Annotated in this window: 56 protein-coding genes, 1 rRNA gene, 1 pseudogene and 1 riboswitch (1 of these 59 cut by a window edge); of the genes and pseudogenes, 21 read left to right on the top strand and 37 right to left on the bottom strand. The window is 71.2% G+C overall.

The window, feature by feature from the left end; genetic code table 11:
* Window positions 1-1,082: the 3' portion of an apolipoprotein N-acyltransferase gene (gene lnt, locus AB0D93_RS22830; RefSeq protein ID WP_362122045.1), read on the top strand. 493 nt of this gene lie to the left of the window's left edge; only the last 1,082 of its 1,575 coding nucleotides appear in the window; its start codon lies beyond the left edge, outside the window; its stop codon occupies window positions 1,080-1,082.
* On the opposite strand, the gene AB0D93_RS22825 is transcribed toward lnt, so the two are convergent.
* Both AB0D93_RS22825 and AB0D93_RS22820 read right to left on the bottom strand, forming a co-directional pair.
* Complete coding sequence (locus AB0D93_RS22825; RefSeq protein WP_362122043.1) at window positions 1,000-1,911, bottom strand: Gfo/Idh/MocA family oxidoreductase; 912 nt, start codon at window positions 1,909-1,911, stop codon at window positions 1,000-1,002. The genes lnt and AB0D93_RS22825 overlap by 83 nt on opposite strands.
* Window positions 1,908-3,099 (bottom strand): annotated as a pseudogene (locus tag AB0D93_RS22820) (FAD-dependent monooxygenase). Before AB0D93_RS22820 ends, AB0D93_RS22825 begins: the two are co-directional and overlap by 4 nt.
* An 83-nt stretch (window positions 3,100-3,182) precedes the next feature.
* Here AB0D93_RS22820 and AB0D93_RS22815 point away from each other — a divergent pair.
* Both AB0D93_RS22815 and AB0D93_RS22810 read left to right on the top strand, forming a co-directional pair.
* Entirely contained in the window at window positions 3,183-3,773 is a 591-nt protein-coding gene (locus tag AB0D93_RS22815; RefSeq protein WP_362122041.1) for a TetR/AcrR family transcriptional regulator, read from the top strand.
* A 160-nt stretch (window positions 3,774-3,933) separates the two neighbouring features.
* Window positions 3,934-4,398 (top strand): hypothetical protein, encoded by a 465-nt coding sequence (locus AB0D93_RS22810; RefSeq protein WP_362122039.1) that lies wholly within the window; start codon window positions 3,934-3,936, stop codon window positions 4,396-4,398.
* A gap of 54 nt (window positions 4,399-4,452) precedes the next feature.
* On the opposite strand, the gene AB0D93_RS22805 is transcribed toward AB0D93_RS22810, so the two are convergent.
* The 7 genes from AB0D93_RS22805 to AB0D93_RS22775 form a co-directional block, all read right to left on the bottom strand.
* The gene (locus AB0D93_RS22805) at window positions 4,453-4,902 is read right to left on the bottom strand and encodes a hypothetical protein (protein ID WP_362122037.1); all 450 of its coding nucleotides are present in this window, start codon (window positions 4,900-4,902) and stop codon (window positions 4,453-4,455) included.
* 239 nt (window positions 4,903-5,141) lie between these two features.
* Window positions 5,142-5,825 (bottom strand): uracil-DNA glycosylase, encoded by a 684-nt coding sequence (locus tag AB0D93_RS22800; protein WP_362122035.1) that lies wholly within the window; start codon window positions 5,823-5,825, stop codon window positions 5,142-5,144.
* 82 nt (window positions 5,826-5,907) lie between these two features.
* A complete protein-coding gene (locus AB0D93_RS22795) occupies window positions 5,908-7,485 on the bottom strand; it encodes an ABC transporter substrate-binding protein (protein ID WP_362122033.1) in 1,578 nt (525 codons plus the stop codon).
* Between the two features lie 187 nt (window positions 7,486-7,672).
* Window positions 7,673-8,440: an SDR family oxidoreductase gene (locus AB0D93_RS22790; RefSeq protein ID WP_362122031.1), complete on the bottom strand. Its 768-nt coding sequence runs from the start codon at window positions 8,438-8,440 to the stop codon at window positions 7,673-7,675.
* A 12-nt stretch (window positions 8,441-8,452) separates the two neighbouring features.
* Entirely contained in the window at window positions 8,453-9,214 is a 762-nt protein-coding gene (gene fabG, locus AB0D93_RS22785) for a 3-oxoacyl-ACP reductase FabG (RefSeq protein ID WP_362122029.1), read from the bottom strand.
* A gap of 148 nt (window positions 9,215-9,362) precedes the next feature.
* Window positions 9,363-9,812: a DUF3037 domain-containing protein gene (locus AB0D93_RS22780; RefSeq protein ID WP_362122027.1), complete on the bottom strand. Its 450-nt coding sequence runs from the start codon at window positions 9,810-9,812 to the stop codon at window positions 9,363-9,365.
* On the bottom strand, window positions 9,809-10,573 hold the full coding sequence (locus AB0D93_RS22775; RefSeq protein WP_362122025.1) for a HipA family kinase: 765 nt from the start codon (window positions 10,571-10,573) through the stop codon (window positions 9,809-9,811). Before AB0D93_RS22775 ends, AB0D93_RS22780 begins: the two co-directional genes overlap by 4 nt.
* 162 nt (window positions 10,574-10,735) lie before the next feature.
* Between AB0D93_RS22775 and AB0D93_RS22770 the strand changes: the two genes are divergently transcribed.
* The gene (locus AB0D93_RS22770) at window positions 10,736-11,260 is read left to right on the top strand and encodes a Rieske (2Fe-2S) protein (protein ID WP_362122023.1); all 525 of its coding nucleotides are present in this window, start codon (window positions 10,736-10,738) and stop codon (window positions 11,258-11,260) included.
* A 6-nt stretch (window positions 11,261-11,266) separates the two neighbouring features.
* On the opposite strand, the gene AB0D93_RS22765 is transcribed toward AB0D93_RS22770, so the two are convergent.
* Complete coding sequence (locus tag AB0D93_RS22765) at window positions 11,267-11,911, bottom strand: cysteine hydrolase (protein WP_362122021.1); 645 nt, start codon at window positions 11,909-11,911, stop codon at window positions 11,267-11,269.
* A gap of 165 nt (window positions 11,912-12,076) precedes the next feature.
* Here AB0D93_RS22765 and AB0D93_RS22760 point away from each other — a divergent pair, with 165 nt between their 5' ends.
* On the top strand, window positions 12,077-12,547 hold the full coding sequence (locus AB0D93_RS22760) for a pyridoxamine 5'-phosphate oxidase family protein (protein WP_362122019.1): 471 nt from the start codon (window positions 12,077-12,079) through the stop codon (window positions 12,545-12,547).
* 3 nt (window positions 12,548-12,550) lie between these two features.
* Here AB0D93_RS22760 and AB0D93_RS22755 read toward each other — a convergent pair whose 3' ends face one another.
* A complete protein-coding gene (locus tag AB0D93_RS22755; RefSeq protein WP_362122016.1) occupies window positions 12,551-13,453 on the bottom strand; it encodes a LysR family transcriptional regulator in 903 nt (300 codons plus the stop codon).
* 74 nt (window positions 13,454-13,527) lie between these two features.
* On the opposite strand from AB0D93_RS22755, the gene AB0D93_RS22750 reads away from it, so the two are divergent.
* Window positions 13,528-14,463 carry a DMT family transporter gene (locus tag AB0D93_RS22750; protein ID WP_362122014.1) on the top strand — a complete coding sequence of 312 codons (936 nt, stop codon included), beginning with the start codon at window positions 13,528-13,530 and terminating at the stop codon, window positions 14,461-14,463.
* Between the two features lie 73 nt (window positions 14,464-14,536).
* On the opposite strand, the gene AB0D93_RS22745 is transcribed toward AB0D93_RS22750, so the two are convergent.
* Window positions 14,537-15,868, bottom strand: coding sequence for an aminotransferase class I/II-fold pyridoxal phosphate-dependent enzyme (locus AB0D93_RS22745; RefSeq protein WP_362122012.1), 1,332 nt, complete (start codon window positions 15,866-15,868; stop codon window positions 14,537-14,539).
* Between the two features lie 58 nt (window positions 15,869-15,926).
* Here AB0D93_RS22745 and AB0D93_RS22740 point away from each other — a divergent pair, with 58 nt between their 5' ends.
* Window positions 15,927-16,607 (top strand): pyridoxamine 5'-phosphate oxidase family protein, encoded by a 681-nt coding sequence (locus AB0D93_RS22740; protein ID WP_362122010.1) that lies wholly within the window; start codon window positions 15,927-15,929, stop codon window positions 16,605-16,607.
* Window positions 16,608-16,636: 29 nt separating this feature from the next.
* On the opposite strand, the gene AB0D93_RS22735 is transcribed toward AB0D93_RS22740, so the two are convergent.
* The 3 genes from AB0D93_RS22735 to AB0D93_RS22725 all read right to left on the bottom strand — a co-directional run bounded on the left by AB0D93_RS22735 (window position 16,637) and on the right by AB0D93_RS22725 (window position 19,631).
* Entirely contained in the window at window positions 16,637-17,581 is a 945-nt protein-coding gene (locus AB0D93_RS22735) for an EamA family transporter (protein ID WP_362122008.1), read from the bottom strand.
* Between the two features lie 191 nt (window positions 17,582-17,772).
* Window positions 17,773-18,777: an EamA family transporter gene (locus AB0D93_RS22730; RefSeq protein WP_362122006.1), complete on the bottom strand. Its 1,005-nt coding sequence runs from the start codon at window positions 18,775-18,777 to the stop codon at window positions 17,773-17,775.
* A gap of 278 nt (window positions 18,778-19,055) precedes the next feature.
* The gene (locus tag AB0D93_RS22725) at window positions 19,056-19,631 is read right to left on the bottom strand and encodes a Clp protease N-terminal domain-containing protein (protein ID WP_362122004.1); all 576 of its coding nucleotides are present in this window, start codon (window positions 19,629-19,631) and stop codon (window positions 19,056-19,058) included.
* Window positions 19,632-19,894: 263 nt separating this feature from the next.
* On the opposite strand from AB0D93_RS22725, the gene AB0D93_RS22720 reads away from it, so the two are divergent.
* Window positions 19,895-20,323, top strand: coding sequence for an SRPBCC family protein (locus AB0D93_RS22720; RefSeq protein WP_362122002.1), 429 nt, complete (start codon window positions 19,895-19,897; stop codon window positions 20,321-20,323).
* A 73-nt stretch (window positions 20,324-20,396) separates the two neighbouring features.
* Here AB0D93_RS22720 and AB0D93_RS22715 read toward each other — a convergent pair whose 3' ends face one another.
* Both AB0D93_RS22715 and AB0D93_RS22710 read right to left on the bottom strand, forming a co-directional pair.
* Window positions 20,397-21,023 (bottom strand): PadR family transcriptional regulator, encoded by a 627-nt coding sequence (locus tag AB0D93_RS22715; RefSeq protein WP_362122000.1) that lies wholly within the window; start codon window positions 21,021-21,023, stop codon window positions 20,397-20,399.
* A 156-nt stretch (window positions 21,024-21,179) separates the two neighbouring features.
* A complete protein-coding gene (locus AB0D93_RS22710) occupies window positions 21,180-21,545 on the bottom strand; it encodes a MerR family transcriptional regulator (protein ID WP_362121998.1) in 366 nt (121 codons plus the stop codon).
* A 91-nt stretch (window positions 21,546-21,636) separates the two neighbouring features.
* Here AB0D93_RS22710 and AB0D93_RS22705 point away from each other — a divergent pair, with 91 nt between their 5' ends.
* Together AB0D93_RS22705 and AB0D93_RS22700 are read left to right on the top strand one after the other, a co-directional pair.
* On the top strand, window positions 21,637-22,071 hold the full coding sequence (locus AB0D93_RS22705; protein ID WP_362121996.1) for a hypothetical protein: 435 nt from the start codon (window positions 21,637-21,639) through the stop codon (window positions 22,069-22,071).
* A 45-nt stretch (window positions 22,072-22,116) separates the two neighbouring features.
* Window positions 22,117-22,929: a PhzF family phenazine biosynthesis protein gene (locus AB0D93_RS22700; protein WP_362121994.1), complete on the top strand. Its 813-nt coding sequence runs from the start codon at window positions 22,117-22,119 to the stop codon at window positions 22,927-22,929.
* Between the two features lie 19 nt (window positions 22,930-22,948).
* Here the strand turns inward: AB0D93_RS22700 and AB0D93_RS22695 are convergent, their stop codons facing one another.
* Both AB0D93_RS22695 and AB0D93_RS22690 read right to left on the bottom strand, forming a co-directional pair.
* Window positions 22,949-23,749, bottom strand: coding sequence for a type II CAAX endopeptidase family protein (locus AB0D93_RS22695; RefSeq protein ID WP_362122343.1), 801 nt, complete (start codon window positions 23,747-23,749; stop codon window positions 22,949-22,951).
* A gap of 594 nt (window positions 23,750-24,343) precedes the next feature.
* On the bottom strand, window positions 24,344-25,861 hold the full coding sequence (locus AB0D93_RS22690) for a glutamate--cysteine ligase (protein ID WP_362121992.1): 1,518 nt from the start codon (window positions 25,859-25,861) through the stop codon (window positions 24,344-24,346).
* A gap of 571 nt (window positions 25,862-26,432) precedes the next feature.
* Here AB0D93_RS22690 and AB0D93_RS22685 point away from each other — a divergent pair.
* Together AB0D93_RS22685 and AB0D93_RS22680 are read left to right on the top strand one after the other, a co-directional pair.
* Window positions 26,433-27,032: a hypothetical protein gene (locus tag AB0D93_RS22685; protein WP_362121990.1), complete on the top strand. Its 600-nt coding sequence runs from the start codon at window positions 26,433-26,435 to the stop codon at window positions 27,030-27,032.
* Window positions 27,033-27,308: 276 nt separating this feature from the next.
* A complete protein-coding gene (locus AB0D93_RS22680; RefSeq protein WP_030603474.1) occupies window positions 27,309-27,515 on the top strand; it encodes a DUF5999 family protein in 207 nt (68 codons plus the stop codon).
* A gap of 96 nt (window positions 27,516-27,611) precedes the next feature.
* On the opposite strand, the gene AB0D93_RS22675 is transcribed toward AB0D93_RS22680, so the two are convergent.
* The 5 genes from AB0D93_RS22675 to AB0D93_RS22655 form a co-directional block, all read right to left on the bottom strand.
* Entirely contained in the window at window positions 27,612-28,670 is a 1,059-nt protein-coding gene (locus AB0D93_RS22675) for an endo-1,4-beta-xylanase (protein WP_362121988.1), read from the bottom strand.
* Window positions 28,671-28,699: 29 nt separating this feature from the next.
* Entirely contained in the window at window positions 28,700-29,530 is an 831-nt protein-coding gene (locus AB0D93_RS22670) for a carbohydrate ABC transporter permease (RefSeq protein ID WP_362121986.1), read from the bottom strand.
* Window positions 29,527-30,534 carry a sugar ABC transporter permease gene (locus AB0D93_RS22665; protein ID WP_362121984.1) on the bottom strand — a complete coding sequence of 336 codons (1,008 nt, stop codon included), beginning with the start codon at window positions 30,532-30,534 and terminating at the stop codon, window positions 29,527-29,529. Before AB0D93_RS22665 ends, AB0D93_RS22670 begins: the two co-directional genes overlap by 4 nt.
* Window positions 30,535-30,541: 7 nt before the next feature.
* Window positions 30,542-31,837, bottom strand: a complete 1,296-nt coding sequence (locus AB0D93_RS22660) for an extracellular solute-binding protein (RefSeq protein ID WP_362121982.1) — start codon at window positions 31,835-31,837, stop codon at window positions 30,542-30,544.
* 111 nt (window positions 31,838-31,948) lie between these two features.
* Entirely contained in the window at window positions 31,949-32,068 is a 120-nt protein-coding gene (locus tag AB0D93_RS22655; RefSeq protein WP_362122341.1) for a hypothetical protein, read from the bottom strand.
* A gap of 778 nt (window positions 32,069-32,846) precedes the next feature.
* Between AB0D93_RS22655 and AB0D93_RS22650 the strand changes: the two genes are divergently transcribed.
* From AB0D93_RS22650 to AB0D93_RS22635, 4 genes are all read left to right on the top strand, one after another.
* Window positions 32,847-33,377, top strand: a complete 531-nt coding sequence (locus AB0D93_RS22650) for a universal stress protein (protein WP_362121980.1) — start codon at window positions 32,847-32,849, stop codon at window positions 33,375-33,377.
* 115 nt (window positions 33,378-33,492) lie between these two features.
* Entirely contained in the window at window positions 33,493-34,050 is a 558-nt protein-coding gene (locus AB0D93_RS22645; RefSeq protein WP_362121978.1) for a hypothetical protein, read from the top strand.
* A 270-nt stretch (window positions 34,051-34,320) separates the two neighbouring features.
* Window positions 34,321-36,276, top strand: coding sequence for an amino acid transporter (locus tag AB0D93_RS22640; RefSeq protein ID WP_362121976.1), 1,956 nt, complete (start codon window positions 34,321-34,323; stop codon window positions 36,274-36,276).
* A gap of 207 nt (window positions 36,277-36,483) precedes the next feature.
* Window positions 36,484-36,879 (top strand): helix-turn-helix transcriptional regulator, encoded by a 396-nt coding sequence (locus AB0D93_RS22635; protein WP_362121974.1) that lies wholly within the window; start codon window positions 36,484-36,486, stop codon window positions 36,877-36,879.
* Window positions 36,880-37,038: 159 nt separating this feature from the next.
* Here the strand turns inward: AB0D93_RS22635 and AB0D93_RS22630 are convergent, their stop codons facing one another.
* A complete protein-coding gene (locus tag AB0D93_RS22630; protein WP_362121972.1) occupies window positions 37,039-37,527 on the bottom strand; it encodes a molybdopterin-dependent oxidoreductase in 489 nt (162 codons plus the stop codon).
* A 206-nt stretch (window positions 37,528-37,733) separates the two neighbouring features.
* Between AB0D93_RS22630 and modA the strand changes: the two genes are divergently transcribed.
* From modA to AB0D93_RS22610, 4 genes are read left to right on the top strand one after another with little or no spacing between them, the layout of a single operon-like run.
* Window positions 37,734-38,564, top strand: a complete 831-nt coding sequence (gene modA / locus AB0D93_RS22625) for a molybdate ABC transporter substrate-binding protein (protein WP_362121970.1) — start codon at window positions 37,734-37,736, stop codon at window positions 38,562-38,564.
* On the top strand, window positions 38,561-39,421 hold the full coding sequence (gene modB, locus AB0D93_RS22620) for a molybdate ABC transporter permease subunit (protein ID WP_362121968.1): 861 nt from the start codon (window positions 38,561-38,563) through the stop codon (window positions 39,419-39,421). The genes modA and modB overlap by 4 nt, the downstream gene beginning before the upstream one ends.
* Before the next feature lie 41 nt (window positions 39,422-39,462).
* Window positions 39,463-40,548 (top strand): ABC transporter ATP-binding protein, encoded by a 1,086-nt coding sequence (locus AB0D93_RS22615; RefSeq protein WP_362121966.1) that lies wholly within the window; start codon window positions 39,463-39,465, stop codon window positions 40,546-40,548.
* 28 nt (window positions 40,549-40,576) lie between these two features.
* Window positions 40,577-40,996, top strand: coding sequence for a TOBE domain-containing protein (locus AB0D93_RS22610; RefSeq protein ID WP_362121964.1), 420 nt, complete (start codon window positions 40,577-40,579; stop codon window positions 40,994-40,996).
* 53 nt (window positions 40,997-41,049) lie between these two features.
* On the opposite strand, the gene gcvP is transcribed toward AB0D93_RS22610, so the two are convergent.
* Entirely contained in the window at window positions 41,050-43,935 is a 2,886-nt protein-coding gene (gene gcvP, locus AB0D93_RS22605; RefSeq protein WP_362121962.1) for an aminomethyl-transferring glycine dehydrogenase, read from the bottom strand.
* A gap of 173 nt (window positions 43,936-44,108) precedes the next feature.
* Window positions 44,109-44,203, bottom strand: a riboswitch (glycine riboswitch).
* Between the two features lie 119 nt (window positions 44,204-44,322).
* Between gcvP and AB0D93_RS22600 the strand changes: the two genes are divergently transcribed.
* The gene (locus AB0D93_RS22600) at window positions 44,323-44,694 is read left to right on the top strand and encodes a PRC-barrel domain-containing protein (protein ID WP_362121960.1); all 372 of its coding nucleotides are present in this window, start codon (window positions 44,323-44,325) and stop codon (window positions 44,692-44,694) included.
* Here AB0D93_RS22600 and AB0D93_RS22595 read toward each other — a convergent pair.
* From AB0D93_RS22595 to rrf, 11 genes are all read right to left on the bottom strand, one after another.
* On the bottom strand, window positions 44,616-46,040 hold the full coding sequence (locus tag AB0D93_RS22595; protein WP_362121958.1) for a DNA polymerase IV: 1,425 nt from the start codon (window positions 46,038-46,040) through the stop codon (window positions 44,616-44,618). The genes AB0D93_RS22600 and AB0D93_RS22595 overlap by 79 nt on opposite strands.
* A gap of 68 nt (window positions 46,041-46,108) precedes the next feature.
* Window positions 46,109-46,792 carry a MerR family transcriptional regulator gene (locus AB0D93_RS22590; protein ID WP_362121955.1) on the bottom strand — a complete coding sequence of 228 codons (684 nt, stop codon included), beginning with the start codon at window positions 46,790-46,792 and terminating at the stop codon, window positions 46,109-46,111.
* A gap of 228 nt (window positions 46,793-47,020) precedes the next feature.
* The gene (locus AB0D93_RS22585) at window positions 47,021-47,494 is read right to left on the bottom strand and encodes a bifunctional nuclease family protein (protein ID WP_004934251.1); all 474 of its coding nucleotides are present in this window, start codon (window positions 47,492-47,494) and stop codon (window positions 47,021-47,023) included.
* Between the two features lie 86 nt (window positions 47,495-47,580).
* Entirely contained in the window at window positions 47,581-48,318 is a 738-nt protein-coding gene (locus AB0D93_RS22580; protein ID WP_362121953.1) for a MerR family transcriptional regulator, read from the bottom strand.
* 42 nt (window positions 48,319-48,360) lie between these two features.
* Window positions 48,361-49,191 carry an FHA domain-containing protein gene (locus AB0D93_RS22575; protein ID WP_362121951.1) on the bottom strand — a complete coding sequence of 277 codons (831 nt, stop codon included), beginning with the start codon at window positions 49,189-49,191 and terminating at the stop codon, window positions 48,361-48,363.
* Between the two features lie 190 nt (window positions 49,192-49,381).
* Complete coding sequence (locus AB0D93_RS22570) at window positions 49,382-50,212, bottom strand: DUF881 domain-containing protein (protein ID WP_362121949.1); 831 nt, start codon at window positions 50,210-50,212, stop codon at window positions 49,382-49,384.
* A 5-nt stretch (window positions 50,213-50,217) separates the two neighbouring features.
* The gene (locus AB0D93_RS22565) at window positions 50,218-50,550 is read right to left on the bottom strand and encodes a small basic family protein (RefSeq protein WP_003988855.1); all 333 of its coding nucleotides are present in this window, start codon (window positions 50,548-50,550) and stop codon (window positions 50,218-50,220) included.
* Entirely contained in the window at window positions 50,547-51,455 is a 909-nt protein-coding gene (locus tag AB0D93_RS22560; protein WP_362121947.1) for a DUF881 domain-containing protein, read from the bottom strand. The genes AB0D93_RS22565 and AB0D93_RS22560 overlap by 4 nt, the downstream gene beginning before the upstream one ends.
* 129 nt (window positions 51,456-51,584) lie before the next feature.
* A complete protein-coding gene (locus tag AB0D93_RS22555) occupies window positions 51,585-54,080 on the bottom strand; it encodes a mannose-1-phosphate guanyltransferase (protein ID WP_362121945.1) in 2,496 nt (831 codons plus the stop codon).
* Between the two features lie 115 nt (window positions 54,081-54,195).
* Entirely contained in the window at window positions 54,196-54,804 is a 609-nt protein-coding gene (locus AB0D93_RS22550) for a CDP-alcohol phosphatidyltransferase family protein (protein ID WP_362121943.1), read from the bottom strand.
* A 107-nt stretch (window positions 54,805-54,911) separates the two neighbouring features.
* Window positions 54,912-55,006: ribosomal RNA gene (rrf, locus tag AB0D93_RS22545) — 5S ribosomal RNA — on the bottom strand; the annotation flags it as partial.

Raw genomic sequence — 55,006 nt, 5'->3', positions numbered from 1 at the left:
TGTGGCTGCTGAGCTTTCTGGTGGTGGCCGTCAATGTGGCGGTGGCCGTGCTGGTGTCGGTGCGCGAGTCGCGGGTGCCGGCCGTGGCCTCGCTGGTCGCCACGGCCGCGGCCACCACGGCCGCGTGGGCCTGGGCGCCGCGCCCGCAGGTCGACGGAGGGGTGCGGATCGCCGTCGTTCAGCCGGGGATCGTGGACGGGCGGGACAGCGGCGAGCAGCGGTTCGCGCGGGAGGAGCAACTGACGCGGCGGCTCGCCGGGCAGCACGTCGACCTGGTCGTGTGGGGCGAGTCCAGCGTCGGCTTCGATCTGGGCGACCGGCCCGACCTGACCCGGCGGATCGCCGCGCTGTCCCGCGCGACCGGTGCCGAGGTGCTGGTGAACGTGGACGCCCGCCGCTCCGACCGGCCCGGCATCTACAAGAGTTCGGTGCTGGTCGGCCCGGACGGCCTGACGGGCTACCGGTACGACAAGATGCGGCTGGTGCCGTTCGGCGAGTACATACCCGCCCGCTCGCTCCTCGGCTGGGCCACCTCGGTCGGCAAGGCCGCGGGCGAGGACCGCAGCCGCGGCACCGAGCAGGTCGTGATGGACGTCGGGCACGGGCTGCGGATCGGCCCGCTGATCTGCTTCGAGACCGCGTTTCCCGACATGAGCCGGCATCTGGCGGAGGACGGCACCGACGTCCTGGTCGGCCAGTCCTCCACCTCCACCTTCCAGGGCAGCTGGGCGCCGGAGCAGCACGCCTCGCTGGCCGCGCTGCGGGCCGCCGAGACCGGCCGCCCGATGGTGCACGCGACCCTGACCGGCGTCTCGGCCGTGTACGGGCCGGGCGGGCAGCGGCTCGGGCCGTGGCTCGGCACCGACGCGAGCGCCGCCCGGGTGTACGACGTACCGCTTGCGCACGGCGTCACGCCGTACGTCCGCTACGGCGACTGGCCGGTGCACGGTGCCCTGCTGGTGCTGGCCGCGTTGTGCGCGACCGAGGGGGTGCGGGCGCTCAGGCTGCGCCGGAGCGGTCCAGAACGGCTCGTACGACCCGCTCGCACAGCTCATGAGTCGCCAGCGCGTCCCGGGCGCTGAGCACCTTGCCGGCGCGCACGGCGTCGAGGAAGGCGAGGACCGCCTGCTCGATGCCGCGCTGCCGGGCCACCGGCACCCAGTCGCCGCGCCGGCGCACGGTCGGCTGGCCCTTGTGGTCGATCACCTCGGCGAGGTTGAGCACTTGACGCTTGGTGTCCTGTCCGGAGACCTCCAGGATCTCCTCCGTGGAGCCGCTGAGCCGGTTCATCACTCCGAGCGCGGTGAAGCCGTCCCCGCCGAGCTGGAGCACCACGTGGTGCAGCAGCCCGTTCTCGACGCGGGCGCGCACGGTGACGTCGTCGACCGGGCCGGGCGCGAGGAAGCGCAGGGTGTCGACGACGTGGACGAAGTCGTCCAGGATCATCGAGCGCGGTTCCTCGGGCAGCCCGACCCGGTTCTTCTGCATGAGGATCAGCTCGCGCGGGTGGTCCAGGCACAGCGCGTAGCCGGGAGCGTACCGGCGGTTGAAGCCGACGAAGAGGGACACCGCGCGTTCCTCGGCGAGGGCCACCAGCCGCTCCGACTCGGCGAGTTGGTAGGCGAGCGGCTTGTCGACGTAGGTCGGTACGCCCGCCTGGAGCAGCCGGGTGACGATCTCGGGGTGGACGTCGGTCGGCGCGTGCACGAAGGCCGCGTCGAGGCCCTCCGCGAGCAGGGAGTCCAGCGTGGTGTGCCGCCGGCCGGCCGGCAGGTGCAGGCTGTCCGCGACCCGGTCGAGGGTGGCGGGCGTGCGGGTCTGCAGATGGAGGTCGATCCCCGGCTGCGTGCCCAGCACCGGCAGATACGCCTTCTGCGCGATGTCCCCGAGTCCGATGCAGCCGACCTTCACGTGCTCTCCTTCTCCCGCTTGCCCGCGTGTGTCTCCTCGGCAGCATAAGGGGGACGCCAGTCGGCGATGCTGTCGAAGCCGCGCAGGAAGAGCGCGGGCCCGGCCTTCGACAGGGCCGCGACGGCGCCGTTGCGTACGGCGACGGCGACGGGGTTCGCTGCCATGTTGAGGCGGGCGGCCTTGACGGCCCGGCGGGCGATCGCGGTCGTGCGCGGAAGGCGGGCGGCGGTGTAGGCGGCCAGGTCACGGGCGTGGTGGGCGAGGACGATCGCGTCCTCGACGGCCTGGTTGCCGCCCTGCCCGAGGGTCGGCGGCATGGCGTGGGCGGCGTCGCCGAGCAGGGCGACCCGGCCGGAGTGGAGGGCGGGCAGGGGTGTGGCGATGTGGTGGACGTCGTGCCGCAGCACGTCCTCGGGGCGGGCGGCGGCCAGCACGGCGGGGATCGGATCGTGCCAGTCGCCGAAGAGGCGCAGGAGTTCGGCCCTCTCGTCGTCCGGCGCCCGCCCGCCGGCGGGTGTCATGGCCGCCGCGTAGGCGTACACACGGCCGTCTTGGAGCGGTTGCGTGCCCCAGATGCGGCCCCGGCCCCAGGTCTCGTGCGAGGCGAACTCCGCGCCGGGCACCGGGATCAGCACCCGCCAGGTGGTGAACCCCGCGTACACCGGTCCGGGGTGCCGCGGGAACAGGGCTGTGCGGACGCGGGAGTTGATGCCGTCCGCGCCGGTCACCAGGTCGGCCTCCAGTTCGTCGTCGCCGGTGCTCACCCGCGCGGGTCCGGGGCCGTCGCCGGGGTCGGCGAGGGTCGCGGCGGTCCCGGTGCGCACGGCACCGGGCGGGAGCAGCGCGGCCAGGCGGTCGACCAGGGTGGCGCGGGGCAGCAGCACGAGCGGGCCGCCGAAGCGGGCGGCGGCCGCCTCGGCGTCGGCCCGGGACAGCCAGCGGCCGCCCGCGGTGCGCAGGCCTCCGTCGCCCTGCCAGGCGGCGAGGTCGCGGATCTCGTCGCCGATCCCGAGCACGTCCAGGGCATCGCAGGGCGTTCGGGGCGAGGGAGATGGCCGCGCCGACCGGCTCCAGGGAGCGGGCCCGCTCCAGCACGGTCACGTCCCAGTCCCTGCGGTGCAGGGCCGCCGCCGCGGCCAGTCCTCCGATTCCGCCGCCGATGACGATCGCACGCGCCGACCGGGCCATGACTCCTCCTGGGTCCCCATGAAACTACACCTGTAGTGAGCGCGACTCTACTACAGCCGTAGTGACACCGATAGGGTCGCCTCATGTCCGTAAGCACCCCCAGCGCTTCCCGTGCCGAGCTCGTCGCCGACTCCGCCCTCGCCCTGCTCGCCGAGCGCGGGATGCGCGGTCTGACGCACCGCGCCGTGGACGAGGCCGCCGGGCTGCCGCTCGGCTCGACCTCGAACGTGGCGCGCACCCGGCAGGCACTGCTGGAGCTGGCGGTACGGCGGCACGCCGAGCGCGAGGCCCGGGTGCTGGACGTGGCGGAGATGCCGCAGCCGGGCGGCGGACCCGACGCCCTGGCCGACGGGCTGGCCCTCGCCGTGCACCGCTCCCTGACGCAGGGCCGCGACCTGCTGATCGCCCGCTACGAGCTCGCCCTGGAGGCCACCCGCCGCCCCGAGCTGCGGGCCTTCTACGACCGGACCGGCGCCGTCTTCAAGGAGCAGCTGGCCACAATGCTCACCGCCGTGGGCTCGCCCGACCCGGCCCGGCATGTGCTGTCCCTGGTCGCCTGGGCGGACGGGCTGATGTTCTCGTGCGCGGCGGGTTCGTTCAGCGCCGAGGTGCCGGGGCTGGAGGAGGTCCGCAAAGGGCTGCGGGAACTGCTCACGGGGATGCTGGGCCGGTGAGAACCGGGGCCGGCCTCGGGCCGCGTGGTCCGGCCGTGCGAGCGAACGTCAGCCGCGGTACCCGCGATCCCTCCGTACGGGGCACGAGATCACCCGTGCGGGGGCATCAACGTCGGCTCCCTGGTGCCAACCCGGGCGCCGAACCAGCAGAGTTGCCCGGGTGCATCGAACGACGACCACCGCAGCGCTCCTGGTCACCGTGGCCGTCTCGGCCCTCTCCGGGTGTGTGACCGTACAGCACCCGGCGACACCCGGGCCGCCCCCGGACACGTCACCCTCGCTGCCGACGGCGCCCCGGCCGGACGGCAGCACGGAGCCCCGGGTGGTGCAGGCACCCGCCCAGGAGGCGCTGGAGATGACGGGGCCGTCCCGGCACCCTGAGCACCGGCTGCCGGCCGCCCGACAGCACCCCGGCGAGGCACCCCGGGTCGCACACCGCCCCCCGGCCGCCCCGTCCGCTCCCCCCAGCCCCCACGAGCGCCCCCACCGGCCGCGCACTCCCCTGCCCCACCTGCCGAGTGCGGCCCCCAACGCACCGGACGTGTGCGCCCTCGGCAAGAAGTACGGCGGTTGGCGGGGAGACAGCCCGGAGGCGGTGATCTGCGAACAGACGTACGGACACTGAAGCCGGGACGGAGCCGCGGCGGCCCGACGGCACAGCGCGGCACCCCGGTAGGCGTCAGTCGCCCAGCCGCGACTCCAGCCGCCCGATGGCCGCCCACACCCCGTCGCCGTACCCGTCGTCGGCCAGAGTGCCGGCGGCGTCGCGCGCCCGGCGCAAATGACTGCGGGCGGCCTCCTCCCGGCCCAGCTTCACGTAGTCGGCGGCGAGATTGAGATGGAGCGAGGGGAACAACCCCCGCAGGCTCGGCGGAGCGCCCCGCTCCTCCGCCACGGACAACGCCCTGAGATCCCAGGCGAGTTCGGCCTCCGGCTCGTCCTGGGTGTCCGCGAGGTAGTGGGCCAGGGTGCAGCGGTGCAGCGCGTCCCCGGCCTCGCCGATCTCCGCCCACAGGTCCAGGAGGCGGCTGCGGGCCTCCTCGCGGTCGCCGCCGTGGTGCAGCATGACCACCTGCCCGATCCGCGTCAGCACGGCGTCCGGCGCCGCTTCATCCCCTCGCTCCGCCACCGTGCCCTCCGGGCGCCGTCGTGAATGGTCCGCTCCCGACGCTAACCGGCGCGGCGGCCATTCCCGGGCAGGCGGCGCCGCTGAGCTGGTGGCTCGTGGTCGGCCGCGGGGCCGTCGCGGCCGGTCCCGCAGGTCGTGGGTGCTGCGGTGCCGGCGCCTTGCGGGCACCGCGGCAGCGCGCGCCCACCCCGCCCGGCGACCGCACAGGGCGCCCGCGACGGCCCCGCCCCGTGCGGTCGTCAGCCCAGGTTCGGGATGGTCCAGTCGATCGGCTCGTGCCCCTGCGCGGCGATCGCCTCGTTGATCCGGGTGAACGGGCGGGAGCCGAAGAACTTCTTCGCGGACAGCGGCGAGGGGTGCGCGCCCTTGACCACCACGTGCCGGCTCTCGTCGATCAGCGGCAGCTTCTTCTGCGCGTAGTTGCCCCACAGCACGAACACCGCCGGGTCCGGGCGGGAGACCACCGCGCGGATCACCGCGTCCGTGAACTTCTCCCAGCCCTTGCCCTTGTGCGAGTTGGCCTCGCCGCCACGGACGGTCAGCACCGCGTTGAGCAGCAGCACGCCCTGCTCGGCCCACGGCATCAGATAGCCGTTGTCCGGGATCGGCAGGCCGAGCTCCTCCTTCATCTCCTTGTAGATGTTGCGCAGCGAGGGCGGGGTCCGCACGCCCGGGCGGACCGAGAAGCACAGGCCGTGCCCCTGGCCCTCGCCGTGGTACGGGTCCTGGCCGAGGACGAGGACCTTGACCTTCTCGTACGGCGTGGCGTCCAGCGCGGCGAAGACCTCCTCGCGCGGCGGATAGACGGGAGCCTTCGCCCGCTCCTCCTCGACGAACTCGGTCAGCTCCTTGAAGTAGGGCTGCTGCAGCTCGTCACCCAGAACCCCGCGCCAGGACTCGGGCAGCATGGCGATGTCGGTCACGTCAACGTCCTCACGATGTGTGGTCACTTGCCGGCTTCAGAACCTACAGGCGACCACTGACAACCGGTGCCACGAGGGGCATTCACCAGCTGGTCTTGCGGTGCAGCGCCCACATCATCATGATCGTCGACGGGTCCAGGGCCTGCTCGCCGCCGGAGACGTCCTCACTGGCGGCGACGTACTGCCGGCCCTGCCACAGCGGGATCAGCCGGGCGTCGTTCACCATGACCTGCTGGGCCTGCTCCACGTCCTTGACCGTCTGCGCGCGGTCGCTCTCGGCGCGCGAGTGGGGCAGCAGCGTGCCGGTGATCTCCTTGGACGGGTAGGGCGTACCGAGGGCGTTGTGCTCGCCGACGAACGGGGCGATGAAGTTGTCCGCGTCGGGGAAGTCCGGGAACCAGCCACGGCCGAACACCGGGTACTCGCCGTTCTGGTAGCCGACCACGTAGGTCTTCCAAGGGCGGCTCTTGAGCGTGATCGTGAACAGCCCGGAGTCCTCCAGCTGGCGCTTCAGCTCCTGGAACATCAGCGCCGTCTCGGAGCCGTACCGGTCGGTGGTGTACCAGAGGGTGAGCGGCACCCGCTGGTGGATGCCCGCGTCGGAGAGGATCTTGCGGGCCTTGGGGACGCTCGGGTCCCCGAAGTCGTCGAAGAAGGCGGTGGTGTGTCCGGTCAGGCCCTTGGGGACCATGGAGTACAGCGGGTCGACCGTGTCCTTGTAGACCTTGTGCGCGATGGCGCCGCGGTCGACGATCTGGGCCACGGCCTTGCGGACGGCCGGCTCCTTGGCCCAGGGGTCCTTGGGGTTGAACACCAGGTAGCTGATGTCGGTGCCGACGCCGTCGACCAGCTGGAGGTCGCTGTTGCCGTGCTGCTGGAGGGCGAGGATGTCGTCGGCGGCGAGGCCGCGGTAGGTGACGTCGATCTGCTTGTCCCGCAGCGCCTTGACCATGGGGGCCGAGTCCTGGAAGTAGCGGATGGTCACCGCGTCGTTCTGCCGCTTGGCGAAGCCCTGGTAGTTCCCGTTGCCGACGAGGACGGCCTGCTTGCCCTCCTCGTACGACTGGAGCTTGTACGGTCCGGAGCCGTAGACCTCGCCGTCCTTGCGCAGGGAGCGTGCGGGGTAGTCGTTCGGGTCGACGATCGACATGGCGGGGGTGGCCAGCACGAACGGGAAGGTGGCGTCCGACTTGTTGAGGTGGAAGACGACCTCGTGGTCGCCGAGCACCTGCACCCGGTCGAGGCTGCCGAGCAGGCTGGCGGGTCCGCTGGGGGAGTTGATCGTCCGGATGCGGTCGATGGAGTACTTGACGGCCTGGGCGTTCAGCGCGTCGCCGTCGGCGAACTTCAGGTTCCCGCGCAGCGTGCAGCGGTAGGTGTGGCTCGACGAGTCGGTGAAGGAGCAGCTCTGGGCGGCGTCCGGCTGGGGGGTGGTGGCACCGTTGGGGTAGGCGAGCAGCGTCTGGAAGATGTTGCGGTACAGCTCCCAGGAGCCGTCGTAGGCGCCGGCGGGATCCAGCGTGCTGGGCGCGCTGGTCGTACCCACGACGATCGGGCCCTTGCCGCCGCCATCGCCGTCGGACAGCAGACCGCAGCCGGCCACCAGGGATATGGACGCGATCGCCGCGACTCTCCGCAGGAATCGGTTCCGGTTGAACACGCGCACGCTCCTCGATCTGCCATACCAAGGGTCGGCAGACCATACCGCAGCGTTCGAGTCCCGGAACCACCCCTGAAACACGGGTTCTTGATCGATTTCGCCATGACGACGTTGTCAGTTCGCTGTGCGGACTCCATGGCGTGTTCCGGGCGCCGATCTGTCCGAAAATCGACGCCCGGAAGGTGGCTCAGTGCACGCCGGCGTTGAGGAACATGCCGCCGTCCACGACGAGCGTCTGACCGGTGACCCAGTCGGACTGCCCGGAGGTGAGGAAGGCGGCGGCCCCGCCGATGTCGGAGGGCACGCCGAGCCGGCCGAGCGGGTAGGCGGCGGCCGCCTCCTCCTCGCGGTTCTCGTACAGCGCCTGTGCGAACTTCGTCTTGACCACGGCCGGGGCGATCGCGTTGACCCGCACCTTCGGCGCGAACTCGTGCGCCAGCTGCTGGGTCAGGTTGATCATCGCGGCCTTGCTGACGCCGTAGGCACCGATGAACGGCGAGGGCGCGAGGCCCGCGATCGACGCGATGTTGACGATCGCGCCGCCGTTCTCCTTCTGCCAGGCGTGCCAGGTCTTCTGGGCGAACCCGAGCGCGGAGATCACGTTGGTCTCGAAGACCTTGCGGGCGACGTCCAGGTCGAGGTTGGCGATCGGGCCGAAGACCGGGTTGGTGCCCGCGTTGTTGACCAGGAAGTCGAGGCGGCCGAAGGCCTCCATGGTGCGGTCGACGACCTCGGTCTGGTGGTCGAGGTCGTGCGCCTTGCCGGCGACGCCGATGACCCGGTCCGGGCCGAGCTTCTCGACGGCCTCCTTGAGGGCGTCCTCGTTGCGCCCGGTGATGCACACCCGGTCACCGCGGGCGACCAGCGCCTCGGCGACGCCATAGCCGATGCCACGGCTGGCGCCGGTGACGAGGGCGACCTTGCCCGAAAGCTCGGGGAGTTCAGCGGAAGTCATGTACCTGTTCCCTCAGTTGAGCGGTCCGCCGGCGACGTACAGCACCTGGCCGGAGACGAAGCCGGCCGCCTCGCCGGTGAAGAAGGCGATGGCGTTGGCGATGTCCTCGGGCTCGCCGACGCGCTGCACCGGGATCTGGGTGGCGGCGGCCTTCTTGAAGTCGTCGAAGCCCATGCCGACGCGGTCGGCGGTGGCCTTGGTCATCTCGGTGGCGATGAAACCGGGGGCCACGGCGTTGGCGGTGATGCCGAACTTGCCCAGCTCGATGGCGAGGGTCTTGGTGAAGCCCTGCAGGCCGGCCTTGGCGGCGGAGTAGTTGGCCTGGCCGCGGTTGCCGAGCGCCGAGGAGGAGGACAGGTTGACGACACGGCCGAAGCCGGCGTCGACCATGTGCTTCTGGACGGCCTTGGTCATCAGGAACGAGCCGCGCAGGTGGACGTTCATGACGGTGTCCCAGTCGGAGACGCTCATCTTGAACAGCAGGTTGTCACGCAGGACGCCCGCGTTGTTGACGAGGATCGTCGGTGCGCCCAGTTCCTCGACGATCCGGGCGACGGCCGCCTCGACCTGCGCCTCGTCGGACACGTCGGCGCCGACCGCGATCGCCTTGCCGCCCGCGGCGGTGATCTTCTCGACGGTGTCCTTGCACGCGGCCTCGTCGAGGTCGATCACGGCGACCGCGCGACCCTCGGCGGCCAGTCGTACGGCGGTGGCGGCGCCGATGCCGCGCGCCGCGCCGGTGACTACCGCGACCCGCTGTTCAGTGGTGGACATTGCTGCTTCTCCTCGCCCTTGAGAGAACCTGTCCGGCTCCGGGAGGAGCCGTTCCGGTGCGGTGAGCGACCGCTTAGTACCTTCAGCACACGTGACGCTAGAAGCCCTGGCACCCGGTGTCAACGGCACACCGGGTGCGTGTGATCCATTACCTCACCAGGAGGTCGAGCAACCGCTCCGTCTCGGCGGCCGGGTCGGCGGTCAGACCGGTGTGCACGGGGCCGGGCTGGACGACGGTGGAGCGGGGCGCGATCAGCCAGCGGAAGCGGCGCCCGGCGTCGTCCCCGGCGGCCTGGCCGGCTTCCTCCCCGCCCGCGCAGTGGCGCTCGACCGCACCGAGCGCGGCCCGGATCCCGGCCACGTCGGCCGCCGGGTCCAGGGCGAGCAGCCGGGCCTCGTCCAGGTGGGTACGGGCGCCGACGTAGGCCCGCGCGCGGCTGTAGACGACGACGCCGGCGTTGATGCACTCCCCGCGCTCCACCCGCGGTACGACCCGCAGCAGCGCGTACTCGAACACGTCCCGGTCGCCGCCCTGACCCGCCCGGGTGATGTGCCGCTCGGTGACATGGCCGGCCATGTGGATGTGGGTCTCGCTCACTTGCCCTCCTCGATGCCGGTGATGCGCTCGGCGACGACGGCCGCCCGGGCGAGCAGCGGCCGTGCGTAGGCCCGGCGCAGGTCGTCCGGGGTGTCGAAACCGGGCTCGTCGGCCAGCCAGGCGTCCGGGATCTCTGCGGTGACCTCGGCGAGCAGCTCGTCGGTGACCCGGGGTGCCAGCTCGGCCGCGGCGGCGGCGATGTCCGGGGCGAAGCGGGCGAGGGCGTGGTCGGAGGCGTCGTAGGGGCGCGCCGCGGAGGCCTCGGCGGAGGGCCAGTTGTGCTGCCAGATCATCGTCGCGCCGTGGTCGATGAGCCAGAGCTCGCCGTGGTGCACCAGCAGGTTCGGATTGCGCCAGGACCGGTCCACGTTGTTGATCAGTGCGTCGAACCAGACGATCCGGCCGGCCTCCTCGGGGCTCACCGGGAAGGCCAGCGGATCGTAGCCGAGGGCCGCGGAGAGGAAGTCCATGCCGAGGTTGGTGCCGCCGCTGGACCTGAGCAGGTCCTGCACCTGCTGCTCGGGCTCGCCGAGGCCGAGCACGGAGTCCAGCCGGATCGTGACCAGCCGGGGCATCCGGAATCCGAGGCGGCGGGCGAGTTCACCGCAGACCACCTCGGCGACCAGTGTCTTGCGGCCCTGGCCGGCGCCGGTGAACTTCATGACGTACGTCCCGAAGTCGTCGGCCTCGACGAGCCCCGGCAGCGAGCCCCCCTCGCGCAGGGGCGTGATGTAGCGGGTCGCGGTGACTTCCTTGAGCATCGCCCCAGGTTACTGGGGTGGGACCGACAGCAGGCCGACAGCTGTGGCCTACGGCCGCCTCATGCCCGGGCGGCAAGGATCTGGGTGCCCGTCTGAACGGGTGACGGCCGGGCGCCGTACCCCTGGACGGATCACGAGAAGGCTCCGCGGAAGGGAACCCACATGACCAGCGCATCGACCCAGCCGGGAACCGGCCCCGCCCGCCGTACCGTCGTGGCGGCGGCCGGAGCGGCGGGGCTCGCCGCCGCGCTGACCGCCTGCGGTTCGGGCGACAACTCGTCCGATACGGTCAACACCGGTTCCGGATCGTCCGGAACGACGGGCTCGACCGGCTCCACCGGGACGACGGGGAGCACGGGCTCCACGGGAGCGTCGCAGAACGGCGGCGGCTCGGCCGGCGGCACCGCGCTCGCCAAGACCTCCGACATCCCCGAGGGCGGCGGCAAGATCTTCAAGGACCACGGCGTGGTCGTCACCCAGCCGACGGCGGGCACGTTCAAGGCGTTCTCGTCCAAGTGCACCCACCAGGGGTGCGCGGTGGGCAGCGTGTCGGGCGGCGTGATCGTCTGCCCGTGCCACAACAGCCACTTCTCCGTCGCGGACGGCAGTGTGAAGCAGGGTCCCGCGACCCAGCCGCTGGCCGCCGAGCAGATCACCGTCTCCGGCGAGGACATCAAGCTGGCCTGAGCCGCGTCAGCCACGCCCGCGCGGCCGCGCGAGACAGCCGAGCACCTCGTCGGTGGTCGAGACCGTGGCGACCAGCGCGAGGGTGTGCCGGATCATCGCGGGGGTGTAGTCGGCGGGCACCCCCGCGACGGCGTCGGCCGGGACGACGGCGGTGTAGCCGAGGTTGACCGCGTCGAACACCGCGTTGGGGATCGCCACGTTGGCGGAGACACCGGTGACGATCAGTGTGCGGCAGCCGAGGTTGCGCAGCAGGGCGTCGACTTCGGTGCCGTGGATCGGGGACAGGCCGTGCAGCCGGCGTACGACCAGGTCCTCCTCGGCGACCTCGATCGGGGGCGCGACCCGCACCGCCGTACTGCCGCTCAGCTGTTGGACGGGAAGCCGCTCGGCGGCCCGGAACAGCCGGGCGTTGCGGTTCGCGCCCCGGCCGTCCGGGCGGCGCTCGGCGACCGCGTGGACGACCTGGACGCCGCTCGTGTGAGCCCCCGCGACCAGCCGGGCCACATTGCGCAGGGCGCCGGAGGAGCGGGCCTCGCGGGCGAGTTCGGGCAGCGCGCTCTCCGGGCCGACCACCCCTTGCTGGCACTCCACGGTGAGCAGCACGGTGCTCACGGGGTCGAGGAGTTCGCGGAGCTGTGCGTGCGACGGCATGACGCGCCCCCTTGAAGACGACCCCGTTCGACGCCGATTCATTCGACGCCGATTCATTCGGCGACGATCCGTTCGACGACGACCCATTCTCTTTTCTGACGTGATGTCAGAGGATCATCTCAACACCATAGTTCTCTGGCACGACGTGGGAGAAGAGGGGGCCGCATGACCGTCACTCAGCAGCGCCGGGGCCGGAAGATCATGATGACGCCCGGCGAGCTGGACGAGTTCCTCACCAGTCAGCGCACCTGCCGGGTCGCGACCGTCTCGGCGGACGGCGCTCCGCATGTCAGCGCGCTGTGGTTCGCCTGGGACGGCACCTCGCTGTGGCTGTACTCGGTGGTGCGCAGCAGGCGTTGGACACAGCTGCGCCGCGATTCGCGGGTGGCCGTCGTGGTCGACTCCGGCGAGGAGTACGACCAGCTGCGCGGTGTCGAGCTGTCCGGCCGGGTGGAGTTCGTGGGCGAGGTGCCGCGCACCGGTGAGCTGTGCGCGGAACTCGACACGGCGGAGACGCTGTTCGCACGGAAGAACTTCGGCCTGGACGAGATGCCGCACGACGGCCGGCACGCCTGGGCACGGCTGACCCCGGAGAAAATCGTCTCCTGGGACTTCCGGAAGCTGGGGTCGGGATAGGGCTCAGCCGACCTCCTGCGCGGCGGTGCGCAGGGCCTCCACCGCCGCCCGGATCGACGGCCGGCGGTCGGCGTCCGCCCGCCAGACGACGTACACGTGCCGCCGTACCCGCTGCCTGAGCGGCACGAGGACGACACCGTCGGGTACCGGGTGCCGGCCCAGCAGCGGGGCGATGCACACGCCCAGCCCGGAGGCGACCAGGCCGAGTTGGGTGTGGGTCTCGCCGGCGCGGTGACCGACGATCGGTTCGACGCCCTTGGAGCGCAGCGTGAACATCAGCCACTCGTGGCAGAACTCGCCCTCGCCCCAGGTGATCCACTCGTCCTCGGCGAACTCGGTGAGGTCCACCTCGTCCCGGTCGGCGAGCCGGTGCCCGGCCGGCATGGCGACATCGGCCGGGTCGTCCAGCAGGGGGGCCTTGACCAGGCCGTCGGGCACGGGCATCGGCTTGTTGTACCAGTCGAGGACCACCGCGAGATCCAGGTCACCACGGACGACACCGGCGACGCCCCGCTCCGGCTCCAGTTCGCTGGAGCGCACGCGCAGTCCCGGATGCTCGGCGCGCAGCGCACCGAGCGCGACGGGGAACAGCCCCCGGGCGGCGGTGGGGAACGCGGACAGCCTGAGTTCGCCGACGACCTGCCCGCGATGCGCCTCCAGATCGGACTCGGCGAGCGCGACCTGCGACAGGATGCGCGCCGCGTGCTCCGACAGCAGCCGTCCGGCGTCGGTGAGCCGCACGCCCCGGCCGTTCTTGGCCAGCAGCTGCTGGCCGATCTCGCGCTCCAGCTTGCCCAGCTGCTGGGAGACGGCGGACGTGGTGACGTGCAGCGCGTCCGCGGCCGCGCTGACCGAGCCGTGCCGTGCGAGGGCGTCCAGGGTGCGCAGGCGCTCCAGGTTCAACATGTAAGTGATTCTAAGAGGTATACCGTGGGAAATCTCGATTGTGCTACGAGGTTGCCTTCAGCATCCTTGGGGTCATGAGCAGCACGGTCACCGCAACCCCGGTCCAGTCCCCCGCCCTCAGCCGTCCCCGCCCCCGCCTCGACTGGCGCCTCCGCTTCGGCGCCCTGTCCCTGATCTGGGGCTTCAGCTTCCTGCTGATCAAGGTGGGGACCGAGGGCTACGCGCCCTTCCAGGTCACCCTCGGACGTCTGCTGTTCGGTACGGCGGTACTGGCGGCGGCGATGGCGGTCAAGCGGGAGAAGCTCCCGCGCGGCGCCCGGCTGTGGGGCCACATGGCGGTCGCCGCGTTCTTCCTGAACGCCCTGCCGTTCTCCCTCTTCGCCTACTCCGAGCTGACGATCCCGTCCACGCTGGCCGGCATCTGCAATGCGACGTCCCCGCTGTGGGGCATGGCCCTGTCACTGGTGGCCCTGTCCGAGGACCGGCCGACCCGCGTCCGTGTGGCCGGGCTCGGCCTCGGCTTCCTCGGGGTGCTGACGGTGCTCGGGGCCTGGCAGGGCTTCCACGGGCTGGACGCCAGGGGTACGGCGATGGCGCTGCTGGCCTCGCTGAGCTATCCGGTCGGCTGGATCTACGTCCGGCGGACGCTGGCCGGGACCGGCAACTCCCACCTGTCGATGACGGGCGCGCAGCTGCTCCTCGCGACCCTTCAACTGGCCCTCGTCACCCCGCTGTTCGCCGGATTCCCCACACATGTCTCGCCGCTGCCGTTGCTGGCGATCGCCGCGCTCGGCGCGCTGGGCACGGGACTGGCGGTTCTGATCCAGTACGGGCTCGTCGCCGAGGTCGGTCCGACGACCGCGCAGATGGTCACGTACTTCATCCCGGTCATCGCCACGGCGGCGGGTGTCGCGATCCTCGGGGAGTCCCTGCGGTGGACGACGCCGGTGGGTGCGGTGATCGTTCTCGCGGGGGCCGCGCTCACCCAGGTGCGGCGAAAGGGTGCCTGAGAAGGGCGGAAGGGTGCCTGAGAAGGTGCTTGAGAAAAGGGGCCCGCGAGAGGGGCCCCTTCGTGCCGCTCCGTCATCCGTAGACCCGCGCCGGTGATGGTCGTACCGCCGCCGCCACCGCGTCCGCCAAAGAGGCGAGATCACCCTCCGTGAGCCCCGAGACCGTGATGCGGATCGCCGGGCCGCTGTTCAGGCGGAAGCGGGCACCCGGGGCCACCGCCCAGCCGGACTGGAGGAGGCGGGCCACCGCGCCGGTCTCGTCGGGGACCGGCACCCACACGTTCATACCGCTGCGGCCGTGGGCGGCGACTCCGCGTTCGGCCAGCGCGTCGACCAGCGCGTCCCGGCGCGAGCCGTACGCCTTGGCCACCGCCACCCGGTCCACCGCGCCCTCCGTCCAGAGCCGGACCACGGCGCGCTGCAGCAGCCGGCTCACCCAACCCGGGCCCAGACGCTGGCGGCCCCCCACCCGGTCGACCGTGACCGGGTCGCCGGTGAGGACGGCCACGCGCAGGTCGGGGCTGTAGGCCTTGGCGACGGAGCGGACGACGGCCCAGTGGCGGGTGGTGCCCGCGAGGGGGTGCAGCGGGAGGTCGACGATGCCGTGGCCGTGGTCGTCCTCGATCAGCAGGGTCTGCGGGTGCTCGCGCAGGACGGCGCGCAGGGCACGCGCGCGCGTGGCGCTCACCGCGGCGCCGGTCGGGTTCTGTGCGCGGTCGGTGACGATCAGGGCGCGGGCCCCGGACTCCAGTGCCCGGCGCAGGTCGTCGACGCGCGGTCCGTCGTCGTCCACACCCACCGGGACCGTGCGCAGCCCCAACGCGGGGACCAGGTCGAGGAGGCTGCCCCAGCCGGGGTCCTCGACCGCGACCGCGTCCCCCGGTTTGAGGTGTGCGGCGAGGAGCCGCTCGATGGCGTCGAGGGAGCCGGACGTCACGGTCAGCGGGCCGTCCGGGACGCCGTCGGCGTCGAGTTCGGCGCGGGCGATGCGGACGAGGTCGGCGTCGACCGGGTCGTCGCCGTAGAGGACGGGCCGCCGGTCGCCCTCCTCCCCCGCCGCGGCGAGGACCGCGGCGAGGCGGGGCAGCAGGGCCGGGTCCGGATTGCCGTTCGACAGGTCGCGGCCCCCGGCCGGGACCTCCACGCGCAGTACCTCGCGGCCGGTCGTGGCCGGCTTGGCCCGGACACGACTGCCCCTGCGGCCGGCGGTCTCGATCACTCCGCGCTCGCGCAGGGTGCGGTAGGCCGCCGCGACGGTGTTCGGGTTCACACCCAGCCGGCCCGCCAACTCCCGCATGGGCGGCAGGGTTTGACCCGGCTGCAGGTCACCGGCACCGACCGCGCGCTCGACGCTGGCCGCGATCTCGGCTGCGCCACGCCCTTCGATGGGATACTCTCCTAGCACAAAGGACATTATGCACTAGTGCAATATGTTTAGCAATCGCTCGCCAGGGAGGACCGCCATGCAGGGGACGACCGAGGAAGCCCGGGCCGCCGCCTACACCCCGACCGACCGCACCGTGCCCACGCGCTCCGCCAACCGGGCGTCGTACGACAAGGAGTTGGTGCACGCGATACTCGACGAGGGGTACGTCTGCCACCTCGGTTTCGTCCGCGACGGCGCCCCGGTGGTGCTGCCGACGCTGTACGGCCGGGTCGGCGAGCGGCTCTACGTGCACGGGTCCACCGGTTCCCGCCCCCTGCGGACGGCCGGCGAGACCGACCCGGGCCTGCCGGTGTGCCTGACCGTGACCCACGTGGACGGGCTGGTGCTGGCCCGCTCCGCCTTCCACCACTCCATCAACTACCGCTCGGTCGTGGTGCACGGCGTCGCGCGCCAGGTCACCGACCCCGAGGAGCGGCGGACGGCCCTGGACGCCCTGGTGGACCACGTCGTGCCGGGCCGGGCGGCCGACTCCAGGCCCGCGAACAAGAAGGAGCTGGCCGCCACCGCGGTGATCCGGCTGGACCTGGACGAGGTCTCCGCCAAGGTCCGCACCGGCGGCGCGAACGACGACCCGGAGGACCTCGCCCTGCCCTTCTGGGCCGGTGTCGTCCCGGTCCGGAAGGGCTACGGCGCGCCGGTTCCCAGCGCCGACCTCGCGGTCGACGTCGAGCTGCCGGACTACCTGAAGGCACTGTAGGCCCCGGTCAGCACATGCCCGGAGAGCGCTTACGCCGGGACCGAGTCCCGCCCACCGGCCCCGCGGGCCTCGCTCACGGCGAGGCCCGCGACCGCGCCGAGCAGGAGCAGGGTGCCGGCCGCGGTGGTCGCCGTGAGCCGCTCGCCGAGCAGGACGACGGCCAGCACGGCCGCGGTCACCGGCTCCAGGAGCATGATCACGGACACGGTGGCGGACCGTACGACGGCCGCGCCCGCGAAGTACAGCGCGTAGGCGAGGGCCGTGGGCACGGCGGCGATGTAGAGCACGAGCCACAGCAGCCGCACCGGATGGACGGTGTGCGGCAGCAGACCCTCGTGCAGCGCGAACGGCAGCAGGCACAGGCCGGTCACGGCGAAGGCCCCGACGGTGGTGTCGGAGGAGTCGGTCCGTCCGTCCCTGCCCCACCAGCGGGTCAGCAGGGTCATGGCGCCGTAGCCCGCGGCCGAGGCGAGCGCGGACAGCACGCCCGCCGGGCGCACGGTCGTCGCCGAGCCGCCGAAGGTCAGCACGGCCAGCCCGGCGAGCGCCCCGGCGACGGCCAGCACCCCGCCCGCCCCGAGCCGTTCCCCGAGCAGCAGCCGGGCGCCGAGCGCGATGAGCACCGGGCCCGCGCCGAGGGTGACGACGGTGGCCACGGCCAGTCCGGTCGACTCCACCGCGGCGAAGTAGGCGGTCTGGAACACCGCCAGGCCGGCGCCGGTGGCGAGGACCCGGCCGGCCCTGCGGACCAGGGGCTCGGTGGCGGCCGGGCGGAGGCGCGGGCGCAGGCCCCGTCCGGCGAGCAGCAGGACGAGACCCAGTGCGCAGCGCCAGAAGGACAGGCCGAAGGCGCCCATGTCACTGGTCCGGTAGACCAGGGAGGCGGCGGCGCCGGCGGTGCCCCAGGCGGCACCGGTGATGATCAGGTAGAGCAGGCCACGCCCGACGGGCAGGCCTGAAGCAGTGTTCGACAAGGAATTCTCTTCCGCAGAAACGCACCCGAGGGTGCGGAAGTTCGAGGGCGTCCCGTGTCAGCGGGGCGCGCGGACTTCATCTGCGGGCAGCAGCCGCCCGGCCCGGCGCGGAAGCGCGGGGCCGGTGTCCCGGAGGCCCGCCTCAGGCGGCCGGGGGCGGAAGAACGAGCGTGGACGGCATGACCCGCACCTTAGGTGGAGGTGCCGCGCGCCGACAACTCCCTTTCCGGGCGGCCGGCGGCCACCGGCTCGGCGGAGCCCTTCGCGGGAGTCGAGGACTGGGCGATGAACGCGCCGACCAGGACGACCGCGCCGCCGAGCACCTGGGGCGCCGACAGGTGCTCGCCGAGCAGCACCCAGGCCAGGACGGTCGCGATGACCGCCTCCAGGCAGGCGACGACTCCGGCGACCTGCGGGGACAGCCGCCGCACGGACAGCACCCCGGTGACGTACGCGACGACGGTGGCGATCAGCACGATCCAGGCCAGCAGGGCGAGGGCCGGTACGGCGGTGCCGTCCATGTCCGCCGAGCCGGTCAGCACCGACCAGCGCAGGTCCCAGGGGCGGGCGACGACGGTCAGGACGAGGGCGCCGACGAGCAGCCCGTAGGCGATGACGCCGAGCGGGTCCGGCGCCTCGTCGCCCGCGTCGCCACCGTGGTCGGCCAGGACGAAGTAGCCGACCTGGCAGCAGGCGGCGCCGAGCGCGAGCAGCAGGCCCAGGGCGTCGAAGCTCAGCCCCGACCAGACCTCCACCACACAGGCGAGGCCGCCGGCCGCGAGAACCACGCCGAGCGCGGCGGCACGGGTCACGGGCCGCCGCTGCACGAACCGCACCCAGCCCAGCACCAGCGCGGGTGCCAGGTATTCGATGAGCAGCGCCACGCCCACCGGAATCCGGGACAGGGCCGCGAAGTAGCAGGCCTGGACACCGGCGACGGCGAGCAGTCCGAACCCGGCCAGCAGCGCGGGCCGGCGGCGCGGCAGCGCGCGGTGCCGTACGGCCACGGGCAGCATGACGACGGCGGCACCGGCCACCCGCAGCCACACCACGTGGAGCGGGTCGAGTCCCGCCTCGATCAGTGGCTTCGCGGCCACTCCCGAACCACCGAAGGCCAGCGCCGAGGCGAGCGCGAGACCGAGCCCGACCCCCTTGCCCCGACTGTCCTGACTGCTCTCTGACGTATGCACCGGCACATGATGACAGGCGGCGACATGAGCGTCACCCCCGTTGACACCTGTCTCAGGAGATGGACGTGCGGCGCCGCGAGGGCCTCCTCGGCGGCCTCTTCGGGCCCGACCCGGGGCGCGGTCGGATCGCGGACGGCGGCGTGTTGGCGGGCCGCGTGCCGGTCACCCCCCTTCGGGAGCTCGCGAACGTCGAGCCGTACGGCGTGCCGGTCACGCACCGGCGCATGACTCGCGGACGTCGTCGGCCAGTTCGGGCCGGCCGTCCGGCGCCGGGCACCCCCGCATCACGGCTCGCGGACGGCGTCGGCCTGTTCGGCGTATTCCTGCGCGCCCGGTGCCGTCCGGGCGGGCAGGTCCCGGATGCCGGCCCGTTCGAGGACCTCGACGGCCCGCGATCCCGGGTCCGCGGTGAGCGCGGCGAGGAGGTCGATTCCGGTGACGCGGGGCTCGGCGCGCAGGTGGGCGCGCTCGCGGGCGGCGGCCAGGGCGGCGGCCGCGGTGGGCGACCAGCCGGCGGCGTCCCGGGGGCCGCGGACGGCCGCGTCGGGGACGACGGCGAGCGCGCCGGAGTCCTCCACGCTGCCCTGCCAGCGCAGTCCGTAGCCGATGCTGCGCTGCACGAGATAGCCGAGCAGCCGGACGAGCTGCGGCGGGCCGCCGACGGCGGCGCGGACCTCGGGGTCGTGTTCCAGCAGGGAGTGCAGCAGATGGGCGGTGTCGATCTGCCGGTCCCCGTCCCGGACGGCCCTCCGCCGGGCACCGGCGACCACCGCTGCCAGCTCGGCGCCGAGCACGGCATCGTCGTCCACGTGCGCCACCGCCTCGTCATGGGCGGTCCGGCGGGCTGTACGGGGTTGCACATCCCCCACCTCATCAGCCTCAACGGGCCGGGTCATCCACGAGGGGAACCATCTTCGCGTCCCACACAGAGTGGACATCGCCGGTCGGTATCTCATCCTTACGGAGGAGATCCGGCCGTACGCGTGCCGGGACGACCCGGTCCGCGGTATCCGGTTCACGAGGCGGAGATTCCTGACGGTTCATCAGTATTGAATGTTCGCGCCCCTGCGGCTACTTTCCGCGACACCGTAGCCCGCTACGCCCGATCCGAAGAGGTGGTCGCATGGCCGAAGTCAGCGCGGAGGCACACATCCAGGCACCGGCCGAGAAGGTGTGGGCCCAGCTCACCGACTGGTCGTCGTACGGGGAGTGGAACGCCACCCACACGAGCTTTCCGAAGGGGGGTCCGCAGACCCTCGCCGTGGGCGGGACGTTCCAGGAGAACATGAAGCTGATGGGCTTCCCCGCCGAGGTCGACTGGACGATCGAGGAGCTGAAGCCGGCGCGGGTGTTCGCCATCCGCGGCAAGGGCCCGATGGCGGTGACGGTCGCCACCCGTTACACCCTCACGCCCGACGGCGGGGCCACGTCCGTGCGCATCGACGGCGAGTTCACCGGCGCCGCGGTGTCGCTGATGGCGGGCAAGCTCAAGGACTCGGCGACGGCGGCGCTGAACGAGTCCCTGCGCAAGCTGGCCGGCCTGGTCGCCTGAGCCCGGGCGGGCCGGGCACGCGCGGGCGCCCCGCGCGGATCACCGCGTGGGGCGCCCGCGCCGCCCGTGAGTCTCAGTGCTCGTCGGCGAGGATCAGATACAGCTTCTTGCGGGCGTCGTTGATGACGGCCAGCGCCTTCTCGCGCTGCTCCTTGCTGCCGGTCTTCCAGACCTGGCCGAAGGCCTCCATCAGACCGAAGCCGGCCTGGCGGATCTCGCCGAGGGCCTCCCAGTCGACCCCGCGGGAGGCCTCCTCCCAGGGAGCCTCCGGCCCCTGCTCGGCGGCGGCGCGCCCGTCGTCGGTGAGGGCGAAGAGCTTCTTGCCGCCCTCGCTCTCGCTGGCGATCAGGCCCTCGTCCTCCAGCAGCTGGAGCGTCGGGTAGACCGAGCCGGGGCTGGGCCGCCATGCGCCGCCGCTGCGTTCGGCGATCTCCTGGATCATCTCGTAGCCGTGCATGGGCCGGTCCCTGAGCAGGGCCAGGATCGAGGCCCGCACGTCACCGCGTCGCGCCCGCCCCCTCGGGCCACCGCGCCCCCGGGGACCCCAGGGGCCGGGCCCGAAACCGGGACCGCCGGGGCCGAACCCCGGACCACCCGGCCCGAAGGGCCCGAAGGCGGCCCGCCGCCCGTCGAAACCACCGAAGCCCCGCGGCCCGTGGCCCTCGTGCCGATGTCCACGCTCGAATCCGTGGGTACGCATCGTGATCACTCCATTCCATCGTTGATCTGTCACGTTTGCATCGCGTTCGTTCGCGATGCTTCAACGATATATCGGTAACACTCGCATGACAACACCCTTCCGAACCGGCTGGTAGGGCTGGGGCGCCGTATCCGGGAGCCTGGACGCGCGGACCTCTCAGACCTGCCGGTCCGCCGCGCGCAACGGGCAGCCGGTGCCGACGCGGGAGGTCAGGTCCGCACGGAGGGCGGTCAGTTCGGCCATGCGCTCGTCGATGACGCGGATCTTGTCCTCGAACAGCGCGGACAGGGCCTCGGCGCTGTCCGGGGCGTCCCGCAGTTCCGCACCGTGCCGGGCGATCTCGGCCAGGGTGAAGCCCAGCGCCTGAGCGGTGCGGACGTAGCGCAGCCAGATCACCGTCTCCGGCGGGAAGTCGCGGTACCCGTTGGGCAACCGGTCACCGTCGAGCAGACCGACCTTCTCGTAGAAGCGCAGGGTGTCCTTCGACAGCCCCGTACGCGCGGCCAGTTCCCCGATGCGCATGACTCCCCCGCCGACAGGCCGACTTGACCTTGGAGCGTACTCCGCTGTCTAGCGTGGGCGGCGCCCGAGCGAGCCCTCCCGAGGAGCCCCGATGCCCCCTGCTGCCCCCGCCTATCTGCGTCTCGTCCGCACGAGCGGCTGGTACGACCTGATCGTCACGGCCGGTTTCGCCACACCCTGGACGTACGCCCTGGTGCACCACCTGCTGTCGGCGGGGGGCGACGCGGTCGGTCTCGGCCCCATGCCCGCGCCGAGCCCCATGGAGACCCTGTACGCCAACCTGATGGGCTCGGTCGTGCTGGTCTGGGCCGTCCTGCGCGTCGTACGGCCGCTGCCCCTGCACGGCCTCCTCGACGGCACCGCCCGAGCCCTCTTCTCCCTCTGGCAGGCGTACGCGCTGGCGCACGGCGGGCCCGGAGTGCTGTGGCCGTTCCTCGTGCTGGAGGTCTCGTTCGGCGTCGCCCAACTCGCCCCGTGGACGCGGGTGCGTGCCGCCACCCTGCGGGAAACGTGCCAGGACTCGTGAATTGGCCTTGGGCCGGCGTCCGTCGCGGCCATTAGCGTCGGCGCCATGCGCATTCAAATCGTGGACGCTTTCACCGACCGCCCCTTCGGCGGCAACCCGGCCGGAGTCCTCCTCCTGGACGACGTCTTCCCGGACGACGACTGGCTGCAGAACGTGGCCATGGAGGTCAACCACGCCGAGACCGCGTTCGCGCACCGGCTGCCCGAGGGCGGCGAGGCGGACTGGGCGCTGCGCTGGTTCACGCCCGTCGCCGAGGTCGCCATCTGCGGGCACGCCACGCTCGCCACGGCCCACGTCCTGCACACCACCGGTGCCCACGAGGGCCCGGTGCGGTTCGCCACGCGCAGTGGTGTACTCATCGCCACGCCCGCCGAGGACGGCTGGATCACCCTCGACTTCCCGACGGCCCCGCTCACCCCGGTCGCGATCCCGGAGGGTGTCGCCGAGGCCCTCGGCGCGGAGCCCGTCGCCGCCTTCGACACCGGGCCGAACGTCGGTGACCTGCTGCTGGAGCTGGCCGACGAGAAGACGGTCCTCGGCCTCACGCCGGACCACAAGTCCCTCGGCGCCTACTCCGTGCGCGGCATCATCGCCACCGCCCGCGCCGACGACCCGTCCCTCGGCCACGACTTCGTGTCCCGCGGCTTCTTCCCCAACCTCGGCATCGACGAGGACCCGGTCACCGGCAGCGCCCACACCGCGCTCGCCCCGCACTGGACGGCGCGCCTGGGCCGCGACGACCTCACCGGGCTGCAGGCCTCGCGCCGCACCGGGCTGGTCCGTACCGGCCTGCGCGGCGAGCGCACCCTGCTCACCGGCCGCGCGGTCACGGTCATCGAGGGGGAACTGCGCGCCTGAGCGGGCGGTCCGCCAGCCCTCAGGCCGTCGGCAGCCAGCCCACTTTGCCCGCGAGGAGGGCGTAACCGACGAACGCGCCGATGTCGAGCAGGGAGTGCGCGACGACCAGCGGACCGACCCGCCCCCAGCGCCGGTACAGGTACACGAACACCACACCCATGACCATGTTGCCGAGGAAGCCCCCGACACCCTGGTAGAGGTGGTACGAACCGCGCAGGACCGCGCTGGCCACCAGCGCGGTCCCCGGGGTCCAGCCCAACTGGCCCAGCCTGCGCAGCAGATAGCCGACGACGATGACCTCTTCGAGGATCGCGTTCTGCAGGGCGGACAGGATCAGCACCGGGTACTTCCACCACACGTCCGGCAGTGCCTCGGGTACGACCGTGAGGTTGAAGCCGAGGCCGCGGGCGGCCAGGTAGAAGGCGATACCGGTGCTGCCGATCACGGCCGCGATGCCGGCGCCCCGGGCGAGGTCGGGCCAGGGACGGGTGCGGTCGAAGCCCAGCGTCCGCAGGCTCCCGCCCTCGCGCAGGAGCAGGTGGGCGACCAGGGCGACCGGGACCAGCGCGCTGGCGATGCCGAACAGCTGCCAGGCCAGGTCCAGCCAGGGCCGGCCGGGTGCGGCCGAGGCGTTGAGGGTGGCCGCCTGGTCCTTCAGGCCGCCCGGCTTGGTGACCGAGCCGATGAAGCTGATCAGCGCGGTGACCCCGCTCGCGCCCAGCGACAGTCCGAGGACGAGCAGCGTCTCGTCCCGCAGGATCCGCCGTGGGTCGCGCCCCCGCACCCCGGAATCGGCCACCGAGTCAGCCTCCACCTGCACTCCTGCCTCCAGCCGGCTCATGGGCCCCTGGCCCACCTCTGCCCGCAAGGATCGCAGAAGCGGGCGTGAGGACGACGTACAGGGCACCGCCCACGCGACACCCACCCCACACGAGCCCCCTCCGCCGCGAGGACACCCACCCACACCGCCCCGGCCTGGCGCCCCGCACCACGCAGAGCCACGACCACGGCCGACACCGCGCAGGCCTGCCCCGACGGGAGAGCGACGCCCGGACGACGCTCAGCCGCGACGGGAGGCCGACAGTCCGCAACGAAGCTCAGCCGGTCCCGACGGCGCCCCACGACGACGGCAGAGCCCGGCGCCCGCCATGGCCACTCCACACGACGCGCAACCCGTCCCCGGACCCGCCGGCCACGCAACCACACCCCGCAAGCCCCACCGCCCCAACACCACGCAGCACCGACCGCGCACCCCGCCGGCCCACACCCCACCCCGCACAAACGCTCGGCCACGGCCACGCATGCCGGTCCGCCGCGAAATCCTCCCCGGCCGCGAAGGCACACAGCCAGGCACCCGGTCACGCCGGAACAGCCCGGCGAACTGTGCGGCGCCCGGCCCGCTTCCTCCCCGTCCTCACCCGAGGGGGACCGCCTCCGGCAAGCCCACCGGCCACGTGTGCACCGGCTCGCCCACATGCATCAGCTCGGCGTAGCGGCGGGTGGTCGCGGCCAGGGCCGCCTCGCGGGACAGGCCCTGTTCCAGCGCCCGGTGGAAGGTGGCCGCCTGCCAGGCCGCCCCGTTCACCCGGCGCCGGCAGCGCTCATCAATGACGCCCAGGTAGAGGTCGCGGTCGGCCGGCTCCACGCCCCACGCGTCCAGCCCGGCCGAGGCCAGCGGCAGCAGCTCGTCGCGGACCAGGGTGACGGCGTCGACCTCGCCCGTGCCGCCGTACCGTCCCCGCCGCGGCCACACGAACCGGGCCTCGACGCCGTACCGGCACGCGGCGTCGAAGTTGGCCTCGGCCGCGGCGAACGGCAGCCGGGTCCACACCGGCCGGGACTCCTCGGCCAGGGCGCGGACCAGGCCGTAGTAGAAGGCCGCGTTGGCGATCACGTCGGTGATGGTCGGCCCGGCCGGCAGCACCCGGTTCTCCACCCGCAGGTGCGGGACGCCGTCCGCGATGCCGTACACCGGTCGGTTCCAGCGGTAGATCGTGCCGTTGTGCAGCACCAGCTCGGCGAGCCTGGGCGTGCCGCCCGCCGCGACGACCTCCAGCGGCTCCTCGTCGTCGCAGATCGGCAGCAGGGCCGGGAAGTAGCGCAGGTTCTCCTCGAACAGGTCGTAGGCGGAGGTGATCCACCGCTCGCCGAACCAGGTGCGCGGCCGTACGCCCTGGGCCTGGAGCTCGGGCGGGCGGGTGTCGGTGGACTGCAGGAACAGCGGGGGCCGGGACTCACGCCACAGTTCGTGACCGAACAGGAACGGCGAGTTGGCGCCGACCGCGATCTGCGCGGCGGTCGCCACCTGCGCCGCGTTCCACACGTCCGCGAACCGGCCGGGCGTCACCTGGAGGTGCAGCTGTACGGAGGTGCACGCGGCCTCGGGGACGATCGACTTGGACGTGCAGACGAGGTGCTCCACGCCTTCGATGTCGAGCCGGAAGTCCTCGCCGCGCGCGGCCACGATCTGATCGTTGAGGAGGGTGTAGCGGTCGACCTCGGAGAGGTTGGAGGAGACCAGGTCGTCGCGGTCGAGCGTGGGCAGGATGCCGATCATGACGATGCCCGCGTCCACCTCGCCGGCCTTGCGGTCGGCGTAAGCGAGCGAGGTGCGCAGTTCCTCGGCGAGCCGGTCGAATACCCGGCCGCCCAGGCGGTGGGGGGCAATGTTGACCTCCAGGTTGAACATGGCGAGTTCGGTTTGGAAGTCGCGGCTCGCGATGCGCTCCAGTACCTGCGCGTTCAACATTTTCGGCATACCGTCGAGCCCCGCGAGATTCAATTCGATCTCAACGCCCATGAGGTTCTTGGGACGGTCGAATCGCTTCTCGCGCAGCAGTCGCTCCAGTCCCGTGAGGCACTTCTGGAGCTTTTCGCGGTAGCGCTGGCGATCGGACAGGTCGAACTGCCCCGCCACGACCTTCTCCCCCATCGAAGTGTCCCTCCTCGGATGGGCGGGCCGACGACCGGCCGCCGGGCTCCCGGCTCAGTGGAGGGATGATGCCCAACGGAAGCGATCGATAACGTCCCGCGCGGACCCGGCGCCCGCTACTCTGTCGGAATGTTCCCCGCGGCACATTCACGCGGCATGCCGCACTGCGCACCTTCGGGTGCCCCGAACGCCTCGTGAAAAACGCCGACGACATTCGGCCGACCGCTACCGGCGCGTATTACGAGGTCAGGACCGGCGGGACAGTCCGGGAATCGGGAGGAGCCCCGCAAATCGATGGCGTATTACCGACTTGCGTGACTTCCTGAAATGGGATAGACGAAACAACGGCCGAACACGCGTCGTATAAACTTCGCCCACAAGGCAGAAGGTTGACGCCCTCGGTCCTGGTTCCTGCCGTGTTCAGGCCGTCCCGGTGACGGGCGGCAGGCCGAGCCGTACCCATGTCCACCGACCCGGGCCCACACCCTTCCGGCCTTCCGTGAGCAGACAGCGCCGTCCGCCCCACCCCTCCTCGCGCCGCCGCGCCTGTCGAACGAGAGAGGCGACCCACATGCCGCTGCAGTTGCCCCCTGCCCCCGCGCCTGCCCGGCGCTCCGTCCTCACCGCCCTCGGTTCCCCCACCGCGGTCCGTGAGGCCCGTACCCCTTCCCTGCGCGCCGCGCAGGGCCCGGCAAAACCCGAACTCCCGCTTCCCGTCCACGTGCTGGACCGGATCACCGCACCGGGCCTGTCCGCGACCCGGCTCGCCGGCTGGCGGTTCCTGATCCGCTGCGGCGACCGGGCGGTGGCCGCGGCCGACACCATGCTCACCCCCGACGGCTGGGCCTTCTCGCACTTCTTCGAGGGCCCGTACGTCACCTCGACCGAGCGCGCCCTGCACCAGGCCGAGGCGCTGCAACAGCCCTACCAGGCGCGACTGCTGTCCGTGCCCGGTCTGTACATGCTCACCCTGTGGCTGCACGCCGACCTCGCCGCCGACGGGGCCGAGGGACACCCGGCCGACACCGATCTGCTCGTCGCACTGGCGCCGGCCCCGCCCGGCATACCGGCGCACCGTCCCCTCCGGGTCAGCGAGTTGCTTCCGGTGCTGACCTCTCGCGCGACGCCCCTGCCGCTGTTCGGGCCGCCCGTGCTGGGCTCGCCCGCCTGACGACCGACCGCGTACCCCGCTTGCCCGCGAGGGAGGCGGGGTATGACCATGTCAGGGGTCTGGCCTGCACGGACTAGCCCGATCCGGCCACGGTGAACCACCCAAAGGGACAGTGCACTTGGACTGAACCGTCCGCGTGGGTGACGCGTCATGAACCTGTGAGAAGCGGAGCAGCGAAATCCCTGCGGAATGACGCCCAGAGGGCAACACTGGGTTCCGACCGACTTATCACCACGGGGGACGGCCATGACCACGACAGAGCGAGAGATCCCACCCATGTGCCAGCACCAGCCGCCGTGTCCGCCAGCAGAGTCCGCCGACCGGGAGTCCGCCCGTCTTGTGGCGCACCACCCGGAGCAGGGATGGAGCCTGCTGTGCAACGGCGTCCTGCTCTTCGAGGACACCGGTGAGCTGCTGCCCGACGGCCGGATCATCGCTCCGCACCGACCGCTCGGTGCGGAGCAGGTGATGACCGCCGCCTGAGCGGAGCAGGAGCGACCTCGAGGGGCCGGCCGCACACATCCGTGCGCACCGGCCCCGACGTGTGTCCCGGGGGTGGTCACGCTCGGTGTCCGGGCGTCAGCGCAGCGCCTCCCGCAGGGCCCGGTACGCCGGCTTCGGCCGGAGCTGCTCGTCCCACGGCAGGGCCGCGCCCTCGCCCGGGAAGACGGCCGGGATCCAGGAGTACTTGTCGGTGTAGTCCCAGACGGTGAGGCCCACGCAGCGGCTGACGGCCAGGCAGGCCCTGGTCAGGTCCCGGTACCAGGCCGCCTGTTCGGTCAGCTTCGCCTCGGTCGCGGGCAGCTGCATGCGGATGTCGACCTCGGTGAGGGCGGTGTCCAGGCCCAGGCCGGAGAAGCGGCGCAGATTGTCCTCCAGGCCGGTGGGATAGCCGTACTGCAGGGCCAGATGGGTCTGGAAGCCGATGCCGTCGAGCGGTACCTTCCGGGCCCTGAGATCCTTGGCCAGCGCGTAGTAGGCGTCGCTCTTCGGGCCGAGCGCCTCGATGTTGTAGTCGTTCAGGTAGAGCTTGGCGTGCGGGTCGGCCTGGTGGGCCCAGCGCAGCGCGTCGGCGATGTAGCCGGGGCCGAGCGTCTTGTACCAGAGGGTCTCACGGTAGCTGCCGTCCTCGTTGAAGGCCTCGTTGACGACGTCCCAGGAGTACACCTCGCCCCGGTAGTGCCGCACCTCGGTGGTGATGTGCTTCTTGAGCACGGCCCGCAGCTCGCTCGCGGTCCACTGCTTCGAGGTGAGCCAGTCGGGCAGCTGGCTGTGCCAGACCAGGGTGTGGGCGCGTACCTTCTGGTGGTTCTTGCGGGCGAGGCCGACGATCTGGTCGCCGTTGGTCCAGTCGAAGACGCCCTGCCGGGGCTCGGTGGCGTACCACTTCATGCCGTTGCCCGGCGTGATCATGTCGAACTCGCCGCCGAGGATCTTCGTGTAGGCGCTGTCGGTGAGTTCGGGGTTGTCGGTGGCACTGCCGAAGTAGCGGCCGTGGCGTTCGGCGAGGTCCGCGAGGGTGGGCTGCCGGGCATGGGCGGGTGCGGCCTGCGTGGCGGGGCCGGTGGCCACGCCGGCGGCCATGAGGACGGCCGCGAGGGTGCCGACGACCCCGAGACGCGTGCTGTTCCTGGGCATGGTGCGACTCCTGTCTCTCAGAGGGGTGTTCAGCCCTTGGTGGCGCCGGCGGTGAGGCCGCCGACGAGCTGGCGTTCGGCGACCGAGTAGAAGGCGAGCGCGGGGACCATGGCGAGGACGAGGTAGGCGAAGACCCGTGCGGTGTCGGCGGAGTACTGGCCCTGGAACTGCTGCACACCGATCGGGATGGTCCACCAGGTGTTGTCGGTGAACACCAGCAGCGGCAGGAAGAAGTTGTTCCAGCTGGTGACGACGGCGAGGACGGAGACCGTACCGAGGGCCGGCCGGGCCATCGGCAGCAGCACCCGCCAGAAGAACCCGAGCGGTCCGCAGCCGTCGAGCGTGGCCGCCTCCTCCAGCTCCCCCGGGATCTGCCGGAAGAAGCCGCGCAGGATGATGATCGTCATCGGCAGCCCGAAGGCCGCCTGCGGCAGGATCACGCCCAGCGGGTTGTCCAGCAGGCCCATCGAACGCAGCAGCAGGAACAGCGGCAGCGCCGCCACCGCGAACGGGAACATCAGCCCCATCGTGAACAGGGTGAACAGCACTTCCCGGCCCCGGAAGGCGAACCGCGCGAAGGAGAACGCGGCGAGCGCCGAGACCGCGACGACGATGACCGTCGTGCCGATCGCGATCAGCGTGCTGTTGCCGACCAGTCGCCAGAAGGAACCGGAGCCGAGGATGTCGCCGTAGTTGGCGAAGACCCACGGCTCGGGCAGCCCGACCGGGTTGCGGGAGAGCTGGTCGGTCGACTTGAAGCCGGAGAGCAGCGCGTACAGCAGCGGTACGGCCATGACGGCGCCGACCGCCACCAGGACGACGTGCAGCGGAAGGGTACGGCCCCTGCGGCGGGCGCTCATGATCCGGCTCCCCTCATGGTCGTGGTGGCCCCTTCGAGGTCGCGGCGCAGGACGAACCGCTGGTAGGCGAGGGCGAAGACGAGGCTGATGGCGAACATGACCACGCTGATCGCGCTGGCGTAGCCGACCTGGTAGCGCTTGAAGCCGTACTGGAACATGGTCACGGCCATCGTCTCGGAGTGGTGGTCGGGACCGCCCGCGGTGACCACCCACACCAGGTCGAACAGCTGGATGGACCCGATCACGGACAGGAAGACACTGATCCGCACCGTGGGCGCGAGCAGCGGGAGGGTGACGTGCCGCAGGCGCTGCCAGGGGTTCGCGCCGTCGACGATCGCCGCCTCGGTCAACTCGGCCGGGATGGACTGCAGTCCGGCGAGGTAGAGCATCATGTGGAAGCCGAAGTACTTCCACATCATCACGAGGAACAGCGTCGCCATCACGGTGGAGGTGCCCGCGAACCACTGGCCGCCGAGCCCGTCGAGCCCGATCGCGCCGAGGACGTGGTCGGCCAGGCCGTCGTCCGGGGCGAAGACCATGCTGAACAGCACGCCGGTGATGGCCTCGGACAGCACGTACGGCGCGAAGAACAGCATCCGGTACACGGCCCGGCCGCGCACCTTCTGGTTGAGCAGGACGGCCATGGCGAGCGCGAACGGCAGTTGCAGCGCCAGTGACAGCACGACCAGCAGCAGCATGCGCCACAGGTCGCCGAGGAAGACGGGATCCTGCAGCAGGCGGCTGAAGTTGTCGGTGCCGGTGTAGTCGGACGGCATCCCGAAGCCGCCCCAGCGGAAGAAGGACGCGTATAGCGCGAACAGGATCGGCAGCAGGACGAGGACGCCGAACAGGATCAGCGCGGGCACCTGGAGGCCGACGGCGGTGAGCCAGTGCAGCGCGCGCCGGCGGGTGCGCTGCCGGGCCGCGTCGGCCGCCGGGGTGGGCGGCACGGCGCCGGGTCCGCTCCGCTCGCCCCGTTCGTCCGGGAGGAAGGTGGAGGTCATCGCGGGCCTACTGCTCTTCCTTCGCGGTCTTGGTGATCGACTCGGTGACCTGCCGCGGGGACTTGGAGCCGGCGATCAGTCCGGCCACGCTGTCGTTGACCTGCTGGCCGAGGGCGGGGGCGTAGGCCTGGTCGAGGTAGAGCTGGAAGCCGGTGGCACCCTTCAACTGGGCTTGGACGGCCTTGGTGTTGGGGTCGGTGAGGGCGCTCTCGGCCGCCGGTACGACGGGCAGGACACTGGTCTTCCGCACCAGTTCCCGGTCGGTGGTCTCGGAGGCGAAGAACTTCAGGAAGTCCACCGCCGCCTGCGGGGCACCCTTGCGCAGGGCGTGGCCGCCGCCTCCGCCGAACACCTCGGTGATCTTCCCGGCGCCGCCCTCGACCTCGGGGAACGGGAAGAAGCCGAGGTCGGTGCCGAGGCCCTTGCCCGCGTCCGCCTCCACGATGGGCGCCCACTGCCCCATGAGTTCCATGGCCGCCTTGCCGTTGCCGACGGTTGCGGCCTGTCCGGTCGGGGAGGAGTAGGCGGCGCCGAGGAAGCCCTTCTGGAAGGGCTGGAGGCTGACGAGATCCTTCAGGTGCTGTCCGGCCTGGACGAAGCCCGCGTCACTGAAGTCCTTCTTCTCGTCGGCCTTCTTCAGGGCGTCGACGCCGGCGGTGCGCATCGCGAGGTACGCCCAGTAGTACATGCCGGTCCAGCTCTCCTTGCCGGCCAGGGCGAGCGGGGTGATCCCGGCGGACCGGAGCTTCCTGACGGCGTCCAGGAAGGCGGTCCAGGTGGTGGGGGGCGCGCTGATCCCGGCCTTCTCGAAGAGCGCCTTGTTGTACCAGAAGCCCACCATGCCGATGTCGAACGGGACGCCGTACAGCTTCTCGTCGATGAGGTACGGCTGCTTCGCCACGGAGAGCAGACCGTCGGCCCATGGTTTGGTGCGGTCGGTGAGTTCCTCGACCAGCCCGGCGTCCACCTGCTGCCTGAGCACGCCTCCGCCCCAGGTGTGGAAGATGTCCGGCAGCTTCCCGGAGGCGATGAGGGCGGTCATCTTCGACTTGTAGGCGTCGTTCTCCAGCTGGACGATCTTGATCTTGACCTTGGGGTTCTGGGCCTCGAACTTCTTGGCCAGGCCCGCCCAGACGGTCTTGGTGGGTTCGGTGGTCGAGATGTTCCACCACTCGATGGTGGTCGTCCCCGAGGACGACCCTCCGTCCGAGTCGCCGCCGCAGCCGCTGAGTGCGGTCACACCGAGACCGGCGGCGACGGAGGCCGCCAGGAAGCCGCGGCGGGACAGTGCGGGGTCGCCCATCGTGCGCTCCTTCGAAATATTTCGGAGTTGTTTGCCTGAAGTGTTTCCGAAACATTCGAAGAAAATCCCGAACGTTCCGAACGGCGACTCTAGGAAGGCACGTTGGGAGCGTCAAGGTGTCGTGCAGGAGCTGGCGGGCCTGTACTCGAACCCGTCGAAGGCCGCACGGCCCTCGGTGACGTACATGCCGATGACCCGCCCGGTGAATGCGGTGGCCACCTCGGTGGACAGACAACGCCCGTCCAGTTCGGCCGGCCGGACGGATCCCTCGGAGGTCTCGACGGAGAAGGCGATGACGTCGGGGCCGTCCCCGGGTCCGGCGTCCCTGGTCGCACGGATGTCGGCGGCCGAGGTGAGCGGGCCCGCGGGCAGGGGGGTTCGGACAGTCCGGCCCGGCCTCCAGCCGTGCGGCGGCGCGGCAGTCGCGGTGCTGCCGGCGGCGGCCGACGAAGGTGTGCCCGGGCCGGTCGAGGCTGTCCCCGGTCGCGGTCAGCGTGAGCCGTGCCGACGAAGGTGTGCCCGGGCCGGTCGAGGCTGTCCCCGGTCGCGGTCAGCGTGAGCCGGCCGGGCCGCTCCGTCAGCGACCAGCACCCCTCGGGCCTGCGACGCGGGGACACCCAGCACGGCGGGGGCACCGGAGAGGCGAAGTCGTCGCGCACCAGCGGCCGTTCGAGCGGCGCCCAGGCGGCCGGCGCCGGCTGCCGCTCCCGTACCGGGCCCACCCGGGTCCGGGTGGAAGCCGGGGAGGACGGGATTGTCGTAGGTCCGCAAGGCTCACCCCAAGAGGCGATCGAAAGTTTCGATTTTGGCGCCGAATCTCAGTGATGGGCGGGGCGCCCGGACCCCGCCCGGTACGTGAGGGAAGACGCGGCCCTGCCCCAGAAGACACCGTCCGCCGGCTGGTCGAACCGCCGGTACGGGAGTGGGATGGAAGGAAGCAACGGTCTTGCAGGGCGGGCACGTCCACGCGCGAGACGCCCCGGCGTCGCCCGCGAGGAACGGTGGAGTGATGTCCGGTTACGACGCCTCGGCGACCGCTCGGGTGGTGGTCGGTGTGAGCGGTTCCCTGGGCAGCGTCACGGCCCTGCGCCGGGCCACCGCGCTGGCCCGGCGACTCGGAGCCGAACTGTGGCCGGTGCTGGCCTGGGAGCCGCCCGGCGGTGACTCCGCGGCGCGCCGCTCGCCCGCCGCCGGGCTGCTGGTCGAGGACTGGCAGCGCCTGGCCGGCCAGCGGCTGGTCTCGGTGCTCGAGGAGGTCTTCGGCGGGAACGCCCCCGGCGTGCCGATGCACGCGGTCGTCGTGCGCGGCGCCCCGGGCCCGGCGCTGGTGGCGACCGCGGACCGGGACAACGACGTCCTGGTGGTGGGCGCGGGCCGACGCGGCCTGCAGCGCGCCTTCTCGGGCCGGGTCTCCCGGCACTGTCTGGCGCACGCGGTCTGTCCGGTGCTCGCGGTACCGCCGTCCCCACTGGAGTCGGAGCTGCTGTCCGTCCACCGGCGCAACACCTGGCATCTGCGCCTGGACATCCGAGGTCTGTGAAGGCGCTGTCGCCGTGTCGGGCTTGTGTCAAGAACGGCCGGCCGGCCGTCAGGGCACCGTCAAGGTGCGGTACGACCGGGCTCCGGCGGCCCCGGACCTGTCTAACGTCTCAGACATGAGGCATCCCGACGGCACCCGCACCCGGCTCACCTGTCCGCACCCGGCCGGCCCCGCCGACGTGGTGTACGACCGCGAGTGGGCAGCGGACGTGCGCTCCTCGCTGCGCTGCGCCGGTGCACTGCTCGGACTCCTGCTGTGTGTCGACGGGGCGGCCGGCTCCCTCACCTTCTGGCGCGGCGCCCTGTGGGTGGCCGCCGCGTCGCTGCTGTTCGTCGTGCTCTACCCGGTGCGGGTCTCGGCCGGCCGGGGCTGGCTGGCCACCCGCCGTCTGCTGCGCACCCGCCGGGTCCGTACCGACCTGCTGATCGCGGCGCGGCCGCTGGACGGGGTCGCGCAGCGCCTGATCCTGCGTGACGCCCTCGGCAACCGGGTCGAGATCGACCCCGAGGTCCTGTCCCGCAATCCGGACCTGTGGTACCTGCTCGACGAAGGCGCCCGGGCCTCCGAGGCGGCCGGCACCCTGCTGTGCGGCACGAGCGCCCTGCACCGCCTCTCCCGTCGTGTCGACAGCGAGACGGCCCTGGGGGTGTTCCGGGCGTCCGGAATGGAGTGAGGTGGTCCGGTCGTCGCCCTGGAGAGCATGACACTCGGTGGCCGTCCACGGGCCGGCGGCGCGAGCGGGGACCCGATGGTCCGTGGTCCCCGCGGAACCTCTCCGGCCTCCGCTTCTTGATGCGGCTCTGCTCCTCCCGCGCCATTCTTAACGCAAGATTGACGCCTCCCGAGCCCTGATCCATGGGCCCAGGCGTCACTCTCTGCTTACGCTGGTGCCGCCGTCCGCGTGATGGCCGGAAAGAGCTGAGCCACACACAGGAGCCCGCAGATGGCCACGACCGAGCACCCCCCTCCCAGTCGCTTGCGCAACTGGATGCTGGAGGGGCTGTCCGACATGGGCAAGCACGGTGGCCACACCGGGCCCCACGCCGAACCGGAGGCCCCGCACAAGGGCCAGCGCTGGTGGCGCGTGATGTGCCTGACCGGCGTCGACTACTTCTCGACCCTGGGCTACCAGCCGGGCATCGCGGCCCTGGCGGCCGGTCTGCTGTCCCCGATCGCGACCATCGTGCTGGTCATCGTCACGCTGGCCGGCGCCCTTCCGGTCTACCGCCGGGTGGCCGAGGAGAGCCCGCACGGCGAGGGCTCCATCGCCATGCTGGAGCGGTTGCTGTCGTTCTGGCAGGGCAAGTTGTTCGTCCTCACCCTGCTGGGTTTCGCGGCCACCGACTTCCTCATCACGATCACCCTGTCGGCCGCCGACGCCGCCACCCACCTGGTGGAGAACCCGCATCTGACCAGCGCCCTGCACGGCCACCAGATGCTGATCACGCTGTTCCTGGTGGCGCTGCTCGGCGCGGTGTTCCTCAAGGGCTTCCTGGAGGCGATCGGGGTCGCGGTCGCCCTGGTGGGCGTCTATCTGTCGCTCAACGTGGTCGTCGTGATCGTCGGCTTCTGGCACGTCGTCACCGCCGGACACGTCGTCACCGACTGGAGCAGCGCCCTGACGGCGGAACACGGGAACGTGTTCGTGATGGTCGGCGTGGCCCTCATCGTCTTCCCGAAACTGGCGCTCGGCCTGTCCGGCTTCGAGACGGGTGTCGCCGTCATGCCGCACGTCCAGGGCGACGCCGGGGACACCGAGGAGAAGCCGACCGGCCGGATCCGGGGCGCCAAGAAGCTGCTCACCACCGCCGCGCTCATCATGAGCTGCTTCCTGATCGCCACCAGCTTCATCACCACGCTGTTGATCCCGGAGAACGACTTCAAGACGGGCGGCCCCGCCAACGGCCGTGCCCTCGCCTACCTCGCGCACCAGTACCTGGGCGGCGCCTTCGGCACGGTCTACGACGTCTCGACCATCGCGATCCTGTGGTTCGCCGGCGCCTCCGCGATGGCCGGCCTGCTCAACCTCATGCCGCGCTACCTGCCCCGCTACGGCATGGCCCCGCACTGGGCGCGCGCGGTCCGTCCGATGGTCATCGTCTTCACGCTGGTCGCGTTCCTGGTGACCTGGATCTTCGACGCCAACGTCGACAAGCAGGGCGGCGCCTACGCCACCGGTGTGCTGGTGCTGATCAGTTCGGCCGCGATCGCGGTCACCATCGCCGCGCGCAAGGCCCGGCAGCGCAAGTGGACCATCGGGTTCGGCGTGATCGCGGCGGTGTTCCTCTACACCACCGTCGTGAACGTGATCGAGCGGCCGGACGGTGTGAAGATCGGTGCCTGCTTCATCGCGGGCATCATCCTCGTCTCGTTCCTGTCCCGGCTGGCCCGTGCCTTCGAGCTGCGCGTGACCAGCGTGACGCTCGACCCGATGGCGGAACGATTCATCAGGGATATGGCGAGCCGAAAGATGCGGTTCATCGCCAACGAGCCCGGCCACCGGGACAAGGCCGAGTACCGGGACAAGATCGAGCAGATCAAGGCCGACAACGACATGCCGGAGCAGGAGGACTTCGTCTTCGTCGAGGTCACCGTCACCGACCCCTCCGAGTTCGAGGCGGGGCTGACCGTGCGCGGCGAGGTCCTGCACGAGCGGTACCGCGTGCTGACCCTGGAGTCCGCCTCCATCTCCAACGCCCTGGCGGCCCTTCTCCTGCACGCCCGGGACATGACGGGCTGCACCCCGCACATCTACTTCGAGTGGACTGAGGGCAACCCCTTCGCCAACTTCCTGCGCTTCTTCCTCTTCGGTCAGGGCGAGGTCGCCCCGGTCACCCGGGAGGTGCTGCGCGAGGCGGAGCCGGACCGGGTGCGCCGGCCGCGGGTGCACACCGGCTGAGCCGGGACGGGACCGGCGCAGTCGGGCCGCGCCGGGACCGGCCGGGCGTCCGGCCGACCGGTGGGCAGCAGCTCGGCAGCCATACCGTCAGCCCGATCCACAACCCCCCGGAGGGGCCCGCCGTCACGTACTGACGCCATGTCGCGTTGTACCCGACGGGCAACCCCACGTCCCCGGTTCCCCGGCCGTGGCCCTATCGTGACCGGCATGCAGTCCTACACGATCGGCCAGGCGGCGCGGCTGCTCGGCGTGAGCCCGGACACCGCGCGCCGCTGGGCCGACGCGGGCCGGGTGACCACCCATCGCGACGAGTCCGGGCGGCGGCTCATCGACGGGCGGGACCTCGCCGCGTTCTCGGTCGAACTGGCCAAGGCGGGCGGCGGTGAGGAGGACGCCTCCTACACCTCCGTGCGCAACGCCTTCCCCGGCATCGTCACGGCGATCAAGCTCGGCGACGTCGCGGCCCAGGTGGAGATCCAGGCGGGCCCGCACCGGCTGGTGTCGCTGCTGACCCGGGAGGCCGTCGAGGAACTCGGCCTGGAGGTCGGCATGGAGGCCACCGCCCGCGTGAAGTCCACCAACGTGCACATCGACCGCGTCTGACCCCTCATGCCGCCGTCAGCGGCACAGCAGCGCGGCCCACAGGTCGAGCCGGTCCCGCAGGCCCATGAGCCGTCGCGGGCCAGGAACGTCTCCAGAGCCCGTTCAACCCCGTAGCCCCGGCCCTGGCCAACGCGCTGCGCGACGCGACGGGCGTGCGCTTCACCGAGGCGCCGCTGCTCCGTGACCGGGTGTGGCGGGAGCTGGAGCGGCACAGCGGTAGCGGCCGTCCACCCGGATCGCCGTGATCCCGCTGATGTGCCGGGCCCCGCACCGGTCCTGCGGAAGGACCAGCTGGGGCCCGGCCGCGTCCAGCGGGCTGTCGTCGATGCGCACGCCCAGCAGGACGGGCGCGTCCGCGAAGTCGGGGTCGATCTCGGCCCAGGAGAGCACGGCGTGGTGGCCGTCGGTGCCGGTGACGGCGATGAGGAAGCGCAACCGGTCCTTGCGCCGTGCCGGGTCGAAGCCGGGCCCCGCGTCGGTCAGGACGTCGTACAGGCGCGGTCCGGTGAACCGGTGGTGCTGGATGCCGCTGGTCGCGCACTCGAAGCTGACGTCCACCCGGTGCTGCGGCCAGCGGAGCAGGTCCGGCACGGTCAGCCGGGCGGGCCGGGCCAGATCACCGGTCAGGTCGAGTTCCGCGAGCGTCACCTGCGACCACCTCCCGCAGCACCGTACCCCCCGCAGTGTGCCGTACAAACGCACATGCAAGCTACAAGTCACAAGTTCGCAGCTCATGCGATGCGACAGAAGACTTACGCCTGGCAGATGCGGCAGTATCATCGCCGCACGGCCGGGTTCGCCGGCCGTGGCAGGGCGCGACACTCGTTCCACAGATCCCGAGGAGTAGAACCGTGATGACCCGTTCCGCACGCCGGACCCGGCGGATGCTGCAGCTGGCCGGTGCGGGAGCCGCCGCCCTGATGGCACTCAGCGCCTGCTCCTCCTCGTCCGACTCCGCCCAGTCCAAGGACACCCCGGCCTCCTCGGGGTCGTCGGCCTCGCCGAAGCTGTCCGGCAACGTGACCGTGTTCGCCGCCGCCTCCCTGAAGGAGAGCTTCACGACCCTGGGCAAGGAGTTCGAGCAGCAGCACCCCGGCACCAAGGTCGATTTCAACTTCGGCGGCAGCGACACCCTCGCCGCGAGCATCACCGGCGGTGCCCCGGCGGACGTCTTCGCCGCCGCCAGCCCCAAGACCATGGCCATCGTGACGGACAAGAAGGACGCGGTCGGCACCCCGGCCACCTTCGTCCGCAACCAGCTGGAGATCGCCACCCTGCCGGGCAACCCCGGCAAGGTCTCCTCCCTGAAGGACCTCACCAGGTCCGGCCTGAAGGTCGTGCTGTGCGACAAGACCGTGCCCTGCGGCGCCGCCACGCAGAAGGCCCTGGACGCGAGCAAGCTCAAGCTCACCCCGGTCTCCTACGAGCAGGACGTCAAGGCCGCCCTGAACAAGGTCGAGCTGAAGGAGGCGGACGCCGCGGTCGTCTACAAGACCGATGTGAAGTCCGCGGGCGGCAAGGTGGAGGGCGTGGAGTTCCCCGAGTCCGCCGAGGCGATCAACGCCTACCCGATCACCCTGCTGAAGAACGCGCCGAACGCCCAGGCCGCCAAGGCGTTCATCGCCCTCGTGCAGTCGGCCGAGGGCCAGAAGGTGCTGAGCGAGGCCGGGTTCCTCAAGCCGTGACCTCGCTCCACGAACCCGGCGCAGCGGCCGGTCCCCGCACGGACCGGCCGCCACGCCGCCGCGTCGGCGCGGGGGGCCGGCGCGGGGTGCCGTTGCCGCTGCTGCTGCCGGGCCTGCTGGCGCTGGCGTTCCTGCTGGTGCCGCTGGTCGCGCTGATCATCCGCGCGCCCTGGCGCAGCCTGCCGGACCAGCTGTCCAGCACCGAGGTGTGGCAGGCGCTCCAGCTGTCGTTGGTCAGCGCCACAGCGGCAACGGCAGTCAGCCTCGTCCTGGGGGTGCCGCTGGCCTGGCTGCTGGCCCGTACGGACTTCCCCGGCCGGGGTTTCGTACGGGCCCTGGTGACGCTGCCCCTGGTGCTGCCGCCGGTGGTCGGCGGTGTGGCGCTGTTGCTGGCACTCGGCCGCAACGGGGTGATCGGCAAGTGGCTGGACGCCTGGTTCGGGATCACGCTGCCGTTCACCACCACCGGCGTCGTGATCGCGGAGGCGTTCGTCGCGATGCCGTTCCTGGTCATCAGCGTGGAGGGCACGCTGCGCGCGGCCGACCCGCGCTACGAGGAGGCGGCGGCCACGCTCGGCGCGTCCCGCTTCACCGCGTTCCGCCGGGTCACCCTGCCGCTGATCGCGCCCGGTGTCGCGGCGGGCGCGGTGCTCGCCTGGGCGCGTGCGCTCGGGGAGTTCGGGGCGACGATCACGTTCGCGGGCAACTTCCCCGGCCGCACCCAGACCATGCCTCTCGCGGTCTATCTGGCCCTGCAGAACGACCCCGACGCCGCGATCTCCCTCAGCCTGGTGCTGCTCGCGGTGTCGATCGCGGTGCTGGCGGGGCTGCGGGACCGCTGGATGACGGGGACGTGAGCATGGCAGCCGACCCGGGGCATGTGCGAACGTACGGACCCATGACCGACATCGATGCCCCCGAAGCCGGCCTCGGGAGGGTGGGCGACGAGGGACTCGACGCCCGCCTCGTCGTCGACCGCGGCTCCTTCCGGCTCGATGTGGCCCTGACCGCCGCCCCCGGAGACGTCCTCGCCCTGCTCGGTCCCAACGGTGCCGGCAAGACCACCGCCCTGCGTGCCCTGGCCGGGCTCGTCCCGCTCACCGACGGTCATCTGCGCCTGGACGGCGCCGCACTGGAGCACACTCCCCCGGAGTCCCGCCCGGTCGGCGTGGTCTTCCAGGACTATCTGCTCTTCCCTCATCTGTCCGCGCTGGACAACGTGGCGTTCGGGCCGCGCTGCCAGGGTGTGTCCAAGGCCGAGGCGCGCGCCCAGGCCGCCGCGTGGCTGGACCGGATGGGCCTCGCCGGCCACGCGGGTGCCAGGCCCCGCCGCCTCTCCGGCGGGCAGGCCCAGCGCGTGGCCCTCGCCCGGGCCCTCGCCACCCACCCCCGGCTGCTGCTCCTGGACGAGCCACTGGCCGCGCTGGACGCCCGCACCCGCCTGGAGGTCCGCGCCCAACTGCGCCGCCACCTGGCCGAGTTCGAGGCGGTCGCCGTCCTGGTCACGCACGACCCGCTGGACGCGATGGTGCTCGCGGACCGCCTGGTCGTCGTAGAGCACGGGCAGGTCGTCCAGGAGGGCGGCCCCGCCGACATCGCCCGTCATCCACGCACCGACTACATCGCCCAGCTCGTCGGACTCAACCTCTACCGCGGCCGGGCGCAGGGGCATACGGTACGACTCGACGCGGGACCCTCGATCACCACCACCGAAGACCTGTCGGGTCCGGTTTTCGTGGCGTTCCCGCCCGGCGCCGTCACCCTCTTCCGGGACCGGCCCACCGGCGCCAGCGCCCGTAACCTCTGGCGCTGCGAGGTGGCCGGCCTGGAGACGCACGGCGACCTGATCCGCGCCGACCTCGGCGGCGAGCTCCCCCTCGCCGCCGACCTCACCACGGGCGCCGCGGCCGAACTGGAGCTGCACCCGGGCGCTGCCGTCTGGGCTACGGTCAAAGCGACGCAGACGCACGCATACCCGGCCTGACCGGGCGGACGTTCTACCGTGGCTGCTCATGACCCTGAGCATCCGCAACCAGCTCCCCGGCACCGTCACCGAGGTCCACCACGGCGAGGCCATGGCCACCGTCGGCCTCCGTCTGGAGGGCGGCCAGAGCCTCATGGCGGCCATCACCGAGGAGTCCGCCGAGGACCTGGCCCTCGCCCCCGGGTCGGCCGTCCGCGCCCTGGTCAAGTCGACCGAGGTCTCCCTGGCCACGCAACGGGTCCAGGGCCTGTCGATCCGCAACCAGATCCCCGGCGCGGTCACCGGCCTCACCACAGGCGCCGTCATGGCCTCCGTCCGGATCTCCGTCGACGGCGGCGAACTGACCGCGGCGATCACCAAGGACGCGGTCGAGGACCTCGGCCTCTTCGTCGGCTCCGACGTGGTCGCCCTCATCAAGGCGACCGAGGTGTCCCTGGCGACGGCATGACATGGCGAGGGCCCCGCCCGGAAACCGGACGGGGCCCTCGCCGCACCGTTTGCTCAGTCCTCGTACGCGTCCAGCGGCGGGCAGGAGCAGACCAGGTTGCGGTCGCCGAAAGCCTGGTCGATACGGCGCACCGGCGGCCAGTACTTGTCGGCGGCCGAGACGCCGGCCGGGAAGACGGCCTCCTCGCGGCTGTAGGAGTGCTTCCACTCACCGCCGAGCGCGGCCGCGGTGTGCGGGGCACCGCGCAGCGGGTTGTCCTCCGCCGGCCACTCGCCCGCGCCGACCTTCTCGATCTCCGCGCGGATGGCGATCATCGCGTCGCAGAACCGGTCCAGCTCGCCGATGTCCTCCGACTCGGTCGGCTCGATCATCAGCGTGCCGGCCACCGGGAAGGACATGGTCGGCGCGTGGAAGCCGTAGTCGATCAGGCGCTTGGCCACGTCGTCCACGCTGACGCCGGTCGCCTTGGTCAGCGGCCGCAGGTCGATGATGCACTCGTGCGCGACCAGGTTGCCGGGACCGGTGTAGAGCACCGGGTAGTGCGGCTCCAGGCGCTTGGCGACGTAGTTCGCGGAGAGCACGGCCACCTGCGTGGCCCGCTTCAGGCCCTCGCCGCCCATCAGCCGGACGTACGCCCAGGAGATCGGCAGGATGCCCGCGGAGCCCCAGGGAGCGGCCGAGATCGGGCCGACGCCGGTCTCCGGGCCCGCGGCCGGCTGCAGCGGGTGGTTCGGCAGGTGCGGCGCGAGGTGCTCGCGGACCGCGACCGGGCCGACGCCGGGGCCGCCACCGCCGTGCGGGATGCAGAAGGTCTTGTGCAGGTTCAGGTGCGAGACGTCACCGCCGAAGTGGCCCGGCTTGGCGAGGCCGACCAGGGCGTTGAGGTTGGCGCCGTCGACGTACACCTGGCCGCCGGCGTCGTGCACCTGGGCGCAGATGTCGGCGACGTGCTCCTCGAACACACCGTGCGTCGACGGGTAGGTGATCATCAGCACCGCCAGCTCGTCGCGGTACTGCTCGATCTTCGCCCGCAGGTCCGCGATGTCGATCTCGCCGTCCTCGGCGGTCCTGACGACGACGACCTTCATGCCGGCCATCACGGCGCTGGCCGCGTTGGTGCCGTGCGCGGAGGACGGGATCAGGCAAACGGTGCGCTGCTCGTCGCCGTTGGCGCGGTGGTACCCGCGTACGGCGAGCAGGCCGGCCAGCTCGCCCTGCGAGCCAGCGTTCGGCTGCAGGGAGACCTTGTCGTAGCCGGTGACCTCGGCGAGACGTTCCTCCAGCTCGCGGATGAGCGTCAGGTATCCCTGCGCCTGCTCGGCCGGCACGAAGGGGTGCAGCTGGCCGAACTCCGGCCAGGTGACCGGCTCCATCTCCGTGGTCGCGTTGAGCTTCATGGTGCAGGAGCCCAGCGGGATCATGCCGCGGTCGAGCGCGTAGTCGCGGTCGGCCAGCTTGCGCAGGTAGCGCAGCATCGCGGTCTCGGAGCGGTGCTGGTGGAAGACCGGGTGGGTGAGGTACGTGTCGGTGCGCAGCAGCGACTCGGGGAGGGTGTCCTCGGCGGTCGCGTCCAGCGCCTCGATGTCGCCCTCGACGCCGAAGGCGGACCACACGGCGGCCAGCTGGGCCCGCTTGGTGGTCTCGTCGCAGGCCAGGGAGACATGGTCGGCGTCGACCAGGTGGAGGTTGACCCCGTTTCGCCGGGCGGCGGCGACGATCTCGGCGGCTTTGCCGGGCACACGCGCGGTGAGGGTGTCGAAGTAGGCGCCGTGGACGATCTCGACGCCACCGGCCTTCAGCCCCTCGGCGAGGATGGTGGCGTACCGGTGCGTCCGCCGGGCGATGGTCTGCAGCCCCTCCGGACCGTGGTAGACCGCGTACATGCCGGCCATCACGGCGAGCAGCACCTGCGCGGTGCAGATGTTGCTGGTCGCCTTCTCCCGGCGGATGTGCTGCTCACGGGTCTGCAGGGCGAGCCGGTAGGCCTTGTTCCCGTCCGCGTCGACGGAGACGCCGACGAGCCGGCCGGGCAGGCTGCGCGCGAACTTCTCGTGCACGGCCATGTAGCCGGCGTGCGGACCGCCGAAGCCCATCGGCACGCCGAAGCGCTGGGTGGTACCGACCGCGATGTCCGCGCCCAGCTCGCCCGGCGAGGTCAGCAGCGTCAGCGCGAGCAGGTCGGCGGCGACGGTGACCAGCGCACCCAGCTCGTGCGCCTGGTCGACGAGCGGCTTGATGTCCCGTACGGCACCGGAGGCGCCCGGGTACTGGATCAGCACGCCGTTGATCTCGCGCTCGGCGACCTCGGCCGGAATGCCGTCGCTGAGGTCGGCGACGACGACCTCGACGCCGGTCGGCTCGGCGCGGGTCTGGATGACCGCTATGGTCTGCGGCAGCGCGTCCGCGTCGACCAGGAACAGACCCTTCTTGTTCTTGCCCATGCGCCGCGACAGGGCCATGGCCTCGGCGGCGGCCGTGCCCTCGTCGAGGAGGGAGGCACCGGAGGTGGGCAGCCCGGTGAGGTCGGCGACCACGGTCTGGAAGTTCAGCAGCGCCTCGAGCCGGCCCTGGGAGATCTCCGGCTGGTACGGCGTGTAGGCCGTGTACCAGGCCGGGTTCTCCATGACGTTGCGCAGGATGACCGGCGGGGTGAAGGTGCCGTAGTAGCCGAGGCCGATCATGGAGTCCAGGACCTGGTTGCGGTCGGCGAGCGAGCGCAGCTCGGCGAGCACCTCGGCCTCGGTGCGGCCGCCCGGCAGGTCGAGGGCGTCGGCGTTCTTGATCACATCCGGGACCGCCGCGGCGGTCAGCTCGTCCAGCGAGCCGTAGCCGACGTGCGCGAGCATCTTGGCCCGCGCCTCCTGGTCGGGCCCGATGTGGCGCTGCTCGAAGGGGATGCCCGCTTCGAGTTCCGAGAGCGGAAGGCGGTGGGCGGTCATTGCGGAGGCCTCCTGGTCTGACGCGACCTTCGAAGGGCACCACGGTGTGGGTGCCCCGACGGCCTCCCCCTCTGTCATCTCAACCTGAGAGCTTCACCGGGGCCCGAGGGTCCCGGCTTTCACCGTCGGTGAGAGCGGGAGCCGTCGACACCCGCCCTGCTTTCCAGAGTGACCTCGTCCGTGCGGTACGTGGGCCTGAGAGATTCCGGGGAGGATTTGCTCCTTCGGCGCCTCCGAGGTGGTCGGAGGACTCTCCCGCACGGGGTCAGCAGCCGCTGTCAGCCTACCAGCGGGGTCAACGCCCGGGCCCTCGAGTGGCCGCCGCCCTGAATGTGCTCTTTCGTAGTGCTTACGGATGAGTTGCGACCAAGTGGAGGGAGAGGGCCCGTGCAGACCGAGATCGATCCGCGCAACCTGATCGGCCGCAAGGCGTTCGACCGCAACGGCACCAAGATCGGCACCATCGACGAGGTGTATCTCGACGACGCGACCGGCGTGCCCGAGTGGGCGGCGATACGCACCGGCCTGTTCTCCCGCGACGCCTTCGTCCCCCTGGAGCCGAGCGAGCTCGTCGAGGGCGCCCTCCACGTCCCCTTCGAGCGCGCCCTGATCAAGGACGCCCCCGACTTCGGCGTGGGCCGGCACCTCTCCCCCGAGCAGGAACTGCAGCTGTACCACCACTACGGCTTGGACGTGGCCGCACCCCCGTCCGTACCGGACCACGACTTCGGCAAGCTGGCGGGGTCGGAGGAGGCCTGAGCGCCGAATTCCTCCGCCTCCGACACCAACGGCAACGGATCAGCAGACTCCAGCGCAGGATCATCGACGAAGAACGTCCGCACCCTCCCCGGAGGCGACTGCGGCGTCTCGAACCGCACGGTCACCCGCCCGAGCCCACTCCCCTGCACCCACCCGTGTCCGTACTCCGCGTGTCTGACGTCCTGCCCAGCGCGCCACCGGCGTTCCACGGGCTCCGGCAACGCCACGACGGCCTCACCCTCGACCCTCTCCGGCTCCTCCGCCGGAGGCACTGGCGAGGCCTGCGCGAACAGGTCCTCCTGGGTGTAGTCGGCGAGCCCGGAGACGCCCACCCCGAGCAGCCGGACCCCGCCCGTGGTGTCCACGGAGTCCAGCAGCCGCGCGGCCGCCTCCCGCACGACCGCCGGATCGTCCGTGGGCCCTCTGAGCGTCTCGGAGCGGGTCAGGGTCGAGAAGTCGTACCTGCGCACCTTCAGCACGATGGTCCGACCCGACAGCCCGGCCCCGCGCAGCCGCCCCACGCACCGGTCGGCGAGCCGCTGCACCTCCATTCCGATCCGCAGCCGGTCGTGGATGTCCACGTCGTAGGTGTCCTCCACCGACACCGACTTGGCCTCGCGCTCGGCCACCACCGGCCGCTCGTCGTGGGCCAGGGCCATGGCGTACAGCGCGTGCCCATGGGCCTTGCCGAGCAGCCGCACCAGCTCGTCCTCACCCGCCTCCGCCAGCTCCCCGACGGTGGCTATCCCGGCTCTGCGCAGATGGTCCCCGGTGGCCGGCCCGACCCCGGGCAGCGTCCGCACCGGCATCGGCTCCAGCAGCGCGCGCTCGGTACCCGGCTCGATGACCACCAGACCGTCCGGCTTGGCCTGCTCGGAGGCGATCTTGGCGAGCATCTTGGACGCGGCGAGTCCGACCGATCCGGTGAGTCCCGTGACCGCCCGGATGTCCGCGCGCAGCCTGGTCCCGGTCAGCCGCGCCGAGCCCTCGTCCCAGGCCGTCCCGCCGGCCTCCAGATCCACGAACGCCTCGTCCAGGCTGAGCGGCTCCACCAGCGGCGACAGCTCCCGCAGCAGCGCCATCACCTGCTCGCTGATCTCCCGGTACACGGTGAAGCGCGGCACCAGATACGCGGCGTTCGGTGCCAGCCGGCGCGCCTGGGCCATGGGCATCGCCGAGTGCACCCCGAAGGCACGTGCCTCGTACGACGCGGTGGCCACCACCCCGCGCGGTCCGAGGCCACCCACGACGACCGCCTTCCCGCGCAGGCTCGGCTTGGATGCCTGCTCCACCGAGGCGTAGAAGGCATCCATGTCGAGATGCAGGATCGTGGGCGCGTTTCTCACAACTCCGATGCTGCACCACGGCACTGACAATGCCCGGCCGCGGGCGGGCCGGTGTCGGACGCAGGCCTTCAGACCGCCCGGTTTCGGCGCCGCGCCAGCTCGTCCGCCGGGTTGTGCCCGACGAGGGTCTCGCCGGTGTCGATGCGCTCGCCGTGCAGCTGGGAGAGCGCGCTCTCCACATCCCGCCACACCACGCCGACGGCGATCCCGAAGATGCCCTGACCGCCCTGGAGCAGGGCGTGGACCTCGTCCGGCGAGGTGCACTCGTACACCGTGGCACCGTCGCTCATCAGGGTCATGCGCTCCAGGTCACGGAAACCGCGTTCCCTGAGGTGCTGCACGGCCGTACGGATGTTCTGCAGCGAGACCCCGGTGTCCAGAAACCGCTTCACGATCTTCAGGACGACCACGTCCCGGAAGCTGTACAGCCGCTGCGTGCCCGACCCGTAGGCGGGCCGCACACTGGGCTCGACCAGCCCGGTGCGCGCCCAGTAGTCGAGCTGCCGGTACGTGATGCCCGCGGCCGCGCAGGCCGTCGGCCCGCGATAGCCGATCTGTTCCGACGCCATGGACGCCGCCCCTCCGCCGTTCGGAACCACCGTCGGCCGCTGCGGAGCGTGACCGACCGCGCTGCTCGATGGGGGGTACGCCCTGTTCGAACACAGCTGAGAGCTCGGGGGAGGGTACGGACCGCTCTCCCCGAACCCGCGTCCGGGGGCACCCCCAGCCGTACCGTCGCCGCTGGTTCTCACGCCGACCTCCGTCCTTGACCTGCCTTCACGACGGTAGGCAGTCACCAGGGGTGCGTCAACGATCGCCACACTCGGCACGCCGAGTGATAATCACCCTAGGAGTGGTTTCCCGTGTCCCACCGCGGGGAAAGGCTAGCCGAATGCGCCGACGGGAAGCCGTAGGACGCTCTCACTGGCCGGTGGCAATTGCCCGTGCGCGGGGCCGTCGACACCCACCGGCCGTCGCCGTCACTGGTTGCTCGTACCGAAGTCCTCGGGCGAGATCTGGTCGAGGAACTCGCGGAACTTCTCGACCTCGTCCTCCTGCTCGTCCGGAATGGCGATGCCGGCGTCGTCCAGCACCGTGTCACTGCCGTAGATCGGCGTCCCGGTGCGCAGGGCCAGCGCTATGGCGTCGGAGGGACGGGCGCTGACCTCGACCCCGCTGGCGAAGACCAGCTCCGCGTAGAAGACGCCTTCCCGCAGATCGGTGATGCGTACTTCGGTCAGCTCCTGGCCAACGGCCTCCAGCACGTCCTTGAACAGGTCGTGGGTCAGCGGCCTGGCGGGGGCCATGCCCTGCTGGGCGAACGCGATCGCCGTCGCCTCCCCCGGCCCGATCCAGATGGGGAGGTAACGGTCGCCTCCCACTTCGCGCAGGAGCACGATCGGTTGGTTGGAGGGCATTTCGACCCGGACACCTACGACATCGAGCTCGTTCACACAGTAACCCTAGGCCGTGCCCGGGACGTTTGGGTAGTCGGGCCGGGAACAGCTGCCCGATCCGGCCGCACACAGCCCCGCGGCGTTCACGGCAGCCGTACCCCGAGAGCCGTCTGCACCAGTGCCGCGTGCAGCCTCACCGTGAGCGCCGCCAGCTCCTTCGTACGAGCCTCGGCATGTGCTCTGGTCTGCGGATTGCGGTGGAGCCTGAGCGGGGCCACGACCTGGTCGACGAGCCCCGCCTCACGGTCCGCGGCGGCCTTCATCACCCGCAGGTGGCGCGGCTCGATCCCGAACCGGCCCAGTTCGGAGACGAGTGCGGCCACGGTGACCGCCTCGGCGTCGTACACCCCGTCCTCCAGGGGAGCGATGAGCCCGTACGACTCCCACTCCTTGAGCTCGCCCTCGTCGATCTCGGCGGCCGCGAGCAGCTCGGCCCTGCCAACCCGGGCCACCGTGGGCACCACGGGCTGCTCCCGAACGTCCTCCGCGGTGCGCTGCCGCCCCACCACCGGCAGCTGGACGGCCTCGCCCCGCTCCATCGCGTCGAGGTGCTCACGGATCACCTTGAGCGGCAGATAGTGGTCCCGCTGCATCCTCAGCACATGGGCCAGGCGCTCGACGTCGCCGGCGCTGAACTTGCGGTACCCCGCAGGGGTCCGCTGCGGCTCGATGAGCCCCTCGGACTCCAGAAAGCGGATCTTGGAGATGGTGACTTCGGGGAATTCCTCGCGCAGCGTGTTCAGCACCGTGCCGATGCTCATCAGCCCACTGTCCCTGGCGGCGGTACCGCTTCCGGCACCGCCGCTCGGTGTTTGAAGCATGGACCTTCCCTGGGGTCCCCCGGACGCCGGTCCGGGTGCGGGTCAGATGCCCTGCCGGCTCGCGTAGAACACCAGCCGGTACTTGCCGATCTGTACCTCGTCACCGTTCGACAGGGCGACCTGGTCGATCCGCTCGCGGTTGACGTACGTGCCGTTCAGGCTGCCCACGTCGGCCACCGTGAAGGAGCCGTCCGGGGAGCGCCGGAACTCCACGTGCCGACGCGAGACCGTGACGTCGTCCAGGAAGATGTCGCTCTGCGGGTGACGGCCGGCCGTGGTCAGGTCGCCGTCGAGGAGGAAGCGGCTGCCCGAGTTCGGCCCCCGGCGCACCACCAGCAGCGCCGAACCCATCGGCAGGGCGTCCACCGCGGCCTGCGCCTCCGGCGACAGCATCGGCATCTGGGTCTGACCAGTGACCTCGGCGTCGTAGGCCTCGAGACCGGAGATCGAGATCGTGGACGTCGTCTCCGCGGCACGCTCGGGCGTCACGCCAGGGCGCAGCGGCGCGCCGCAGTTCGAGCAGAAGCGGGCGTTCTCCGCGTTGCGGTTACCGCACCTCGTACACACCAGGACCGACATGGACGGACCCTCCTGCTGCGGCTGCCCCGCCGGGGCGTTGGACGCGTACGGGCCGGAGGCGAACCCTCCTCCCGCACCTGAGGTCGACGGTTGCCCGAAACCTATGCCGCCGGACTGGGCAGGGTCAACCGACGCCCCGCCCTGACCTCCGGAAATGTCACCGCCCGGACCAGCGACCTGGTCCCGGAACAGCGGGCGCTGGCCCTCCGCGTCGGGCTGTGCGCGGTGTCGGGCGGTCGCGTTGTCGCTGCCCTCTCGCGCGCTCTTGCCGAACAACTTCGCAAACAACTTCACGGGCGATTCCCCTTGACCGAAACAGACCCGCCCGTGGGGCAGGACGAACCCTGATTGCCTACACCGGCCGAGCCGGACATTCTCACAACGTCCGTATCCACCAGACAGTTTCCACCACGCACCACCCCTTCGGTGCGCCGACCCCCCGCAACCTCATGCCCCTGCCGGACGTCGCCCATGCACCACCGGTTCACCGGGAGGACGACCGAGCGTAGTCAGGCCGCTTCGCCTGTCGCAAGGCGTCCACGACGATCTTGCCCGACTGCTCGACCCTGACCGTGGCCTGCTCCTTCTCCAGCGTCTGCACCACGCCTCCCGGGATGTTCAGCGCCGGCTCCAGGTCCTGCGGCTTGCCGATGACCTGGAAACGATAGGGAGCGTTGATCTTGTTCCCGTCGACGCTCACTCCGTTCCCGGAATCGGAGAAGTAGGTGCCCGCCACCACGCGCACCCCGTTCACCTGGATCGCCTCCGCACCGGCCGCGCGCAACTCCTGGATCGCGTCGAGCAGCATGTCCGCCTTGACCGTCCCCTTCGTGTCCTCGATTGTCATCGTGATGCCGGGACCCTGCGCGGCCACGGTGCCCGCCAGAATGCCGAGTTGCTTCTCCTTCTCGGCCGTCTGCTTCCGGGCCTCCGCGGCCTGGTCGGAGCTGCTCTGCAGTTCCTGGCGCTGCTTTTCGAGTCCCTGCTTCTCGTCCTCAAGACGCTGAGTACGCGAATCCAGTTCATCGAGGATGCGGACGAGATCTTCCTGACGTGCCCCGCGCAGCGCGCTGTCACTGTCGCTGTTGGACGCCACCTGCACCGCCAGCCCGAATCCCAGACCGAACAGGAGCAGGGCGACGATCAGTTGGGCCCGGGTGACCCGCGGCGGCCACAGTCCCTTGGCCAGCCGCTGCCGCCCGGTCAGCGGTGCGTCCGTCTTCTCCTCCGGCTCCGGCTCCGGTGCCCGCGCGGGCACCTCCTCCGGCAGCTCCTTGCGCAGCCTGTTCTCCGGCTGCTCGTTCTGCTCGCTCATCGGTGTCACGCCCGGAACACGTGCCGCCGGATCGCCGCGGCGTTGGAGAAGATCCGGATACCGAGGACCACCACGACACCCGTGGACAGCTGTGCGCCCACGCCCAACTTGTCGCCCAGGAAGACGATCAGCGCGGCGACGACCACGTTCGACAGGAACGACACCACGAAGACCTTGTCGTCGAAGATCCCGTCGAGCATGGCCCGCAGACCGCCGAAGACGGCGTCCAGCGCCGCGACGACGGCGATCGGCAGATAAGGCTCCACGACCGCCGGAACCTCGGGGCGGACCAACAGGCCGGCCACGACTCCCACGACGAGGCCCAGTACGGCGATCACGATGTGCCCTTCTCAGTCTTCTCGGTGCTCGGCTGTGCTGTACGAACGATCACACTCGGTGCGGCGGGCAACCGTACGTCGCCCTCCGTGGAGATGGTGGCGCGGATACCGAAGTTCTGCTCCAAGGCGTGCAGGTACAGGCCGTCGGCGCTGTTCTGGAACGCGGTGCTCAACCGTTCCCCGTCCCCCACCGCCAGCACCGTGTACGGCGGTACCAGCGGCCTGTTGTCGACCAGTATCGCGTCTCCCGCGGCCCTGACCGCGGACAGGGAGGTCAGCCGCTGCCCGTTGATGGAGATCGCCTCCGCGCCGGACTCCCACAACCCGTTGACCACGCGCTGCATGTCCCGGTCACGGACCCGCCCGGTGTCGGAGAACCCCGAGGTCTCCCGCGGATTCGTGCCGTCACCTCCGGAGCTGGCCTCCTTGGCGTCGTTCACCACGAGCTTGACGCCGGGCCCGTGGACCGCGGTGGCGCCCGACAGCAGACCCACCAGGTCCACCTGCGCGCTGCCGCCGCTCGACTTCAGCGCCGCCCGCTGACGCGCGCTGACGTCGTCCCGGAGCTTGTCGACCGAGCCCTCCAGCTTGTCCGCGTTCGCGGTCTCGCTGTCGATGCGGTCGATCAGCTCCTGGCGCTCCTTGGCCACCACGGGCGCCGCCGCCCGCGTCTGTGCCGCCCCGACCGTGACGACCAGTGCCGCGAGGACGAGACCGGCCGCGAGACCCAGCTTCGCCCGCAGGGTCTTGGGCAGCCCGCCCCCGCCCTCGGACTTCTTCCGGGCGGCGGCCTCGGCGTACCCGTCGTCGAGGCTGTGGTCCATGACGTTGGTGATCAACGACATGGAGGCGTCCGGGCGCTGCGGCCGCGCGGGGCTGCTCCGAACGGGGGGTTGCTGCGGCATGCCGCACATCGTCGCATGTCGCGCCCGATTACTCCGAACGGCCCCACCGGCGTGCCGGACAGGCCCCCTTGGGGACACTTGTCCGGCACGCACGCGTGCACGGGATTTGCGGCCCGGTCGTGTCCTCCCCTACCGCCCGGCGCTGTCCACGACGGCGGACCACTCGTCCAGCAGTGCCTGCGCCGAGGCGTCGTCCGGACCCTCGGCCCACAGGTGGGTGACCGCCTCGGCCGGGTCAGGCAGCACCATCACCCAGCGCCCGTCCGTCTCCACGACCCGCACACCGTCCGTCGTGTCGACGAAGCGGTCCCCGGCGGCCTCCACGACACGCCGCATGACCAGCCCCTTGACCGCCCACGGCGTGGCCAGGTCCCGCTTGAGGACGTGCGCCCGGGGAATCCGCGCGTCGATCTGGCTCAGCGTGAGCTGGGTGCGCGCCACCAGTCCGATCAGCCGTACGAAGGCCGCGGTACCGTCATAGACGCTGCTGAACTCGGGCACGATGAAGCCGCCCTTGCCGTCACCTCCGAAGATGGTGCCTTCCTCGCCGCCCACGCGCGTGAGATCGTCCGGCGAGGTGGTCGTCCACTCGACCTGGGTGCCGTGGTAGGCGGCCACCTGTTCGGCGATCCGGGTCGTGGTCACTGGCAGCGCCACCCGGCCACTGCGCCGCTCCGCCGCCACCAGGTCCAGCATCACCAGCAGGGCGCGGTCGTCCTCGATGATCCGGCCCTTCTCGTCCACCAGCGACAGCCGCTCGCCCACGGGGTCGAACCGGACACCGAACGCCGCACCCGACGACGCCACTATCTCGCCGAGCCGCACCAGACCGTTGCGCCGCATCTCGGCCGTCTCCGTGGGCCGGGACTCGTCGAGGCCGGGGTTGATGGTCAGGGAGTCCACACCCAGCTTTCCGAGCAGGCTGGGCAACACGAGCCCGGCACTGCCGTTGGAGGCGTCGACGACGACCTTCAGGCCGGACTCGGCGATCCCGGTGGTGTCGACGTTCCGCAGCAGCGACCCGGTGTACGAGTCGAACACGCTCGCCGGGAAGTACAGGTCCCCGATCTCACCGGGGAACGCCCGCCGGTACTCCTGCCGCGCGAACACCCGGTCCAGCTTGCGCTGACTGCCCTGCGACAGATCGGCGCCGTTGCCGTCGAAGAACATGATGTCGACCGAGTCCGGCACACCCGGCGACGTCCGGATCATGATGCCGCCGGCACTGCCGCGCGCGGTCTGCTGCCGGGCCACCGGCAGCGGCACGTTCTCCAGGTCGCGCACGTCGATGGCGCTGGCCTGCAGAGCCGAGATGACCGCCCGCTTGAGCGCACGGGCGCCTCGGGAGTGGTCGCGGGCCGTGGTGACCGTGGACCCCTTCTTGAGGGTCGTCGCGTAGGCGCCGGCCAGCCGCACGGCCAGTTCCGGAGTGATCTCCACGTTCAGGATGCCGGACACACCCCGCGCGCCGAACAGATGGGCCTGTCCCCTGGACTCCCAGATGACGGAGGTGTTGACGAAGGCACCGGCCTCGATGGTCTTGAACGGGTAGACCCGCACGTTGCCCTGGACGATCGACTCCTCGCCGATCAGGCACTCGTCACCGATGACCGCGCCGTCCTCGATCCGCGCCGCCCGCATGATGTCGGTGTTCTTGCCGACGACACAGCCGCGCAGATTGCTGTGCTGTCCGACGTACACGTTGTCGTGCACGACGGCCTTGTGCAGGAAGGCACCGCTCTTCACGACGACGTTCGAGCCGACGACCGTGTGCTCGCGGATCTCCGCGCCGGCCTCGACCTTCGCGTAGTCGCCGATGTAGAGCGGCCCGCGGAGTACGGCGTCGGGGTGCACCTCGGCACCTTCCGCCACCCACACACCGGGAGAGATCTCGAAGCCGTCGATGTCGACGTTGACCTTGCCCTCGAGCACGTCGGCCTGCGCCTTCACGTAGCTCTCGTGGGTGCCCACGTCCTCCCAGTAGCCCTCGGCGACATAGCCGTAGATCGGCTTGCCCTCCTTCATCAGCTGCGGGAAGACATCACCGGACCAGTCGACCGGAACATCGGGTTCGACGTAGCCGAACACCTCGGGCTCCATGACATAGATGCCCGTGTTCACCGTGTCGGAGAAGACCTGCCCCCAGGTCGGCTTCTCCAGGAAACGCTCGACCTTGCCTTCCTCGTCGACGATGGTGATGCCGAACTCCAGCGGATTGGGCACCCGGGTCAGACAGACCGTGACCAGCGCGCCCTTCTCCTTGTGGAAATTGATCAGCTCCGTGAGGTCGAAGTCGGTCAGGGCATCACCGGAGATGACGAGGAAGGCATCGTCCTTCAACGCCTCTTCGGCGTTCTTGACGCTTCCGGCGGTACCGAGTGGCTTCTCCTCATTGGCATAAGTGAGCTCCATTCCGAGCTCTTCGCCGTCGCCGAAGTAGTTCTTGACGAGCGATGCCAGGAACTGGACGGTGACAACGGTCTCGGTGAGCCCGTGCCTTTTGAGCAGCCGTAGCACGTGCTCCATGATCGGGCGGTTGGCCACGGGCAGGAGCGGCTTGGGCATGCTAGAGGTCATGGGGCGCAGGCGGGTGCCTTCGCCTCCGGCCATCACGACGGCCTTCATGTCGGAAGCGTCCTCCTCACAAGAGACGACGGTCTAGCCGACTTCACCCGTCCAGATTGTCCCGCACTTTTCCACCGCGGGCCATCGTGGCGTTACGTCCGGACAATCACCGAGCTCAGTCGGCCATGGTGTCCGCCCGAACCAGACGGCGGACCTGTACCACGTAGAGCACTCCTGCCCACCAGTAGAGCGTTGTACCCCATACGGCGAACGCCCATCCGAAAATTGCGGCGACTGACGCGATCCAAGTGCTTCCGTCGCTAAGGAGCAGCAACGGGAAGGCATACATCAAGTTGAAGGTGGCCGCCTTCCCGAGGAAGTTCACCTGCGGCGGCGGATACCCGTGCCGGCGGAGGATGCCCACCATCACCAGGAGCATCAGCTCGCGCGCGAGCAGGAGGGCGGTCAGCCAGACCGGGAGGATCTCACGCCAGGTGAGACCGACCAGTGTGGAAAGCACGTAGAGCCGGTCGGCGGCAGGGTCGAGAAGCCGGCCGAGACTGCTGATCTGATTCCAGCGCCGGGCGAGCTTGCCGTCCAGATAGTCGCTGACCCCGCTGAAAGCCAGCACGAGGAGGGCCCAGCCGTCGCTCTTGGGGCCTCCGAACTCGGGCCTGAGGATCAACCACAGGAAGACGGGGACGCCGACGAGCCGGGCCATGCTGAGGATGTTGGGGATGGTGAGGACCCGGTCTGTCTGGACGCGGGTCTCCTGGACCTCCACCCGGGGGCCTCCTGTGCGAAACGAGCCAACGATGCCCCCTGACCCTACCTCAACGCAAAAAAGCTCCGGCCCCTGGGCATTGCCCAAGAGCCGGAGCTGTAAAAGGAGTTCGGCGGCGTCCTACTCTCCCACAGGGTCCCCCCTGCAGTACCATCGGCGCTGTGAGGCTTAGCTTCCGGGTTCGGAATGTAACCGGGCGTTT

This window comes from Streptomyces sp. NPDC048191 (assembly GCF_040652655.1).
In the GTDB taxonomy this organism is placed as follows: domain Bacteria; phylum Actinomycetota; class Actinomycetes; order Streptomycetales; family Streptomycetaceae; genus Streptomyces.
The sequence above is the reverse complement of the archived record's forward strand: the minus strand, read 5'-3'. Positions and strand labels throughout refer to the sequence as shown.

Bases quoted from the DNA above. Each gene is read 5' to 3' on its own strand.
- AB0D93_RS22615 (WP_362121966.1), top strand. From the start codon at position 39,463: ATGACCGACATCGATGCCCCCGAAGCCGGCCTCGGGAGGGTGGGCGAC.
- AB0D93_RS22775 (WP_362122025.1), bottom strand. From the start codon at position 10,573: ATGCTCAAGGAAGTCACCGCGACCCGCTACATCACGCCCCTGCGCGAG.
- AB0D93_RS22720 (WP_362122002.1), top strand. From the start codon at position 19,895: ATGGCCGAAGTCAGCGCGGAGGCACACATCCAGGCACCGGCCGAGAAG.
- AB0D93_RS22755 (WP_362122016.1), bottom strand. From the start codon at position 13,453: ATGTTGAACCTGGAGCGCCTGCGCACCCTGGACGCCCTCGCACGGCAC.
- AB0D93_RS22650 (WP_362121980.1), top strand. From the start codon at position 32,847: ATGTCCGGTTACGACGCCTCGGCGACCGCTCGGGTGGTGGTCGGTGTG.
- AB0D93_RS22665 (WP_362121984.1), bottom strand. From the start codon at position 30,534: ATGACCTCCACCTTCCTCCCGGACGAACGGGGCGAGCGGAGCGGACCC.
- AB0D93_RS22675 (WP_362121988.1), bottom strand. From the start codon at position 28,670: ATGCCCAGGAACAGCACGCGTCTCGGGGTCGTCGGCACCCTCGCGGCC.
- AB0D93_RS22685 (WP_362121990.1), top strand. From the start codon at position 26,433: ATGCCGCTGCAGTTGCCCCCTGCCCCCGCGCCTGCCCGGCGCTCCGTC.
- AB0D93_RS22670 (WP_362121986.1), bottom strand. From the start codon at position 29,530: ATGAGCGCCCGCCGCAGGGGCCGTACCCTTCCGCTGCACGTCGTCCTG.
- AB0D93_RS22765 (WP_362122021.1), bottom strand. From the start codon at position 11,911: ATGCCGTCGCACGCACAGCTCCGCGAACTCCTCGACCCCGTGAGCACC.
- gcvP (WP_362121962.1), bottom strand. From the start codon at position 43,935: ATGACCGCCCACCGCCTTCCGCTCTCGGAACTCGAAGCGGGCATCCCC.
- AB0D93_RS22555 (WP_362121945.1), bottom strand. From the start codon at position 54,080: ATGAAGGCCGTCGTGATGGCCGGAGGCGAAGGCACCCGCCTGCGCCCC.
- modA (WP_362121970.1), top strand. From the start codon at position 37,734: ATGACCCGTTCCGCACGCCGGACCCGGCGGATGCTGCAGCTGGCCGGT.
- AB0D93_RS22690 (WP_362121992.1), bottom strand. From the start codon at position 25,861: ATGGGGGAGAAGGTCGTGGCGGGGCAGTTCGACCTGTCCGATCGCCAG.
- AB0D93_RS22740 (WP_362122010.1), top strand. From the start codon at position 15,927: ATGCAGGGGACGACCGAGGAAGCCCGGGCCGCCGCCTACACCCCGACC.
- AB0D93_RS22645 (WP_362121978.1), top strand. From the start codon at position 33,493: ATGAGGCATCCCGACGGCACCCGCACCCGGCTCACCTGTCCGCACCCG.
- AB0D93_RS22750 (WP_362122014.1), top strand. From the start codon at position 13,528: ATGAGCAGCACGGTCACCGCAACCCCGGTCCAGTCCCCCGCCCTCAGC.
- AB0D93_RS22610 (WP_362121964.1), top strand. From the start codon at position 40,577: ATGACCCTGAGCATCCGCAACCAGCTCCCCGGCACCGTCACCGAGGTC.
- AB0D93_RS22660 (WP_362121982.1), bottom strand. From the start codon at position 31,837: ATGGGCGACCCCGCACTGTCCCGCCGCGGCTTCCTGGCGGCCTCCGTC.
- AB0D93_RS22635 (WP_362121974.1), top strand. From the start codon at position 36,484: ATGCAGTCCTACACGATCGGCCAGGCGGCGCGGCTGCTCGGCGTGAGC.
- AB0D93_RS22790 (WP_362122031.1), bottom strand. From the start codon at position 8,440: ATGACTTCCGCTGAACTCCCCGAGCTTTCGGGCAAGGTCGCCCTCGTC.
- AB0D93_RS22680 (WP_030603474.1), top strand. From the start codon at position 27,309: ATGTGCCAGCACCAGCCGCCGTGTCCGCCAGCAGAGTCCGCCGACCGG.
- AB0D93_RS22715 (WP_362122000.1), bottom strand. From the start codon at position 21,023: ATGCGTACCCACGGATTCGAGCGTGGACATCGGCACGAGGGCCACGGG.
- AB0D93_RS22815 (WP_362122041.1), top strand. From the start codon at position 3,183: ATGTCCGTAAGCACCCCCAGCGCTTCCCGTGCCGAGCTCGTCGCCGAC.
- AB0D93_RS22700 (WP_362121994.1), top strand. From the start codon at position 22,117: ATGCGCATTCAAATCGTGGACGCTTTCACCGACCGCCCCTTCGGCGGC.
- AB0D93_RS22640 (WP_362121976.1), top strand. From the start codon at position 34,321: ATGGCCACGACCGAGCACCCCCCTCCCAGTCGCTTGCGCAACTGGATG.
- AB0D93_RS22760 (WP_362122019.1), top strand. From the start codon at position 12,077: ATGACCGTCACTCAGCAGCGCCGGGGCCGGAAGATCATGATGACGCCC.
- fabG (WP_362122029.1), bottom strand. From the start codon at position 9,214: ATGTCCACCACTGAACAGCGGGTCGCGGTAGTCACCGGCGCGGCGCGC.
- AB0D93_RS22770 (WP_362122023.1), top strand. From the start codon at position 10,736: ATGACCAGCGCATCGACCCAGCCGGGAACCGGCCCCGCCCGCCGTACC.
- AB0D93_RS22560 (WP_362121947.1), bottom strand. From the start codon at position 51,455: ATGCCGCAGCAACCCCCCGTTCGGAGCAGCCCCGCGCGGCCGCAGCGC.
- AB0D93_RS22710 (WP_362121998.1), bottom strand. From the start codon at position 21,545: ATGCGCATCGGGGAACTGGCCGCGCGTACGGGGCTGTCGAAGGACACC.
- AB0D93_RS22580 (WP_362121953.1), bottom strand. From the start codon at position 48,318: ATGCTTCAAACACCGAGCGGCGGTGCCGGAAGCGGTACCGCCGCCAGG.
- AB0D93_RS22570 (WP_362121949.1), bottom strand. From the start codon at position 50,212: ATGAGCGAGCAGAACGAGCAGCCGGAGAACAGGCTGCGCAAGGAGCTG.
- AB0D93_RS22705 (WP_362121996.1), top strand. From the start codon at position 21,637: ATGCCCCCTGCTGCCCCCGCCTATCTGCGTCTCGTCCGCACGAGCGGC.